General features: G+C 62.0%; 51 protein-coding genes, 1 tRNA gene and 2 pseudogenes (1 of these 54 only partly in view). 33 read left to right on the plus strand and 21 right to left on the minus strand.

The features are described from left to right. Positions 1–757 carry the 5' end (the start) of a GspE/PulE family protein gene (locus tag ACFOW7_RS10870; protein ID WP_378164043.1) on the minus strand. Its footprint begins 1,043 nt before the window's first position, so the window shows 757 of its 1,800 coding nt (coding positions 1–757); it begins with the start codon at positions 755–757; the stop codon falls past the left edge of the window. Between the two features lie 84 nt (positions 758–841). Here ACFOW7_RS10870 and ACFOW7_RS10875 point away from each other — a divergent pair, with 84 nt between their 5' ends. Both ACFOW7_RS10875 and ACFOW7_RS10880 read left to right on the plus strand, forming a co-directional pair. After that, positions 842–1,621, plus strand: a complete 780-nt coding sequence (locus ACFOW7_RS10875; protein ID WP_378164045.1) for a TlyA family RNA methyltransferase — start codon at positions 842–844, stop codon at positions 1,619–1,621. A gap of 346 nt (positions 1,622–1,967) precedes the next feature. Beyond that, complete coding sequence (locus tag ACFOW7_RS10880) at positions 1,968–2,723, plus strand: hypothetical protein (RefSeq protein WP_378164047.1); 756 nt, start codon at positions 1,968–1,970, stop codon at positions 2,721–2,723. Positions 2,724–2,881: 158 nt separating this feature from the next. Here ACFOW7_RS10880 and ACFOW7_RS10885 read toward each other — a convergent pair whose 3' ends face one another. From ACFOW7_RS10885 to ACFOW7_RS10895, 3 genes and pseudogenes are all read right to left on the minus strand, one after another. After that, positions 2,882–3,799: an isoaspartyl peptidase/L-asparaginase gene (locus ACFOW7_RS10885; RefSeq protein WP_378164050.1), complete on the minus strand. Its 918-nt coding sequence runs from the start codon at positions 3,797–3,799 to the stop codon at positions 2,882–2,884. 414 nt (positions 3,800–4,213) lie between these two features. Then, a complete protein-coding gene (locus ACFOW7_RS10890) occupies positions 4,214–6,859 on the minus strand; it encodes a TonB-dependent receptor (protein ID WP_378164052.1) in 2,646 nt (881 codons plus the stop codon). 440 nt (positions 6,860–7,299) lie between these two features. After that, positions 7,300–7,779 (minus strand): annotated as a pseudogene (locus ACFOW7_RS10895) (VOC family protein). Between the two features lie 494 nt (positions 7,780–8,273). Here ACFOW7_RS10895 and ACFOW7_RS10900 point away from each other — a divergent pair. Both ACFOW7_RS10900 and ACFOW7_RS10905 read left to right on the plus strand, forming a co-directional pair. Next, entirely contained in the window at positions 8,274–9,866 is a 1,593-nt protein-coding gene (locus ACFOW7_RS10900; protein ID WP_378164054.1) for a M64 family metallopeptidase, read from the plus strand. A 576-nt stretch (positions 9,867–10,442) separates the two neighbouring features. Further along, entirely contained in the window at positions 10,443–12,008 is a 1,566-nt protein-coding gene (locus ACFOW7_RS10905; RefSeq protein ID WP_378164056.1) for a M64 family metallopeptidase, read from the plus strand. A 373-nt stretch (positions 12,009–12,381) separates the two neighbouring features. On the opposite strand, the gene ACFOW7_RS10910 is transcribed toward ACFOW7_RS10905, so the two are convergent. Continuing rightward, positions 12,382–13,815 carry an NADP-dependent isocitrate dehydrogenase gene (locus ACFOW7_RS10910; protein ID WP_378164058.1) on the minus strand — a complete coding sequence of 478 codons (1,434 nt, stop codon included), beginning with the start codon at positions 13,813–13,815 and terminating at the stop codon, positions 12,382–12,384. A gap of 106 nt (positions 13,816–13,921) precedes the next feature. Between ACFOW7_RS10910 and ACFOW7_RS10915 the strand changes: the two genes are divergently transcribed. Then, on the plus strand, positions 13,922–14,833 hold the full coding sequence (locus ACFOW7_RS10915; RefSeq protein ID WP_378164060.1) for a LysR family transcriptional regulator: 912 nt from the start codon (positions 13,922–13,924) through the stop codon (positions 14,831–14,833). Positions 14,834–15,025: 192 nt separating this feature from the next. On the opposite strand, the pseudogene ACFOW7_RS10920 reads toward ACFOW7_RS10915, so the two are convergent. From ACFOW7_RS10920 to ACFOW7_RS10935, 4 genes and pseudogenes are all read right to left on the minus strand, one after another. Continuing rightward, positions 15,026–15,412, minus strand: a pseudogene (locus ACFOW7_RS10920) (transposase); the annotation flags it as partial. Between the two features lie 42 nt (positions 15,413–15,454). Beyond that, entirely contained in the window at positions 15,455–15,616 is a 162-nt protein-coding gene (locus ACFOW7_RS10925; protein ID WP_378164063.1) for a hypothetical protein, read from the minus strand. Positions 15,617–15,627: 11 nt separating this feature from the next. Further along, on the minus strand, positions 15,628–16,665 hold the full coding sequence (locus ACFOW7_RS10930) for a S66 family peptidase (protein WP_378164065.1): 1,038 nt from the start codon (positions 16,663–16,665) through the stop codon (positions 15,628–15,630). 345 nt (positions 16,666–17,010) lie between these two features. Continuing rightward, positions 17,011–17,083 (minus strand) — tRNA-Ala (locus tag ACFOW7_RS10935). Positions 17,084–17,191: 108 nt separating this feature from the next. On the opposite strand from ACFOW7_RS10935, the gene ACFOW7_RS10940 reads away from it, so the two are divergent. The 6 genes from ACFOW7_RS10940 (at position 17,192) to rlmH (ending at position 22,443) form a co-directional block, all read left to right on the plus strand. Continuing rightward, a complete protein-coding gene (locus ACFOW7_RS10940; protein ID WP_378164067.1) occupies positions 17,192–18,454 on the plus strand; it encodes a glutamate-5-semialdehyde dehydrogenase in 1,263 nt (420 codons plus the stop codon). Beyond that, complete coding sequence (locus tag ACFOW7_RS10945) at positions 18,441–19,445, plus strand: DUF2804 domain-containing protein (protein ID WP_378164069.1); 1,005 nt, start codon at positions 18,441–18,443, stop codon at positions 19,443–19,445. The genes ACFOW7_RS10940 and ACFOW7_RS10945 overlap by 14 nt, the downstream gene beginning before the upstream one ends. 300 nt (positions 19,446–19,745) lie before the next feature. After that, the gene (locus ACFOW7_RS10950) at positions 19,746–20,912 is read left to right on the plus strand and encodes a methyl-accepting chemotaxis protein (RefSeq protein ID WP_378164071.1); all 1,167 of its coding nucleotides are present in this window, start codon (positions 19,746–19,748) and stop codon (positions 20,910–20,912) included. After that, positions 20,912–21,571, plus strand: a complete 660-nt coding sequence (nadD, locus tag ACFOW7_RS10955; RefSeq protein ID WP_378164073.1) for a nicotinate-nucleotide adenylyltransferase — start codon at positions 20,912–20,914, stop codon at positions 21,569–21,571. Before ACFOW7_RS10950 ends, nadD begins: the two co-directional genes overlap by 1 nt. After that, positions 21,568–21,969, plus strand: a complete 402-nt coding sequence (gene rsfS, locus ACFOW7_RS10960) for a ribosome silencing factor (RefSeq protein WP_378164075.1) — start codon at positions 21,568–21,570, stop codon at positions 21,967–21,969. Before nadD ends, rsfS begins: the two co-directional genes overlap by 4 nt. Positions 21,970–21,972: 3 nt before the next feature. Next, positions 21,973–22,443: a 23S rRNA (pseudouridine(1915)-N(3))-methyltransferase RlmH gene (rlmH, locus tag ACFOW7_RS10965; protein ID WP_378164077.1), complete on the plus strand. Its 471-nt coding sequence runs from the start codon at positions 21,973–21,975 to the stop codon at positions 22,441–22,443. A gap of 448 nt (positions 22,444–22,891) precedes the next feature. Here rlmH and ACFOW7_RS10970 read toward each other — a convergent pair whose 3' ends face one another. Then, positions 22,892–23,797, minus strand: a complete 906-nt coding sequence (locus tag ACFOW7_RS10970; RefSeq protein WP_378164079.1) for a hypothetical protein — start codon at positions 23,795–23,797, stop codon at positions 22,892–22,894. Positions 23,798–23,854: 57 nt separating this feature from the next. Here ACFOW7_RS10970 and ACFOW7_RS10975 point away from each other — a divergent pair, with 57 nt between their 5' ends. After that, positions 23,855–24,457 carry a Maf family protein gene (locus tag ACFOW7_RS10975; protein WP_378164081.1) on the plus strand — a complete coding sequence of 201 codons (603 nt, stop codon included), beginning with the start codon at positions 23,855–23,857 and terminating at the stop codon, positions 24,455–24,457. Positions 24,458–24,594: 137 nt separating this feature from the next. Here the strand turns inward: ACFOW7_RS10975 and ACFOW7_RS10980 are convergent, their stop codons facing one another. Next, positions 24,595–25,221 carry a DUF4124 domain-containing protein gene (locus ACFOW7_RS10980; protein WP_378164083.1) on the minus strand — a complete coding sequence of 209 codons (627 nt, stop codon included), beginning with the start codon at positions 25,219–25,221 and terminating at the stop codon, positions 24,595–24,597. Between the two features lie 21 nt (positions 25,222–25,242). Then, complete coding sequence (gene pyrE, locus ACFOW7_RS10985) at positions 25,243–25,884, minus strand: orotate phosphoribosyltransferase (protein ID WP_378164086.1); 642 nt, start codon at positions 25,882–25,884, stop codon at positions 25,243–25,245. 72 nt (positions 25,885–25,956) lie between these two features. Between pyrE and ACFOW7_RS10990 the strand changes: the two genes are divergently transcribed. Genes ACFOW7_RS10990 through ACFOW7_RS11000 form a run of 3 tightly spaced genes read left to right on the plus strand, consistent with a single transcriptional unit; the run spans position 25,957 to position 28,509 of the window. Then, positions 25,957–26,730 carry an exodeoxyribonuclease III gene (locus tag ACFOW7_RS10990; protein ID WP_378164089.1) on the plus strand — a complete coding sequence of 258 codons (774 nt, stop codon included), beginning with the start codon at positions 25,957–25,959 and terminating at the stop codon, positions 26,728–26,730. Positions 26,731–26,732: 2 nt separating this feature from the next. Next, positions 26,733–28,172, plus strand: a complete 1,440-nt coding sequence (locus ACFOW7_RS10995) for an AmpG family muropeptide MFS transporter (protein WP_378164091.1) — start codon at positions 26,733–26,735, stop codon at positions 28,170–28,172. Positions 28,173–28,209: 37 nt separating this feature from the next. Beyond that, positions 28,210–28,509 (plus strand): STAS domain-containing protein, encoded by a 300-nt coding sequence (locus ACFOW7_RS11000; RefSeq protein ID WP_378164093.1) that lies wholly within the window; start codon positions 28,210–28,212, stop codon positions 28,507–28,509. Positions 28,510–28,609: 100 nt separating this feature from the next. Here ACFOW7_RS11000 and ntrC read toward each other — a convergent pair whose 3' ends face one another. The 5 genes from ntrC to glnA all read right to left on the minus strand — a co-directional run bounded on the left by ntrC (position 28,610) and on the right by glnA (position 33,558). Next, a complete protein-coding gene (gene ntrC, locus ACFOW7_RS11005; RefSeq protein ID WP_449252223.1) occupies positions 28,610–30,016 on the minus strand; it encodes a nitrogen regulation protein NR(I) in 1,407 nt (468 codons plus the stop codon). A 19-nt stretch (positions 30,017–30,035) separates the two neighbouring features. Then, the gene (glnL, locus tag ACFOW7_RS11010; protein ID WP_378164096.1) at positions 30,036–31,088 is read right to left on the minus strand and encodes a nitrogen regulation protein NR(II); all 1,053 of its coding nucleotides are present in this window, start codon (positions 31,086–31,088) and stop codon (positions 30,036–30,038) included. A 148-nt stretch (positions 31,089–31,236) separates the two neighbouring features. Continuing rightward, complete coding sequence (locus ACFOW7_RS11015) at positions 31,237–31,671, minus strand: DUF4124 domain-containing protein (protein WP_378164098.1); 435 nt, start codon at positions 31,669–31,671, stop codon at positions 31,237–31,239. Further along, positions 31,668–31,988, minus strand: coding sequence for a YciI family protein (locus tag ACFOW7_RS11020; protein ID WP_378164100.1), 321 nt, complete (start codon positions 31,986–31,988; stop codon positions 31,668–31,670). Before ACFOW7_RS11020 ends, ACFOW7_RS11015 begins: the two co-directional genes overlap by 4 nt. A 160-nt stretch (positions 31,989–32,148) precedes the next feature. Beyond that, positions 32,149–33,558: a glutamate--ammonia ligase gene (glnA, locus tag ACFOW7_RS11025; RefSeq protein ID WP_378164102.1), complete on the minus strand. Its 1,410-nt coding sequence runs from the start codon at positions 33,556–33,558 to the stop codon at positions 32,149–32,151. Between the two features lie 304 nt (positions 33,559–33,862). On the opposite strand from glnA, the gene ACFOW7_RS11030 reads away from it, so the two are divergent. The 4 genes from ACFOW7_RS11030 to ACFOW7_RS11045 all read left to right on the plus strand — a co-directional run bounded on the left by ACFOW7_RS11030 (position 33,863) and on the right by ACFOW7_RS11045 (position 36,735). Continuing rightward, on the plus strand, positions 33,863–34,315 hold the full coding sequence (locus ACFOW7_RS11030; RefSeq protein ID WP_378164104.1) for a rhodanese-like domain-containing protein: 453 nt from the start codon (positions 33,863–33,865) through the stop codon (positions 34,313–34,315). An 84-nt stretch (positions 34,316–34,399) separates the two neighbouring features. Continuing rightward, positions 34,400–35,212, plus strand: coding sequence for a shikimate dehydrogenase (gene aroE / locus ACFOW7_RS11035; protein ID WP_378164106.1), 813 nt, complete (start codon positions 34,400–34,402; stop codon positions 35,210–35,212). Between the two features lie 72 nt (positions 35,213–35,284). Then, a complete protein-coding gene (mtgA, locus tag ACFOW7_RS11040) occupies positions 35,285–35,971 on the plus strand; it encodes a monofunctional biosynthetic peptidoglycan transglycosylase (RefSeq protein WP_378168014.1) in 687 nt (228 codons plus the stop codon). Then, a complete protein-coding gene (locus ACFOW7_RS11045; RefSeq protein WP_378164108.1) occupies positions 35,971–36,735 on the plus strand; it encodes a lysophospholipid acyltransferase family protein in 765 nt (254 codons plus the stop codon). Before mtgA ends, ACFOW7_RS11045 begins: the two co-directional genes overlap by 1 nt. Positions 36,736–37,334: 599 nt before the next feature. Here the strand turns inward: ACFOW7_RS11045 and phnD are convergent. Together phnD and ACFOW7_RS11055 are read right to left on the minus strand one after the other, a co-directional pair. Next, positions 37,335–38,315: a phosphate/phosphite/phosphonate ABC transporter substrate-binding protein gene (phnD, locus tag ACFOW7_RS11050; RefSeq protein ID WP_378164110.1), complete on the minus strand. Its 981-nt coding sequence runs from the start codon at positions 38,313–38,315 to the stop codon at positions 37,335–37,337. Between the two features lie 306 nt (positions 38,316–38,621). Then, complete coding sequence (locus ACFOW7_RS11055) at positions 38,622–40,646, minus strand: site-specific recombinase (RefSeq protein ID WP_378164112.1); 2,025 nt, start codon at positions 40,644–40,646, stop codon at positions 38,622–38,624. A gap of 148 nt (positions 40,647–40,794) precedes the next feature. On the opposite strand from ACFOW7_RS11055, the gene ACFOW7_RS11060 reads away from it, so the two are divergent. Continuing rightward, positions 40,795–41,094, plus strand: coding sequence for a SelT/SelW/SelH family protein (locus ACFOW7_RS11060; RefSeq protein ID WP_378164115.1), 300 nt, complete (start codon positions 40,795–40,797; stop codon positions 41,092–41,094). Positions 41,095–41,097: 3 nt separating this feature from the next. Here the strand turns inward: ACFOW7_RS11060 and ACFOW7_RS11065 are convergent, their stop codons facing one another. Continuing rightward, positions 41,098–41,223, minus strand: a complete 126-nt coding sequence (locus ACFOW7_RS11065; RefSeq protein WP_378164117.1) for a hypothetical protein — start codon at positions 41,221–41,223, stop codon at positions 41,098–41,100. Positions 41,224–41,336: 113 nt separating this feature from the next. Beyond that, on the minus strand, positions 41,337–41,855 hold the full coding sequence (locus ACFOW7_RS11070; RefSeq protein WP_378164119.1) for a MarR family winged helix-turn-helix transcriptional regulator: 519 nt from the start codon (positions 41,853–41,855) through the stop codon (positions 41,337–41,339). A 75-nt stretch (positions 41,856–41,930) separates the two neighbouring features. Here ACFOW7_RS11070 and ACFOW7_RS11075 point away from each other — a divergent pair, with 75 nt between their 5' ends. From ACFOW7_RS11075 to speD, 13 genes are all read left to right on the plus strand, one after another. Next, complete coding sequence (locus ACFOW7_RS11075; RefSeq protein WP_378164121.1) at positions 41,931–42,806, plus strand: EamA family transporter; 876 nt, start codon at positions 41,931–41,933, stop codon at positions 42,804–42,806. 33 nt (positions 42,807–42,839) lie between these two features. After that, on the plus strand, positions 42,840–43,454 hold the full coding sequence (locus ACFOW7_RS11080; protein WP_378164123.1) for a nitroreductase family protein: 615 nt from the start codon (positions 42,840–42,842) through the stop codon (positions 43,452–43,454). 91 nt (positions 43,455–43,545) lie between these two features. Beyond that, positions 43,546–44,028, plus strand: a complete 483-nt coding sequence (locus ACFOW7_RS11085; protein WP_378164126.1) for a CesT family type III secretion system chaperone — start codon at positions 43,546–43,548, stop codon at positions 44,026–44,028. 11 nt (positions 44,029–44,039) lie between these two features. Further along, on the plus strand, positions 44,040–46,364 hold the full coding sequence (locus ACFOW7_RS11090; RefSeq protein WP_378164128.1) for a hypothetical protein: 2,325 nt from the start codon (positions 44,040–44,042) through the stop codon (positions 46,362–46,364). Positions 46,365–47,126: 762 nt separating this feature from the next. After that, a complete protein-coding gene (locus ACFOW7_RS11095) occupies positions 47,127–47,582 on the plus strand; it encodes a hypothetical protein (RefSeq protein WP_378164130.1) in 456 nt (151 codons plus the stop codon). Positions 47,583–47,675: 93 nt separating this feature from the next. Beyond that, positions 47,676–49,541, plus strand: a complete 1,866-nt coding sequence (locus tag ACFOW7_RS11100; RefSeq protein WP_378164132.1) for a DUF4178 domain-containing protein — start codon at positions 47,676–47,678, stop codon at positions 49,539–49,541. Positions 49,542–49,550: 9 nt separating this feature from the next. Continuing rightward, positions 49,551–49,700, plus strand: a complete 150-nt coding sequence (locus tag ACFOW7_RS11105) for a hypothetical protein (RefSeq protein WP_378164134.1) — start codon at positions 49,551–49,553, stop codon at positions 49,698–49,700. A gap of 24 nt (positions 49,701–49,724) precedes the next feature. After that, positions 49,725–49,940: a DUF350 domain-containing protein gene (locus ACFOW7_RS11110; RefSeq protein ID WP_378164136.1), complete on the plus strand. Its 216-nt coding sequence runs from the start codon at positions 49,725–49,727 to the stop codon at positions 49,938–49,940. 225 nt (positions 49,941–50,165) lie between these two features. Further along, positions 50,166–52,067: a DUF4178 domain-containing protein gene (locus tag ACFOW7_RS11115; protein WP_378164138.1), complete on the plus strand. Its 1,902-nt coding sequence runs from the start codon at positions 50,166–50,168 to the stop codon at positions 52,065–52,067. Continuing rightward, positions 52,067–52,204 carry a hypothetical protein gene (locus tag ACFOW7_RS11120; protein WP_378164140.1) on the plus strand — a complete coding sequence of 46 codons (138 nt, stop codon included), beginning with the start codon at positions 52,067–52,069 and terminating at the stop codon, positions 52,202–52,204. The genes ACFOW7_RS11115 and ACFOW7_RS11120 overlap by 1 nt, the downstream gene beginning before the upstream one ends. Positions 52,205–52,423: 219 nt before the next feature. Then, positions 52,424–53,923 (plus strand): polyamine aminopropyltransferase, encoded by a 1,500-nt coding sequence (locus tag ACFOW7_RS11125; RefSeq protein WP_378168016.1) that lies wholly within the window; start codon positions 52,424–52,426, stop codon positions 53,921–53,923. Then, the gene (locus ACFOW7_RS11130; RefSeq protein ID WP_378164142.1) at positions 53,923–55,536 is read left to right on the plus strand and encodes an FAD-dependent oxidoreductase; all 1,614 of its coding nucleotides are present in this window, start codon (positions 53,923–53,925) and stop codon (positions 55,534–55,536) included. The genes ACFOW7_RS11125 and ACFOW7_RS11130 overlap by 1 nt, the downstream gene beginning before the upstream one ends. A gap of 38 nt (positions 55,537–55,574) precedes the next feature. Continuing rightward, on the plus strand, positions 55,575–55,952 hold the full coding sequence (speD, locus tag ACFOW7_RS11135) for an adenosylmethionine decarboxylase (RefSeq protein ID WP_378164144.1): 378 nt from the start codon (positions 55,575–55,577) through the stop codon (positions 55,950–55,952). Positions 55,953–55,998: the final 46 nt, after the last annotated feature.

Genomic DNA, 55,998 nt, shown 5'->3' on the forward strand with positions numbered 1-55,998 from the left:
GAAGCACCCCGTCGATGCGAAAGCGCACATGGCCGGCTTCGCGGCGCGGTTCGAGATGGATGTCGGAAGCCCGCTGCTCGAAGGCATATTGGAACAGCCAATCGACCAGCGAGACGATATGGTGGTCGTTGGCGTCGAGATTGCCGGTGCGCCCGAGCTGGACCAACTGCTCGAAGTTGGCGAACTGATTCTGCGGCCCGGTCTGCGCCACCGCCTTCTTGACGAAGCGCGACAGGTTGTAGAACTCGGGCAGATAGCGGGCAATATCGCGCGGGTCGGCCACCACCCGGCGAATCTCGCGCTTGAGCACCCGGGCCAGTTCGTCTTCCCATTCACGGACAAACGGCTCGGCGGTGGCCAGCGTCACCGAGTGGGCATCGACCGCCACCGGCAAGATCGCATAACGGGTGGCATAACCATGCGAGACCACGCCCGATACGGCAGCCACATCGATCTTGAGCGGGTCGATATGCAGATAATCGAGTTTGACCTTGTCGGCCAGCCAGCGGCCAAGCCAGTCGATATCGAGCAGCACGCCGGGGTCGCGCGCGCTCTGCCAGCCTTGCTGGGCAATCGCCACCAGCGGATGGCCCTTGCCATGAACCGAGGTTCGCGCAGGGATCAAGAACGCTTCGGCCACGCTGGCCGGGATATGGCCTTCCTCGACCAGGGCATCGACCAGTCCTTTGACCGACATACGCAGGTCGCCATGGCCGCGCACAGGGAAGAACTTCTTGGCTTTGACAGAGCTGGGCACGGGTGCAGTCTCACGGTAGCGAGCGAAAGCCGACATTAAAGCGCGTTTGCCGGGGCTTGTCCTGACGGCTGTTAAGATGCGTGGATGGATACCTATACCTTAGTACGCCTTGATCTGCTGCTGGTCGAACAGGGCCATGCCGCCTCACGCACCGCCGCCCAGGCCCTGATCGACGCCGGCCGGGTCCGCCTGCTGCGGGCCGAGGGCGCGCAACCGCTTAGCAAAGCCAGCCAGAAGCTGCCGCGCGACAGCCGCTTCGAGATCGAAGCCGACCCCGCCGACCGATTTGTCTCGCGCGGCGGCCTCAAGCTCGCCGGCGCGCTCGACCAGACCCGACTCGATGTCACCGGCCTGCGCTGCCTCGACGTCGGCATCTCCACCGGTGGTTTCACCGACTGCCTGCTGCAAGCGGGTGCCCATCGGGTGGTCGGCGTCGATGTGGGCCATGGCCAGCTTCATCCACGACTGGCGGACGAGCCACGGCTCCATGCCCTCGAAGGCATCAACGCCCGCGAGTTGCCGGCCGATCTGCTGCTCGCCGCCAACGACGGCCAACCGTTCGATCTGGCCGTGGCCGATGTGTCCTTTATCTCGCTGACCCTGGTGCTGCCAGCGATGGCACCGCTGCTGCGCCCGGGCGGCCGCTTGCTCTGTCTGGTCAAACCACAGTTCGAAGTCGGCCGTGACGGCATCGGCCGGGGTGGCATCGTGCGCGATCCGGCGCGCTATCCGCCGGTACGGCAAAAGCTCGAAACCACCGCAAGCGAACTGGGCTTGATTGTTGAAGATTGGCTTGATAGCCCGATATGCGGTGGCGATGGGAATAGAGAATTTTTTATTTTGTTGCGTCAACCCGAATCCTGACATCCAGCCGTTCCCAGCATGACGGTTCGCGCCAAGCGACGCCGTGGCGCCGAACCGGCAGTGGACGCGCTGAAACGCCCTGCTGTTCGGCGCGTCCCAAGTCTTAAGTGAATTTCCCTGCAAAGTTGGTACCCGCGGACTCCTTGGGAAAACCGGCAGGTCCTTTGTGTTTCCCGCCCAGCGACCGCGCTGCCTCTTGCCTGCCTCGTTTCATCAGCCTTTTTCAAGCAGATGACATTTTCAAAACCGGTGGTACAATCGCCGCTCGCATAAAAATGCCGCTGACCGTCAGTCCGAAATGCTGATGACAGTCCTCTCTCACGCATCCGTCATAGGCCATTGATCCATGTCTCGTGCAAGTACCCCGCTTTCCCATCGCCTGCTCGCCCTTGCCGCCGCCGTCGTGGTCAGCTCGCCGGTTCTGGCGCTCAATTGCCCGGTGCCGACGCTGGAGCAAGACGGTGTCCTGTGCATCGGCAGCCTCGACGCCTCGCTGGGTGGCCAGTATCCGCAATTCGAAGTCCAGCTGCGCCGCGTACCCGACAGCAATCCGGCCCGTTTCCGTCTCGAAACCCTCAATCCGCTCGCTTCGCTGCAATCTGGCGAAGGGCTGTTCACCTCGACCGACGGCCAACTGCGCCTGCCGCGCGTGCTGACCTACGACAAGTCCGGTCAACAAATCCTGACCGGCCTGGTGCTGGCGCTTGACCCGAGCAAGAACCCGCTCGAATTCGAACAGATCGAAGCCAACCCCGGCCCGCTCGACCAGACGCCCAAGCTGGCCGACAACGTGCTGACCCTGCCCAATGTGTCGCTCCAGATGCCCGGTAGCGAAGGAACCCAGCATTTCCGGGTCGAATTCGACTACACCCCCAACCGCCTGCAAATGCGCAATCTCGAAGCCGGCATCGTCACCACCTGGCCCTCGTATTTCTCGCTGGGCACGGGCGAACTGCTGATCCCCAGCGTCAAGATCGGTGACCAGCAAGTGCGTCTGCGCTACCGCATGGCCGCCGACGGCCGCAGCTTCGATCTGCTGTCCAAGGAAACCGTGACCAGCCCGGCCCCGACCCCGAGCCTGATCACCACCCCGCGCCGCTGATCCTCAGCCAGCGCCCACCAAGGCCCAGCCTGATTGGCTGGGCTTTTGTTTTGCCACTGAGAAGTTGGATCGGAAAACGCAACGAATAAGCGGAGAGCCACAAACGAACAGATCGACCAGCACTGCGCAGTCCAGCGCAAAGCCATCGTCTGTCCGGATCAAAGCGCCAGGATCGCGCTGGCCATCGGTTTTCTGGCCGCCACATGGGCTTCGGTGGCGGTAACGCCGATCAGCCCGATATCGATGCCCTGGGGCAGCAAGGCGATGGCGCGCTCCAGCGCCGCCTGAAGTGGCGTGCCGCTGATGATCCATTCGTAGACCGTGCGGGCCAGCATATTGCGGACGATATGTTCGCCGATGCCAGTACAGGCAATCGCGCCATGCTGACCGGCGTAGAAGCCACAGCCGATCAGCGGGGTATCGGCGACCCGGCCGTATAGCGCCGGTGGCGAACCACCGGTCGAGACCGCCACCGCAAAATGGCCCGCCTCATCACGGGCGACCGCTCCGACCGTACCGTGTCCGGCGCGATCGACAGCGGCCTGCCAGGAAGTGGGGAAATTCCAGAACTTTCTGACCAGGGTCTTGCCGTCGTCTTCTTCGGTATCTTCAGCCCCCTCGTCGTCATCGTGAGCCTTCTTCATCTCAGCGATATATTCGCGAAACTTGCGCTGTGCCTTGACACTGGGTTCAAACGGCGAGTGAAGACCAATGCGTCGGGCGAATTCCTCGGCTCCCTGGCCGACCAGCAGCACATGCGGCGTATCGGTGATGCGCTGGGCGACCTTTACCGGATGACGGACATTTTGCAGCGCCGCCACCGCCCCCAACCTGCCCCGGGAATCCATCACCGCCGCATCGAGTTCGAGTGTCTTGCCGTCCATGCCCATTAGCGAGCCCACCCCGGCATCGTAACGACCATCGGCTTCCAGCGAGGCCACGGCGGTGACCACCGCTTCGAGCGCATCCTGGCGGTCGCCCAGCTTCTGCAAGCCCAGGCGGGCAGCCGTTTCACAACCGTCTTTTTCTTCAGGCGGCATATCGGTGCCACCGTGGGTAACAATCGTTGCAGCCATAGTGTTTCGCCTTTTCTAAAGAAACCGGGCGCAATGCGCCTAAGCCTTCTTTCCGGCAAAACCTGTTCCTGCTTGAGTCCCATGGCTGAGCACCAGACCTGAAGCAGACCCAGCGGGAGGAAATTGGCGCAGCCGACCAGTGAGCGTCGGCAGCGGAGGTAGAAAAGACGCGGCTGATAGCCAAGCGTCCATGCTCCCTCAGGCAAAGACGCCTTTCCATTCTTCCCTGGTGCTGTTCGGCACAGAGGGAAGCTGCCAATCCCCCGAGGAGAATTGGACTTATTTTATTTATATATTTATATAAATGTTCCTCTATTTAGCACATAGTTTGCATGAATCTTTAATAAGATCATTGCAGATAAAAAACGCCATCCCGACAATGGGATGGCGTCTCTGCTTCAGATCAGACAACGATCAATAGAAGGTATAGCTGCCGGTCAGATACAGCATACGGCCGCGACCATCGATCAGATTGCCGTTGAAGCCACCCGAAGCGGTCGAACCGGTGACGATCGACGGCGGTTCCCGATCGAACAGGTTCTTCGCACCGAGCGCGATACGGGTGTTCTTGATGCCCTTGAACACCAGTTGCATATCGACCGTGGTGAACGAGGAAACGCGACGGTTATCGTCACTCACATCGGCCGGGGTGTCGTTGTCCTCGTAGCTGTCCATATAGTTGACCACGAGGTTGCTCTCCCAGCGTCCACTGTCGAGACCGAACGACATATTGCTGCGGATGCGCGGGTAGTCGATCAGATCCACATATTCTTCGAGCGGATAGGCTTCTTTGGTCAGCGGATTCATCAGCGCCTTCTTGAAGCTGCGCACATAGGTGGTGGAGCTGCCGAAGGTGAACTTGCCGGCCGAGCCCAGCGCGGTGCTGAGCTTCAGATCGAAGTCAAAGCCATCGGTCTTGATCATGCCGAGGTTGGAATAGCGGTCGTAGACCTCGGTGACGGCACCCGGAATCCGCATGCCGTTGGCCAGTACTTCATCGGGCAGACGGCGCACGAACTCGGTATTGCTGGGGAACTTGGCGACGATATTGCGCCCGTCGAGGCGCTCGATCGCGTTCTTCTTCTCGATGCGGAAGTAGTCGATACCAACCGAGAAGTTGCGCACCGGCTCGAACACCAGGCCCAGGTTGTAGCTCTTGGCGGTTTCGGGCTCGAGTTCGGGGTTGCCGCGCACCTGGGTCTTGAACTGCGCACCGCCACAATCCTGCGGCGAGTCGGTGAACGGGCAGCGCAGCGGGTCTTCGATAAAGTCGAACGATTCCGATTGCTTGTAGAGCTGGAACAGCGACGGAGCGTGGAACGCCTCGTTATAGGAAGCACGCAGCAACAGATTGCTGCTGGGCTGATAGCGCAGCGCAATCTTCGGGCTGGCCTTGCTGACCGAACGACCGCCATATCTATAGCGGTCGCCCCGCACCGCCAACTGCATTTCCACCTGCTTGAGCAGCGGCACATTGAGTTCGGCAAACAGCGAATCGACGTTCTGCCGACCATTGGCCCCGCTGTCCTTGGCCACTGCGAACACATTGCCGGCCCGCAGATTGGCGTCGGGCGTGTTTTCGATTTCGTCGCGCCGCACTTCAAAGCCGACCGCCATACCGAGCGGCCCGGCCGGCAGCTCGGCGATTTCGCCCGAGACCTTGCCGTTGAGGTATTTCGAGGTCGATTTGCCCTGGTTGAGCATCGGGCCGACCAATATCGAATTGACCACCTCGGCACTATTGGTCTTGAACGGATCGAGTCGCCCGGTCGCCAGCGCTTCGCGGAACTTGGCCGCGTCGTAGTAGCCGTTCTGGCGCTGGTCGGTTTCGCTGCCCGAGTAACCGGCGACCAGCTCGTAGTCCCAATCGCTGACCGTCCCCTTGACACCGCCGAGCAGGCGGTAGGTATTGGTATCGAAATCGGCAATCCGGCCACCGGCTTCGAGCGGGCGGTAGCGGACCAGCGCATAGGCGCCACTGCCACGGAACGGATTGGTCGCCGCATCGGGGTTGATCAGGTAACGGAAAGTCCCATCGGGCGACAGTTCCTGATCGGCCGTCAGCGGACTCGGCGCCAGCCGGCTCTTGGTCTTGGCATTGCTGAACGAGCCTTCGACAAACAGATTGGCGTTGGCGGTCAGGGTCTTGGTAAACGCCGCAAAAGCGCTGTAGCGCTCGCTTTCGGGCTGGAGATCCTGATAGGAGTTGAAGTCGAAGCGACAGAACACATTGCTGCCGCTGGCGACCTGGCGGTCGGCCGGGCAGTCGGCAGCCGGCTGGAACACGATCGGCGCATTGGGATGGCGCGGATCGTACTTGGCGTAGGAAACCGGGAAACCCGTCGAGCTGCGGCGGTCGGCGCCATTGCGCGAGCGCTGGTCGGCGGAACGGCTCCACGACCGGTCGGACTGGCGGATCGCTTCGCGGTTCAGGTAATCGAACGACACCAGCAGGTTGTAGCCGTCGTTGGCCAGGTCGCCGAGGCCGCCGGCCAGCGTCGCGCTGTATTCTTTGCCGTCGCCGCGGTCGGACTGACGGTAGCCGCCCTTGGCTTCGAGACCCTTGTAGTTGCGCTTGGTCACGACATTGATCACGCCCGCGATCGCGTCGGAACCGTAGATGGCCGAAGCCCCGTCCTTCAGCACTTCGATCCGCTCGATGGCCCCGAGCGGCAGGGTGTTCAGATCGACAAAGTTACCGCCGCTGGAATCGAAGCTCGCCACCGCGATACGGCGGCCATTGAGCAGAACCAGGGTGCTGCTGGCACCCAGCCCCCGCATCGATACCGAGGAAAAACTGGCGGAATCAGAAATCGCCGCAGTCTGGTCGCCAAAGCTGCCGGCGTTGGCAGTCAGTGCCTGTAGCACATCGGCTACCGTCTGCGCGCCCGAACGTTCGATTTCCTCGCGCTTGACGGTGATAACCGGTACTGCCCCTTCCTTTGCGACACGCTTGATGCTGGTGCCAACAACCTCGACCCGCTCTCCTTGAGCCGGCTCGGCGGCACAAACGTTGAACCCTACCCCTATTGCAGCGACAGCGAGCGCTGTCTTTGTCATTTTTAACATTGTTAGTTTTTCCGTATTTACTGAATAAATCGCCCGCTAAGACCCGTCCACGCTGGTTCAGCCAGCATCAATCGGGCAGGTCTTGCAGGCTGCGTGACCGTGTCGACCAGCACACGGCCGGGCGTCTACCGCAAGGCAAACGCCCATCGCCGTCGATCATAGGGGGAGACTTTGAAAGTGATCAATTGAATAAAAACTCTTAATGGGAACTGTCAGCTTATTGTCAACAAAGTGCAACAGTTCAGCTTGCCGAAGACCTCAGAACCAGGCTCGGACAGATAAATATTTTTTAAAAACAAATGCTTTTGTGCGTTGCACCAAGAAGAGGCATGGCGGCATAGCCTGCCGTGCTCACGACGGCCCAATGCATCGAACAGCTACGGACGATCCAATGCAGCCTTCCCCAACCAGCCCCTAAGCCGCCCTCGACCTCACCCGCGCCGGGCCGCTTCGATCGCGGCAATATCGATCTTCCCCATCCCCATCATCGCCTCGAACACACGCTTGGCCGCGGCGCGATCGGGATCGGCAAACGCTTCAGTGAGCACCCGTGGCGTGATCTGCCACGACACGCCCCACTTGTCCTTGCACCAGCCACAAGCACTTCCCTACCCGCCGTTTTCCACGATCGCCTGCCACAGGCGGTCGGTTTCTTCCTGATCGTCGGTCGCGACCTGAAAGGAGAAAGCCTCGTTGTGCTTGAAGACCGGACCACCATTGAGGCCGACACAGGGAATGCCCATCACACTGAATTCGACCAGCAGGACATCGCCTTCCTGGCCATCGGGGTAAGCGCCTGGGGCGTGATGGATGGCTCCCACTACCGTGTCAGGAAATGTCTGTGCGTAGAACTGCGCAGCTTCTACGGCGGTGCCATCGAACCACAGACAGATCGTGTTCTTGCTGGCCATATTCGTTCCCCTGAAAATGACAATTGGATTACACGCGATCGAAAAATCGTCTGTTTTTCTAGGCAATTAACATTCCCAAAGAATCGCATGCATGGCCATATAGCACGCCAACAGTCTGAATCTCCAGTTATTGCTGAGCTTAGCTTGGTAAGAACTGACTCGACATGATGTCCGATGAGTCCGAGCCAGAAGCAATGCTATAGGCATCAAACTATGGAACAACTCTGAAAAAAACTATGCGAAGGCCAGCAGCGTTGCCAAAGCCATGCGACGGTGCCGTCGGTCTTGCTGGACAGCCAAATAGCTGTGCGACTCGCTTAAAGCCAGTCTCTGCCTGGCTTTCATCTTTTTCCCTGCTCCGGATTTCCGAGCTGGCGAGGCCTCTGCTTTTATGGGATCGTGTTGCATTACTGATCGATTGTGCAATTTTCACTATACGATCGTCATAATCTATGCCAATCTCATATCACCATTTGAGTGCGGAGAGCATGGCGATGAACGGAAAGATGTGGACGATGGCGCTGCTGGCCGGGGCCGTAGTGACGCAGGCACAGGCGCAATCGACATGGGCGCTGCGGTTTGACGCCCAAGGAACCTGGAGCGGACAGAAGCTGGAGCTGGTCGCAGCCGAGCGCGGCGACTATGCGGTGTCACCTGAACTCATCGATCAAGACGGCGACTTCAAGATCGTCGCTCGCGACGCAGCCGGACGTGTGCTCTATATGCAGTCGGTCGCCGACCCGCGCCGCCTACAGGCCGAGTCGTTCGACCCCGTCACCGGCCGGATCGTGGAAGCCCGCGAGATTCAACTGTCGAGCGGCCAGTTCGAACTGCGCATCCCGGCCCGCGACGACGTTGCCTCGATTGCCATCGAGATCCATGAGCCAGGCATGCGTGCCGCCGGCGCAACCACGCCGACGACCGCCGCAGTGTTCCGGCGCGAGGACATCGAAGGCCGTATCGCCGATACCGGCATGCGGATGCGGACCGCCAAGGCGGCATCGAGTACCGCGATGCTGTATCAGAGCGGCCCGTCGTCGCAGCGCTTCGATATCGTGTTGATCGGCGATGGCTATACCGCCGCCGAACAGGCCAAATGGCAGGCCGACGCCAAGCGCGTCGCCGACGGCCTGCTCGCCGACCCGCTGTTCAATGCGCACCGTGGTGCCCTGAACATTCGGCGCGTCGACGTCATCAGCGCACAGTCGGGCATCGACGACCTGACTTACCGCACTTATCGCGACACCGCGCTTGGCATGAACATCGGCTGCTACGGCCTCGACCGGCTGGTCTGCGCCGATGACAACCTCGTCTACAGCGCAGTCGGCTCGGTAACCCCGGCCGACGGCCGTGATGTGATCATCGCCGTCGGCAATACCACCCGCTACGGCGGCGCCGGCGGCCGGATCGCCACGATGACCATGCATGCCAGCGCCATCGAACTCGCGCTGCACGAGATCGGCCACACCGCCTTCGGACTGGCCGATGAATATGACTACGGCACCTGCTCGGCAGGTGAGCCGTCCGAAAAGAACGCGACCCGACAGACTGCGCGCAACTACATCAAATGGGGCGACCTGATCCAGTCGACGACCCCGGTGCCGACGCCGGTGGGCCGCTACTCCAACGGTACGATCGGCCTGTTCTCCGGTTCGCGTTATTGCAAGACCGGCGTCTACCGCCCGACCGAAGACTCGCGGATGCGCACACTCGGCCGGCCGTGGCATGCCGTCAACGAGCGCATCGCCAGCGCCGTGATCGCCAGCCACTACAAGCCGGACGAAGCCGGTACGACCACGCGCGGCACCCTGTCGGGCACGGGCGCGACCGCGACCCATCCGTCGCCGTACCACTACACGGCCAATGGCGGCGAGATCAGCGCTTCGCTGACCGGTCCTGCCAACGCCGACTTCGAGCTGATCCTGCTGCGCTGGAACGGCAGCGCCTGGGTCTCGGTCGCCAGCAGCACCTCGCCGACCTCGACCGAGCTGATCCGCTACACGGCCAACGCGGGCTACTACTCGCTGCAAGTGAAGTCCTACAGCGGCAGCGGCGCCTACGAGCTGAAGTACGAGCTGCCGCGTTAAGGCAAGACGTGACGGCAGGCTGCGGTGTCCTTGCTCAGACGCCGCAGCATGGACGGCACGCCATGTCCGGCCTCAGGTGCAGGATTCGCGTGATTCGAAACGCAGGGCTGAGGTTGCCGTCATGAAAAAACCCGACAGGTTTCCTGTCGGGTTTTGTTCATATAAATGATGTGATGGGATTGTGGCCTAGGCTAGGCCGATTCTTTCTACTTCGCTCAATATTAAATATTTGTGAAATATATATGCTATATCTATAGCCATTTTTATACAAAAACAAATAAAACAAGTCTCCAGGAAAAATTCTTGGGAAGAACAGAAAATCCAGGCTGTACGCAGTTTCCGACCCGATTGCTCAACCCGCGCCCCGCACTTCAGAGCCATCCACACAGGCTGAAGCGAACACATTCGCTGTAGTCAGGAACGATTGGCTCAGGCTGCTCGGCGCTTTCTGCCTCCCTGGCCTGGCAAGCCTGCGGTTTTTGTCGCATTCCTTCGTCGCTGCACTGGATTCCGCCAATACAAAAGCGCGCTTCCGCTGCCACGCTCGAATCTCCTTGTCAACCGGGAGGGCATGTGATGAATGCAACGATGTGGACAATGGCGCTGCTGGTGGGAGCCGCAGCGATACAGGTACAGGCGCAATCGACATGGGCGCTTCAATTCGATATCCAAGGGACCCAGGGCGGACAGAAGCTGGAGCTGGTCGCGGCCGAGCACGGCGACTATGCCGTATCGCCGACCCGCGTCGACGGCGACTTCACCATCGTCGCGCGCGACGCCGCCGGACGCATGGTCTATGCGCGCTCGGTCGCCGACCCGCGCCGGTTGCAGGCCGAGGCATTCGACCCGCTTACCGGCCGGATCGTGCAGTCGCGTGCAGTGCTGCGCCCGCAGGGACAGTTCGAGCTACGCGTGCCAGCCCACGAGGACGTCGCCTCGATTGCCATCGAGATGCGCCAGCCCGGCTTACAGACGACCACGCTGCGCCAGTATCGGCGCGAGGAGATCGAGCGCAGCATCGTCCATACCTTGCAGCGGCCGCAGTCGAACCGGAATGTGTCGGGCACAGCGATGCTGCACCAGAGCGGGCCGCCGTCGCGGCGCTTTGACATCATCCTGATCGGTGACGGCTATACCGCCGCCGAGCAGGCCAAATGGCAAGCCGATGCCCAGCGGGTCGCCGACGGCGTGCTTGCCGATTCGCTGTTTGATGCCACGCGCAGTGCAGTCAATATCCGCCGTGTCGATGTCGTCAGCGCGGAATCCGGCATCGACGACCTGGTGGAGGGCACCTATCGCGACACCGCACTGGGCATGAATATGGGCTGCTACAACATCGACCGGCTCGTCTGCGCCGACGACGAGTTGGTCTTCAAGGCAGTCGGGGCAGTGACCCCGGCCGACGGCCGCGACCTGATCGTCGCGATTGCCAATACGACACGCTACGGCGGCGCCGGCGGAGCGATCGCGACGATGACGATGCACACCAGCGCAATCGAGCTGGCGCTGCACGAGATCGGCCACACCTCGTTTGGCCTCGCTGACGAATACGACTACGGCACCTGCGAGCCCGGCGAGCCTGCCGAACCGAACACGACCCGCCAGACCGCCCTCGACACCATCAAGTGGGGCGACCTGATCCAGTCGTCGATGCCGATGCCGACCCCGACGGGCGCTTACGCCAACGGCACGATCGGCCTGTTCACCGGAGCACGCTATTGCAAGAGCGACGTCTACCGACCGACGGAGGACTCGCGCATGCGCACACTCGGCCGGCCATGGCATCTCGTCAACGAGCGCCACGCCAATGCGGTGATCGCCAGCTATTACCAGCCCGGCGACAGCACGACCGTGCGTAGTACGCTGGCAGGCCCAGGTGCGATTGCCTACCATCCGGCGCGCTATCACTACAGCACAGCCGGCGGCGTAGCCAGCGCTTACCTATCGGGTCCCTCGAACGCCAACTTCGAACTGGCACTGCTGCGCTGGAACGGCAGAGCATGGATCACTGTCGCCAGCAGCACGTCACCGACTTCAACCGAGTCGATCCATCACACGGCAAGTCGTGGCTACTATGTGCTACAGGTGAAATCCCTCAGCGGCAGCGGCCCCTACGAACTGAATTACGAGCTGCCGCGCTGAGACAGTGCAGCACAGGATGCTGCGGCTTCTGTTGCCGGGAGCCGCGGCAGCGGGGGCGGTATTGTCACACTGATCTGTAATGGGTTTGATCTCGTGGGAAGAGGGACTGAGGGAAGAACAAGAGCCGTCGCATTGAGCTGGCAATGCAGATCTACGTGGGCGAAATAGCGCCAGGGGTGACTTTGCGAGCATGAAAAAACCGACAGGAAACCTGTCGGTTTTTTGTATTCGGTGCTGGAGTCGCTATCCGAACACCACCTGATCTCTGCCCCGATGTCCCTGGATCCCGCGGGCTGTCCATGTGCTAGCCAAACTGAGCTTCTCCATGAGCAAGGTCGCCGCGTTCAGGGAGATACGAGAGAGGAGCGCGCGGTTATCCGTGCACTGCTGCGTAACCAGGTTCGCCGTCGAAGGTGTAGAGGTTTTCCGTCTTCACCACGTCAAATCCGGCGTGATGCAGTCGTTCCTGCAGCGCGAGCACATCGCTGAACTCCACAGCTTGTTCAGACTTAAAACGACAGCGCCAGTGATCTACACAGAAGGTTTCGGGAAAACCGTTTGGCCAGACCTTGACACCACGGTTGGTGATGACCTGTAGCGGTAGCTGCGCAGAGCCGTATTCCCGTAATCGCGCTCCCAGCATGTCCGGTCCGTTCTCACGTGATTGCAGAAAGATGTCCACCCCAACCAGCACCTTCACAGCCGGGTCGGCCCGCTTGGGTTGCCAAGGCTTGATCGTGTTGCTGCTGGCATAGCGGACTGGCTCCAGCATTTCTGGCCGCTTTCCCAATCTGGCGATCACGGCCTTGGCGAAGGCTTGTGTGCCTACCTTTTCCCGGCTGTGGGCAGCAGAGTAGATGTCGTAGGTGTGAATGCCTTCTTCCAGCGTCCGCAGCCAAGCATTGTGAATGCGCTCAGCAACCTCGTGCTGACCGATATGCGTCAGCATCTGAATGGCTCCGTGCAGCAAGCCGGAAGGGTTGGCGATGTCCTGTCCGGCGCGACGCGGTGCAGAACCATGAATCGCTTCAAACATAGCGCACTGATCACCGATGTTGGCCGAGCCCGCCATCCCCACCGATCCTGCGATCTGTGCTGCGACATCCGAAAGAATGTCACCGTACAGATTGGGCAGAACAATCACATCAAACGCCTCAGGCGTGTCGGCCAGCTTGGCCGCGCCGATATCGACGATCCAAGTTTCCTGTTCGATATCCGGATAGTCGACGCCGACTTCGTTGAAGACCTTGTGAAACAGCCCGTCCGTGAATTTCATAATGTTGTCCTTCACGAAGCAACTGACCTTCTTGCGGCTGTGCTGACGGGCGAAATCGAAGGCATATCGGATGATCTTTTCGCAGCCAGGACGCGTGATCAGCTTCAGGCACTGGTAAACCTCATCGGTCTGGCGGTGCTCGATGCCGGCGTAAAGATCCTCTTCGTTCTCACGGATGATGACCACGTCCATATTCGGATGGCGGGTCTCGACAAAGGGTGCGTAAGCCACACACGGCCGAATATTGGCAAAGAGACCTAAAGCCTTGCGGGTGGTGACGTTGAGGCTTTTGTAGCCACCGCCCTGCGGTGTGGTGATCGGCGCCTTGAGAAACACCCGGGTGCGACGCAGCGATTCCCAAGCCGCAGGCTCAATGCCTGCACTATTGCCGCGCAAGTACACCTGTTCCCCGATCTCGATCACTTCTGGCGCAAGCTGCGCCCCTGCCGCCTGCAGGATATGAAGGGTGGCCGTCATGATTTCCGGGCCAATGCCGTCGCCGTAGGCAACTGTGATAGGTGTAGGTGACATGCCGAGATCCTTAAGAGTCGCCCGTAGGCGTGACGGTTGACATTGTGGATCAGCGGAAGAATTGCCAATAATAGATTAACTGTCTCCAAAGCATCTATTACCGTAAATGAACAAAACACGTTTTCACACACGGCAAACCACTTTTCGCCAACTGGAGGTCTTTCGCGAGGTCGCGGTGCAACTCAGCGTCACCCAGGCCGCGCAGGCGCTGCACCTTGCGCAGCCGACGGTCTCCACCCAGTTGGCGAAGCTGACCGAATCGATTGGCCTGCCACTGTTTGAACAGGTTGGAAAGCAGCTTTACTTGACCCAGGCCGGGCAAATACTCCAGGAAGAAACCCGGGCGCTGTTTGAAGTGCTGGACCGCGTGGAGATGCGGCTGGCCCAATTGACCGGCCTGACTGCCGGGGTGCTGCGCTTGGGCGTGGTGACGACCTCTAAATACATCGTCCCCGGCATGCTCGGTCCGTTTTGTCGGCAACATCCCCAGGTCGAAGTCGAGCTTCGAATCGCCAACCGCAATGAGGTCATCACTCGCCTGATGGCAAATACCGATGATCTGTATGTTTTCAGTGAGCCACCAGAAGGACTGGATATCGTTACCCGTCCCCTTGTCGAAAATGCTTTGGTAGTGATTGCACCGTCCGATCACCCTCTCGCCGGCAGAGCGAACGTCCAGTGGAGTGATCTGGCAGGGGATCGGCTGATACTGCGTGAACCAGGATCAGGTACACGGCGGGCAATTGAGCGCCATTTCGCAGCTCGAAGCGAAGTGATCAAGCCCCAGATGATTATCGAGAGCAACGAGGCGATCCGTGCTTCCGTATCAGCTGGGCTCGGCATTGCCATCTTGTCCAGGCACACCTTGGCTCATGCCGCGCCCAATGAATTCGTTGAACTGGACGTCGTAGGGTTCCCGATCTGGAATCACTGGTCGCTGGTCTACTGGCGAGGCAAGGCGCTTTCTCCAGTCGCAGAAGCTTTTATTGAGGCAGTCTTACCTGTGGTGAATCTTTAATCTCTAGATTTGAAGACAAATAATTTGCCACCAGCCTTCAGGTAGTTGCCCGATAGCTTGTGCTCTGGCGCGACCGGTCGAATCGTCCGCTCTTGTTTCTTAAACGATTTACCCTCTTGCACCTCAAGAGGCAGGGTCGCGAAATAGCGCCAGGGCTGACGTTGGGGGGCATGAAAAAACCCGACAGAGAACCTGGGTCTCGCGAACCGTCATGCTGCGGGCGTAGAGCGAGATGACCTTGTCGTCAAAGCCACTCCAGCGGGTCTGGTGTTTGGAGATCAGCTTGGGTTCAAAGGTGCCGTGGCGGTCGCGCGGCACATCGATGGGCAGCTCGCCGAACTCACCCTTGAGCGTCTTGCGACTCTTACCGTTGCGGGGGGCGCCAGTGGTATTAACGACTGGCTCATGCTTGGAGTGGCCTAGATGTTCGGCGAGTTCGGCATCCAGCGCCTTCTCTACCAGCAACTTGGTCAGCTGTTTGAGCAGGCCGTTCTCGCCTATCAGGTCTTCGGGCTTCTGGTAGTTGGCCAGCCGGCTGGTCAGAAGGGCTTCAGGGACGTCGTGTTTCTTCGGGCTCATTGTGTCTCCAGACTCGGCGGCAGTTTCCTGCCAAAAGTCCGTTTACACAAAATTCAGTACACGCCCACAGTACGCCGTTACCCGCAGCCAATTGCCATCCCAGTAGTCGACTGCATTGGGAAATTGACTGCCATGAATCCAGACGCGCAACCCAGCGATGAGAAGATCTGGTTCCCCAAGCGCTTCCAGTTCGCGAAGGTTCATGCTTACGACGCCTAACTCAAAGTCATGGTCAAGGTTGCCTGCTCGCCATCGAATACTACCTGCGCCAGCGCGCCCTGAACCAGCGACCATTGCGGCGGTATATGGCCGATATCGAGGCCGCACAATACTGGACAAGGTAGCTCATTCAAAATAGCCCGCAACGCATCGATATAACCCAGCCCCTCGCCGCTGACTACATCTGGGGCGGCGCTGCGGCCGATCAGTACGCCCGCCAGGCCGTCGAACCAGCCGTGCAGCCGAAGGCTGGAGAGCGTGCGCAACAACTCGCAGGGTGCCATCTCGCAGTTTTCCAAGAACAGCAGGGTTCCGTCGACTGAGCTGGCAACGAAAGCTGGCACGTCGCCATAACGCGTGCCAGCGAGGCGGGCTATGGTGTCTAGGCAGCCGCCGATCAGCCGCCCGTGCAGTTCTAGCGGAGACGAATTGCCATCAAGCCGCCATGTACGCGTCGGCTCGGTCAGTAGTAAATTGGCTGCTGGCTCGGACGCCCAGTCTGCCCGTTGTTTGCGGTGTAGGCGGGCCGGCGACTGCACCACTGTGTTGACTGGTGGGGTTTCCAGCACCTGCCATAGGGCCGCAGTGGTTTGGTCCAGCGTGGTGGCCCCCAGCTCCATCAGATTGGGTCCATGCAGCGATGCCCAGCCGGACAGGCAGGCGAGCGGCAGCTGCAAGGTGCTGAGATCCGAAAAGCCTACGAACCATTTGGGCTCGATTGCCGCGAGGGCCGAGAAATCCAGCAAGGGCAGCAGTTCGATGGCCCGTTCTCCACCCCAGGGCGGCATGACCGCGGCTACCGAAGGGTCTTGTAGAAAGGACATCAGCTCAGCAGCCTGCGCGGCTTTACCGCTGCTGGCATGCTGATGAGAAGCGCGCAGGCAATTGCCCTCTACCACCCGATAGCCTCGTCCTTGCAGGGCTGCAATAGCCAAATCAAGCCGGGGATGTAAAGCCGGTGCAACGCCAGCCGACGGGGCGGTGATTGCGATCAAATCGCCGACGACGAGAGGTCGGGGGAAGCGGAGCGGCATGGGGATACCTGAAAGAGTAATGATCTATTGGTAATTGCATAGCCAGGTACCGCCCTGGCAGCGACAAGAGTTCAGACTGGACCAGGAGAAGGCGCATGACGATTGCAAAATCAGACTGGAGTTGCAGCCGCGCAATTGCTGTTTGCCGAGGGCCTTGGCTCGCGCGTGTTGCTCGGGTCGCCACCCGACAGGCATTTTTTGATTCAAACGACCGTCCGTAACCCCTTGAAAAATCGAGAGCAGGTGCGAAGGTCGCCCTCCGCACAAATCCTGAAACCCCCGCCATACCTAGCCCGCACAGGCCACAAGCAAAAGGCCAGAGCAAACTCTGGCCTTGTAAAAGTGTGGACCGGAGGAGGATCGAACTCCCGACCTTCGCATTGCGAACGCGACGCTCTCCCAACTGAGCTACCGGCCCTGAGATACAGCGCGCGATACTAACCCAGTGATTACCTTGTCGCAAGATGCGCCACGGCTGCTGCTGCGGTTAGAATCGACGACGACCGATAGCCCGAGGAACGCACCGATGACCGCCGATCTGAACAACTATATGGACAAGCTGGGACGCGCCGCGCGTGCTGCCTCGCGTGCCATGGCCCGGGCCGAGACCCAGGCCAAGAATGTCGCACTGGCGGCCATCGCCGCCGCCATCGAGCGCGATGCCGAGAAGCTGCTGGCCGCCAACGCCGCTGATCTCGACGCCGCCCGTGCCGCCGGGCTTGATGCCGCCCTGCTCGACCGGCTGGCCCTTACCGTCCCCGGTGTCGTCGCCATGGCCGATGGCCTGCGCCAGATCGCCGCCCTGCCCGATCCGGTCGGGGAAATGGACGATATCAACTACCGCCCCTCCGGCATCCAGGTCGGCAAGATGCGTGTCCCGCTCGGGGTCATCGGCATCATTTACGAAGCCCGTCCCAATGTCACCGCCGACGCAGCGGGCCTGTGCATCAAGTCGGGCAATGCCGCCATCCTGCGCGGCGGCTCCGAAGCCAGCCGCTCCAACCAGGCCATCGCGGCCTGTGTCCAGGAAGGACTACGGGCAGCAGGCCTGCCCGACAGTGCCGTCCAGGTCATCGAAACCACCGATCGCGCCGCCGTCGGCCGTCTGATCGCCATGCCCGAGTATGTCGATGTGATCGTCCCGCGCGGCGGCAAAGGGCTGATCGCCCGGATCAGCGCCGAAGCACGGGTCCCGGTGATCAAACATCTGGACGGTATCTGCCACGTCTATATCGATGATCTGGCCGACCCCGAACAGGCCGTGCGCATCGCCGACAACGCCAAGACCCAGCGCTATGGCACCTGCAATACCATGGAAACGCTGCTGGTCCATATCGATATCGCGGCCACGCTGCTGCCGCGTCTGGCCGAGCTGTACCACAGCAAAGGCGTCGAACTGCGCGGCTGTGAACGTAGCCGTGCCCTCCTGCCCGATATCAAAGCCGCGACCGAGGAAGACTGGCGTACCGAATATCTGGCGCCGATCCTGGCACTGCGGCTGGTGGACGATCTCGACGCCGCCATCGACCATATCAATACCTACGGTTCCCACCATACCGACGCCATCGTCACGCGCGACTACAGCCGCTCGCGCCGCTTTCTGCGCGAAGTCGATTCTGCCAGCGTGATGGTGAACGCCTCGACCCGCTTTGCCGATGGCTTTGAATATGGCCTGGGCGCCGAAATCGGTATCTCGACCGACAAGATCCACGCCCGTGGCCCGGTCGGGCTCGCCGGCCTGACCAGCCAGAAATGGGTGGTACTGGGCGATGGTCATGTCCGTGCTTGAGGCCGCGCCCAGCGCAGTCGTCGATACCGATGGCCGGCCATTTGCCGGCCGCTTCGCCGGCCGTTGCAGCCTGATCGACTGGAGCCGGCTGGCGCCGCCGTTGGCGCGCAGCGCCTGGTGGCGGCGCTTCCATCACAAGCGCTGGCACTACGTCGGCATTGCCGCAGCGGATTGCTATCTCGGCATCGCCGTGGTCGATGTCGGCTGGACCAATACCTGTTTCGCCTATCTATTCGACCGCCGCCAGGGCAGCGTGATAGGAGGCGTGTCGCGCGACGGGCTGCCCGGCCTCAGCGCCCGGGTCGACCCGGAACCGCGTCTTGGCGCGATGGCCGACTTCTCCTGGCTGGGCGCCCGGATCCGTCTCGAAGAATTCGCCGCCGAACGCTATCGGGTACGGGTCGAAGCGCCGCGCGGCTTTCAGGTCGAGGCCGAATTGGACGGCCGGACCGCTGCACCCTGGCTGTTCGCAGCCGGTCCGGTTGCCGGTGGCGTCTGGCACAGCACCCATAAATCGCCCGCCCTGGCCGTCAGTGGCGAAGCCCGCGCCGGTGGCCAGCATTACCGGCTCGACGGGGCCCATGCCAGCATCGACCACTCCAACGGCCTGCTGCCCCGTCTGACCACCTGGAAATGGGCCTCGGCCCATACCGCCGAGCTCGGTTTCAATCTCCAGTCGGGCTATTTCGGCGACCATGAGAATGTGCTGTGGCTGGACGGCCAGCCTATCGCGCTTGGCCGTGCCCGGTTCGAATTCGACCCGCAGCAGCCGCTGGCGCCCTGGCATATCCATACCGAGGATGGTCTGCTCGACCTGCGTTTTACTCCGGAAGGCGCACGGCGGGAAAATCGCAATCTGCTGGTGGCAGCCAGCCGTTATATCCAGCCGGTCGGGACTTTCGAAGGCACGGTACGCGCCGCGCCCGATGCGCCGCCGCGCCAGGTATCACGCTTGCTGGGCGTCACCGAGGATCATTTGTCACGCTGGTAGGTTTGCTCGCTCGACCACGATGGGCTAGCTTGGTAACGAAGACGCGGGCACCGCGCGACCGGAGCGATGCCGCAATACCAGGGTGGGAGGAAGTATCGGACGCCGTCCGATCGATCGTATGGCGGTATGCCCGACCGGTCTTTTCCCGTCCTTTGCGCCTACAATAGGTAGGTCGGACCGAGACTCCAGATCAACGGTTCGCCAGCCCATCCGGGCGCCCTTCGTAGCGCGTACAGCATCATCCATTGTTTATCGGGCCGCCTTGCCGGACCCTTACCGCCCACTCGGAGTGGCACGCTTATGCAGAACCTATCCTTCGCCCAACGCGCCTGGTTCGCTTTCATCGTTCTGGCGTTGCTCAACCTAGCGACAGCTGCTGCCGCCAGCAGCGGTGCCAGCAACGCAGTGGTATGGGGCCTGGCAGTCATGGGCGCGTTGGCAGCGCTGATCGGCGGCGGCTGGTGGGTCAGCCGGGCACTGACCGGGATCAGCAAGGTCGAGCACGGTCTGCGTCAGATTCAGGACGGCAATTTCAAACTCGATCTGCACCTCGACAGCAACGACGAATTCGCCGAACTGATCCGCTCGACGCTGTCGCTGAGCGAATCGCTGCGGAGCGTGATCAGCGATGTGACCCGCTCGGCCCGCCAGATCGCCGAGCAGTCGCTCCAACTCGACCGGGCAGCCGAGCATCTGTCCGATCAGACCAATAAACAAACCGAACAAGCCATGCAGGTCAGCGCCTCGACCGAGGAAATGAGCGTCTCGGTAACCGAAATCAGTCGCGCAACAGAAGAAACCGCCAATAGTGCCAACAGTACTCGCGCCATTGTGCAGGAAAACGAAAAAAACATGGCAGAAAGCCTGGCTTCGACCCGGCGTATTGTCGAAGTGGTGGGGGAGGCACGCGCCACCCTCAATGACCTCAATACGGCCGTCGAGCGGATCGGCAGCATCACCACGGTGATCAAGGAAATCGCCGATCAGACCAACCTGCTGGCGCTGAACGCCGCGATCGAAGCGGCACGGGCCGGTGAATCGGGCCGGGGCTTTGCCGTGGTGGCCGATGAAGTGCGCAAGCTCGCTGAGCGCACCGCCACATCGACCCAGGACATCACCAACAACGTCACCAATATCCGGCTGGTCACGCAAGCCACCCTGATGACCATGGACAGCGCCGCCGAAGAGGTCGAGCGCGGCACGGCATCGATCGAAGCCAGCAACAAGAGTCTGCAACAGGTGATGGAAGCGGCTGCAAGCACCGTCGAGATGACCCACCAGATCGCCGACACCCTGCGCCAGCAGACCTCGACTGCCGAGGATGTGGCCCGCACCATCGAGCAGATGGCGTCGCTGATCGACGGCAACAGCCAGAACGCTCGCGAAGTCGCCGGCTCGGCCGACAAGCTGGCGCAGACCGCCAAAGGACTGCATGAACTGATGCGGCGTTTCGAGCGTTCGATCTGATGGTGGCACGGCAAGCCGGCATCGGCATTTTCGGCGGGACCTTCGACCCCATCCATTACGGCCATCTGCGCGCCGCCGAGGAATTCGGCGAAACGCTGGGACTGAGCGAAGTCCGCCTGATCCCCACCGGCGCCCCGCCCCATCGCGGCGGGCCGGTCGCGAGCCCAGCACACCGGCTGGCCATGGCGCAATTGGCGGTAGAAGGCAATCCACGTCTCAAGGTCGATGACCGGGAAATCCGGCGCGACACCCTCTGCTACACCATCGATACCCTGCATGAATTGCGTGCCGAGTTGGGCGAGACGCCGCTTGCCTGGCTGATCGGCGCCGATTCGTTTTACCGGCTGTCGAGCTGGCGGCGTTGGCGTGAGCTGTTCGATCTGGCCATGTTGGCGGTGGCCTGTCGGCCGGGTTTCGATCTCGATGCCTGGCGCGATCATGCCGATCCCGAGCTGCTTGCCGAAGTCCTGCCGAGAATTCAACCACTTACTATACCGGCCACCGTCGAGCGCGGTACAATCGCGCTTTTGCCAACCACGCCGCTCGCCCTGTCGGCCACCGCCATCCGCCAACGCCTTGCCGATCACCGATCGGCCCGCTATCTGGCTCCGGCGGCAGTGCTCGATTATGCCGAGCGGCATTTGCTTTATCGACCATGACCCAAACCAATCTCAGCATCCAACAGATGCGCGACATCGCCGTGGCCGCCCTCGAAGACATCAAGGGTAAGGACATCCTGGCGCTCGATACCACCAAACTGACTTCGCTGTTCGAATGCATGATCGTCGCAACCGGTGATTCCAACCGCCAGGTCAAGGCACTTGCCAATAACGTGCGCGAAAAGCTCAAGGAAGCCGGTGCCGAGATTCTCGGCATGGAAGGCGAACAGACCGGCGAATGGGTGCTGGTCGATGCCGGTGAGCTGATCGTCCATATCATGCTGCCGGCCGTGCGTGACTACTACAATCTGGAACAGCTCTGGGGCGGTCAGAAGCCGGTGTTCAATCCGCTGGGCAAAGCCTGGCAGAGCGCCATCCAGGCCGATCTCGACGACTAAGCCGTGAAGCTGTGGATCATCGCGGTCGGCCACAAGATGCCGGCCTGGGTGGAAAGCGGTTACATGGAATACGCCCGCCGTATGCCGCGTGAAGCGGAAATCAAGCTGGTCGAACTCAAGCCGGAAAAGCGGGCAGCCAATACTTCGGTCGAGCGCATCATGGAAGTCGAGCGCGACCGTATCCTGACGGCACTGCCCGCCAATGCCCGCCGCATTATGCTCGATGAACGCGGTGCCAACTGGACCACGGTCCGGCTGGCCCAGGAACTCAAGACCTGGCAGCACGACGGCCGCGACGTGGCTTTCGTGATCGGCGGTGCCGACGGCCTCCACCCCGATGTCAAGCGCGAGGCCGACCAACTCCTACAGCTCTCGGCGCTTACCCTGCCCCATGGCATGGTCCGCGTCCTGCTCGCCGAGCAGCTCTACCGCGCTGTCACCATCAACCAGGGTCATCCCTACCATCGCGAGTAAACGGCCGGGCCGCTGGCCCGTCCGAATGCTCGATATAAAAAATCCTGCACAAGCATTGCAAGACGGAGTGGACGATATTTAAGAAAATTAAATATTTCAGCCTAAATCCTCTTCTCACCACTATCCCTCCGCTCCAACTCCGGGGCACAAAACCGTCTTCCAGCGAACCTCGCGTCCAGACCCACAACCCCTAGCGCGCATCATCCACCAAGCAAGGTCATGCACCGTTGCCGCTTTTCTCACTCCAGATCGGAATGAAGGCGGTAGTGGCTGAGGGCTTTAGGTCAGATCCACTTTAGCTGGTCGGAGCATTCCGGACGCCGGGTTGAAGGCGGGTCTGAATCAGAGCATTTCCATTTAAATCGGCGTCGCCGCCAAGCCTGGTAGAGCGCTGCACGCCTGCGCTTTGAGGTCCGGACATGCTGACGCCGAATTGGCTGGAAGTGCGCTAGCGCGGCAGACGGAGGCGGCGGGCCAGCTGGCGCAGTGCGGTGATGGTCGCGGCATCGGGTTTGCTGACGTTGCTGGTAAAGCTCAGTTCGATCTGGCGGTCGCCGCGGATAAAGTGGACGCTGGCCCGCTCGCCTTCCGGCGCCTGACAGCGGTAGACGCCATGGGCTTGCAGGCCCAGCTCCTGCAATGCCACCAGATGGCAGCCCCGAGTGGCCGACTGGCGGTGCAAGGTACGCAGCACGGCAGCCGGGTTAGCCGGGGCGTTGCTCAGCTGGAGCGACAGCACGGCGGTGGTTTGCGTGTCATAGATATCGCAGCGTTCTGCCGCCGCGCGCTCGACGATCAAGGTGGCATCGCGCGGAAACAGCCGACGTGCATCGGCAGTCTTGAGCCATTCACACTCGGCTACGGTTTCGGTGGGCGGGGCCGGAGTGAAGAGCCGCCCGGTGAGACCCTGGATGCCGGCCTGGAGCGAGCTGTCCAGTCCGCCCTCGCCCCGATAGTCGATGGCGACCAGTTGCCGGCCCTGCCGCGCCAGCGACAGCGCTTCGAAACGCAGCGCACCTTCCTGGCGATAGGCGAAATGGGCCGCTTCAGCCAGATTGGGCACCGGCCCGCCACTGGGCAGCTGCTGTGCCTGGCGCTCGCTGCGCAGATAGGCCAGCGTGGCGAGGCTGGCGGACGGGTAGTGCTGCCGGCCCAGTGTCAGCCGCTGTGAGCGCAGCGGATTGTCGAAACGACAGGCGGTCGCATCCGCCTCGACCAATCGCCATTCGCCACCAGGCAGCGATTCGGCCAGGATAGCGGGTTCGAGCAGGGTGCAGTCGACAGCCTGGGCCGCGGCGGCGCCCAGGGGCGCCAACAGCAGCGCGAGTTTAAGCAGTGTGTTTTGACGTTCCAAGCGCTATCCTTCCCGACCCGGCGGCCGCCGACTGGCCGCGTTTTCGAGCCGATTTCCATGACTCACAGCAACAAACCCACCATCTACCTTGCTTCGGCCAGTCCCCGCCGCGGCCAATTGCTGACCCAGGTCGGCATTCCGTTCGAGCGGCTGGCCTGCGATATCGATGAAACCCCGCATGAAGGCGAAGCACCGGCGCACTATGTGGTCCGACTGGCCCGCGAGAAAGCTGCCGCAGCGCTGGCCCGGCTGGCGCAAAGCGGCGCCGAGACAAGACTGGTCCTGGCTGCCGACACCACCGTCACGCTCGATGGCGAGATTCTCGGCAAGCCGGCCGACGCTGCGGAAGCCCGGGCGATGCTGAGCCGGCTGTCCGGCAAGCGCCATCAGGCAATGACCGGGGTCGCGGTCGCCGGCCAGGGCCGGATCGAAACCGCGCTGTCGATCAGCGATGTGACCTTTCGTCCGCTTGAACCGGCCGAGATCGACGCCTATGTCGCCAGCGGCGAACCGATGGACAAGGCTGGCGCCTACGGCCTGCAAGGACTCGGTTCGGTACTGGTAGCCGAAATGCGCGGCAGCTTCAGCGGTGTGATCGGTCTACCGCTGAGTGAAACGGTGGAACTGCTGCGCCGGATGGGCTACCCGTTTTGGGGCTGAGGCGACCACCATCGCATGACCCAAGAAAAAACCCGACGAGCATTTTCGTCGGGTTTTTTTGTAATCTATTTATAGCCCGTTGAGGGTATGGCACGGCTTTGGCCATTTTTTATATTTCAGGCAGTGGCGCCTGTTTTTTATTTCTTCTTCAATACCGTATCGCCCTTGAGTTCGACCAGTCGCTTCTTGTCAGCCTCGGCACGTTCGCGGATTTGCCCGATTTCGGTTTCGCGCCGCTTGAGGTTGTCGTTGAGCTTGACCAGCTCCTGCTCGGTTTCGGCGATATTGGCCTGGATATCTTCGGGGATCGGCCGGTTGCGCTTGGTAAAGCGCTCGGTCTGCTTATGCAGCCCTTCGAGCCGCTTGGTGGCCGTTTCGATACGCTGCTTGTCGGCCTGGATCAAGGCTTCGACCTGTTCGATATTGCGATCGCGGATCGCATCGATTTCGGCTGTCGAGGTAAAGCTCTGGGTCAGGGCCTTGTCGCGGCGCTTGGCTTCGGTACGTTTTTGTTCTTCGACCCGCTTCTGCGCTTCTTCGGCTTCGCGGGCGGCGCGCTGCTCAGGGGTCAGATAGCCTTCGACCTGCTTGAGCGGCATGGCGCGCCGGTTCATTTCGGTATGGCCCTTCTGGGTCTGCTGGGCCGGCGGCTTATCGCTGTACTGGACCTTGCCGTTCTCATCCACCCACTTGTAGAGGCGATCACCCGCCTGCGCCGACAGGGCTAGCGCGAAAAACAGGGGGAGGACGAGACGCAGCGACATGATAAGAATTCTCCGTGAGGGTCAGACGACCCCATAGCGTGACCGATAAGCCTCGACCAATTGCAAATTCTGTTCCAGCTCGGGGCGGCCACGCAGAAAATCGATCAGATCGATCAGTTTGGCAATCGCGATCACCGGAATACCGTAGTCAGATTCGACCTCCTGGACCGCCGAGCGTTCGCCCTTGCCACGCTCCTGCCGATCAAGGGCGATCAATACGCCGGCGGGCATGGCGCCCTGGGCGCGGATCAGCTCGACCGACTCGCGCACCGAAGTGCCGGCCGAGATCACGTCATCGATGATCAGTACCCGGCCGCGCAGCGGGGCGCCGACCAGATTGCCACCTTCGCCATGGTCCTTGGCTTCCTTGCGATTGAAGCAGAACGGCACATTGTGACCTTTTTCGGCCAGTGCCACGGCGGTGGTGGTAGCCAGCGGAATGCCCTTGTAGGCCGGGCCGAACAACATATCAAAACTGATCCCGGCTGCCTGAGCGGCTTCCGCATAGAAGCGGCCGAGCTGGCCCACGCTGGCGCCGTCGTTGAACAGACCGGCGTTGAAGAAATAAGGCGACAGTCTGCCGGCCTTGGTCTGGAACTCGCCAAAACGCAGGACGTCGTGTTCCACAGCAAAGGCGATGAAATCGGTACTGGAATAGGACATGGGAATGCAACAGGGACTGGCCGATAAGATTTAATAGCATATCATTCGCGCTTTCAGTCCAGGAAATCGCCGATGCGCATCGTCTCCGCCAACCTCAATGGCATCCGCTCCGCCCATCAGAAAGGTTTTTTCGACTGGCTCGATAGCCATCAGGCCGATCTGGTCTGCGTTCAGGAACTCAAGGCACACGCCGACGACCTGACCGAACGGATGCGCAGCTCAGGCGGGCTGACCGGCTATTTCCACCATGCCGAGAAAAAGGGCTATAGCGGCGTCGGCCTCTACTGCCGCCGTCAACCCGACCGGGTGGTGGAAGGACTGGGCATCGCCGAGATCGATTGCGAAGGCCGCTATTTGCAGCTCGACTTCGGCAATCTAAGCGTGGTGTCGCTCTACCTGCCGTCGGGTTCGAGTTCCGAGGAGCGGCAACAGGTCAAATTCGCCTTTCTCGCCCATTTCCTGCCGCATCTGGAGCAGTTGATCGCCAGCGGCCGCGATGTGGTGCTGTGCGGCGACTGGAATATCGCCCATCGCGAGATCGACCTGAAAAACTGGAAAGGCAATCTGAAGAATTCCGGCTTTCTGCCGGAAGAACGGGCCTGGATTGGCCATCTGTTCGACCGGCTGGGCTGGGTCGATATCTGGCGCCGGCTCTACCCCGAGACGCCCGGCTATACCTGGTGGTCGAACCGCGGCCAGGCTTATGCCAAGGATGTGGGCTGGCGCATCGATTACCAGATCGCCACGCCGGCGCTTGCCGCCCGCGCCCACCGCGCCAGTATCTTCAAGGACAGCAAATTCTCCGACCACGCGCCGCTGACGGTCGATTACCACGGCGACTTCTGATCATGAATGCCTCGCTCTATCTGTCGGTCTTCGGCAATCGGCGCATTGCGGCCGTGATGCTGCTGGGCTTTGCCTCGGGCCTGCCGCTGGCCCTGACCGCCGGCAGCCTGCAAGCCTGGCTGACGGTAAGCGGGCTTGATCTGGTCACGATTGGTTATTTCACGCTGATCGGTCAGCCCTATACCTACAAATTCCTGTGGGCGCCCTTGATGGACCGGTTCGAGCTGCCCTGGCTCGGCCGGCGCCGGGGTTGGATGCTGCTGACCCAGTTGGGCCTCGCTGCCACCGTCTTTGCCATGTCCCTGGTATCACCGCAGCAGTCACCGGGGCTGTTAGCGATGCTCGGTCTGGTGGTGGCCTTTCTCTCGGCCTCGCAGGATGTGGTGTATGACGCCTATCGGGTCGAACTGCTTGAAGAAGCCGAACGCGGCCCCGGGGCGGCGGTCGGGGTGCTGGGCTACCGGCTGGCAATGCTGACTTCGGGCGCACTGGCACTGATCATGGCCGAGCGCTGGCTCGGCTGGCCGGCCACTTACCGGCTGATGGCCGGTTTATTGGCCCTGATGGCGCTGGTGACGCTATGGGCACCGCGCCTGCCCAAGTTCGAGCGGCCACAGACGCCCGCGCGGCATGAGCTGCGCGGCTTTCTGATTCTGCTGGTCGGCGCCGCCGCCGGCTTCTGGCTCGCCCGTGAAGCGCTGACACTACTTGGCGTTCCGCAGCAGGGCAAGGGCTGGGGGCTGGTCTATCTGGTGGGCGAAGTGGTGCTGGCCGCCACGCTGGGACTGTGGGCGGCGCGGCGGGCCGGCTTCCCGGCGCTCAACGCCCCGCTCAACGAATTCTTCAGCCGCCAACACGCATTGGCCTTTCTGGCGCTGATCGTCCTGTATAAGCTCGGCGACGCGTTTGCCTCCAGCCTCAGCACCAGCTTCCTGATCCGCGGCGTGGGCTTCAGCCAGACCGAAGTGGGCGAGGTCAACAAGCTGTTCGGCATGCTGGCCACCGTCACCGGGGCGCTGCTGGGCGGTGCCTGGCTGATCAAACTCGGGCTGTACCGTTCGCTGCTGCTGTTTGGTCTGCTCCAGGCGGTATCGAATCTGATGTACTGGTGGCTTGCCGAGGCCGGTCATGTCTTCGGGCTGATGGTGCTGGCGGTCGGGGTGGAGAATCTCTGCGGTGGCATGGGCAGCACGGCCTTTGTGGTGCTGTTGATGGCGCTGTGCGACAAGCGGTTTACCGCGACCCAGTTTGCGCTGTTGTCGGCTTTTTCGGCTTTTGGCCGGGTCTATGTCGGACCGGCTGCCGGGGTGGCGGTGGAGCAGTTCGGCTGGGCGCCGTTTTTCCTCGGCACGGTGTTGACCGCCGTGCCGGGTCTCGTGTTACTGTGGATGCTCCGGTCCGCGGTCCGGGAACTCGATCAGCCGACCGACCGACCGTCCTAATTGCTTCCCTCTCACCCTAGTCAGCGCGGAACCCGGCATGGAAGCCGTTACCACGATTGCCCGTAATGTCGCCCGCATCGAACTGCGCGGCGAATTCACCTTCGAAGGCCACCGCGCCTTCAAGCTGGCCTGTCAGCAGGTGCTCGATACCGAAGGTGTCGATCATCTCGAGATCGACCTGAGCGGGGTCGATTACCTCGATAGCGCCGCACTGGGCATGTTGCTGCTGCTCAATGAGCGCTTCGGCCATCGCACCATCCGGCTGCTGCGTGCCAAGGGCTCGGTACGCGCCGTGCTCGATATGGCCAACTTCAGCCGGGTGTTCGTGCTCGAATAACGCTAAGAAAATAATCTGCAAAAGCAGTGCAAGGCAAAGAGTCCTATATATTCGTTTTGCACTGTTTCCTGCCTCAGCAACTCCGCTCAGCCCCTCTGCTTCACTCTTCCTGCCACTGTCGCTCCAGGGCCAGTTCCTGGATTTTGCGCGTCAGGGTATTACGCCCCAGCCCCAGCCTCTCCGCCGCCTCGATCCGTTTACCGCCGGTGGCCGCCAGCGCATGGAGGATCAAGGTCTTCTCGAACTGCCGGGTCAGCTCGTCGATAAAACCGCGCTCCCCCTGACGCAGCCGCCGATCGGCCTCGGCCCCCAGCAGCGCCAGCCAGTCGCCGCCTTCACGCAGCGGCAAGGCGGTGTCGCCCCGTAGTTCGGGCGGCAGGTCGGAAGGGCCGACGGTCTGGCCCGGGGCCATCACGGTGATCCAGTGGCACAGGTTTTCCAGTTGGCGCACATTGCCCGGAAAGTCGAAGGCAGCGAGCCGCTTCATCGCGTCCTCGCCCAGGCGCTTGGCCTCGACGCCGAGTTCACGGGCCGAGCGGGCCAGGAAGTGGCGGGCCAGCAGCGGAATATCCTCGTGCCGCTCACGCAATGGCGGCAGACGCAGCCGGATCACATTGAGCCGGTGGAACAGATCCTCGCGGAACAGGCCCTGGCGTACCCGTTCTTCGAGTGCCTGATGGGTGGCGGCAATCACCCGCACATTGGCCTTGATCGGGGCATGGCCGCCGACGCGGTAGAAATAGCCGTCGGACAGCACGCGCAGCAGCCGGGTCTGCAACTCGGGCGGCATATCGCCGATCTCGTCGAGAAACAGCGTGCCGCCTTCTGCCTGCTCGAAGCGGCCGGCACGCTGGGCCTGGGCGCCCGTGAAGGCGCCGCGTTCGTGGCCGAACAGTTCGGATTCAAGCAGATCGCGCGGAATCGCTGCCGTATTGATGGCCACAAAGGCGCGACCGGCACGTGGACTGTGCCGGTGCAGGGCACGCGCGACCAGTTCCTTGCCCGACCCCGATTCGCCGGTGATCAGCACTGTCGCCGACGATTGACTGAGCCGGCCGATGGCGCGGAAAACCTCCTGCATGGCGGCAGCCTGGCCGAGAATCTCGGGCGACTCGTCCGGCACCGACTCGACGCCTTCATGGCGCGAACTTTCATCCATGGCCCGCCGCACCAGCGCCGTGGCATGGTCGATATCGAAGGGCTTGGGCAGGTAGTCGAACGCCCCGCCCTGGAAAGCCGCCACGGCGCTTTCCAGGTCGGAATGGGCAGTCATGATGATCACCGGCAGTTCAGGCAGCCGGCTCTTGAGCCGGGCCAGCAGTTCGAGCCCCGATTCGCCGGGCATGCGGATATCGCTGACCACCACCGAGGGCCGGTCGCTATCGAGCGCTGCCAGCACCTCGGCGGCCGAGGCGAAACTGCGGAACTCGATATGTTCGCGGGTCAGCGCTTTTTCCAGCACCCAGCGTATCGAACGGTCATCGTCGATGATCCAGACGGGTTTCATGGCAGGCAGTCGTCCAGGGTTAGGTTTCATCGCGCCAGCCGTTGAGCGGCAGCGTCAGGATAAAGGTGGTGCGGCCCGGTTCCGATTCGAACTCGATGGCGCCGTTGTGCTGTAGCACGAAGGTATGGGCCAGATGCAGGCCGATGCCGGTGCCGCCCGGACGGGCCGACACCAGGGGATAGAACAAGGTATCGCGGATCTGCTCAGGGACACCGGGGCCGTTGTCGGCAATCTCGACCCGCAAGGCCAGCGGATAACGGCGCCGGTTCAGCGTGACCTGACGGGCGATCCGGGTACGCAGCACGATTTCACCGGCACCCTGCATGGCCTGCACCGCATTGCGCACGATATTGAGCACGGCCTGGATCAATTGCTCCTTGTCGCCATAAAGCGGCGGCAGGCTGGTGTCGTAGTCGCGCCGGACCGCAAGGCCGTTGGGCACTTCGGCCAGCACCACGCTGCGTACCCGCTCGAGCACTTCATGGATATTGAGTTCGGCCACCTGCGGCAGCCGGTGCGGCGTCAACAGCCGGTCGAGCAGGCTCTGCAAGCGGTCGGCCTCGTCGGTGATGACCTGGGTGTATTCGCGCAAAGCCGGGGTGGACAGCTCGTGACGCAGCAACTGCGCCGCCCCCCGGATACCGCCCAGCGGATTCTTGATCTCGTGGGCCAGATTGCGGATCAGTTGCCGATTGGCCTGCTGCTGTGCCGCCAGCCGTTCTTCGTTGGCGATCTTGCGCTGCTGGTCGGTCTGACGGAATTCGAGCACCACCAAGGGCGGCGGCGTATCGATATGTTTGACGGTGAAGCTGACGTGGATGGTATTGCCCAGCCGCAGCGCCAGGGCCACATCGTGTTCGGTCACGCTGGCGTTCTGTTTCTCGGCCGCATCGAGCGCGGCGAGGATTTCCTGCGGCTCGGAGAAACAGGCCGATAGCGGCCGGCCCAGGGTTTCACGCGCGTTCAGTTCGAACAGCGTCTCCGCAGCCGGGTTGAGATAGCGCATGGTGCTGGCTTGATCGAGCACCAACACGGCGGTTTCCAGCAGTTCGAGTCCGGAAAAGTTGAGCATGATCGGGCCGGGGAAGAGGTCGAACCAAGCCTAGCAATTCATGGACCAATTCGCGAGCAATAAAAAACCGCCTGACAAATCAGGCGGTTGCGTTTGGTTTGCTGCACACGGCGCAGTGAACAAGTCATTACCGCACCGTTTTGGTGCACTACTTGATGCGGTTGATTTCCTTTTGCAGCATCTCGATATTCTTTTCGCTGTGCATCATGTCGTCGCGCAGCTTGGCCGCCCGCTCGGGCGTGGCCTTGCTCAGTTCGGTACGGGCCTGTTCGAGCAGACGCTGTTCGCTGGCCATTTCATCCTGTAGCAGTTGGCGCCGGTTGAGATCACGGCTGCGCTGGGTGGCACTATCGACCTTGGGGAAATCGGCCGGCGAGGGATTGGCGCTGGCACGGCTGCCACCACTGCTGCTGCCACCGCTGCGCGGGGCCGGGATGCTGCCCGGCAGACCGCTCATATCGATGCGCTTGGCGCCTTTCATCGGCACATTGGAATAGGTGACACGGCCTTCGGCATCGACATGCTTGTAGATGTCGGCCATGGCGACGCAACTCAGCAATAAGGCTAGCAGGGCGCGTTTCATGTGCGGACCTCCGGGAGCGCCGGCGCCAACAGCGCGACGCGATAAGGGTAGACCTCGACCGAGACCACGCCGGCCGCGACCGCGGGATCGGCCGCGGCAAATGCCTGGGCGGCGGCCTGATCATCGGCGCGGAACACGGCGATGCCAAAACCGCGCTCATCGACTTCCAGGGTACGGCCCGCCAGGATCAGACGGCCGTCCTGTAGCGCTTGCGACAGATAGTCAAAATGGGCCGCCATCACCGCTTCCTCTGCGGCGGTCAGGCCGTTGCGCAGCATATCGGGACGGACGGGGCGGATCAGGTAGAGATACTCCATGACATTGGCTTAATAAGAATTGCTCGGCATCTTACCATGGTAGGCCGCTAAGTGACTGGCCGCGCTGGTGATTCGGACAGACCGGCGCCCGCCCACTTGGTTCGCTGCCATAAAAAAACGGACGGCGCCAAGCCGTCCGTTTTTGCCTGAATGCCGAGACTTACAGGCTGTAATACATCGCGAACTCCACCGGATGGGTGGTCATGCGGAAGCGGTTGACCTCTTCCATCTTGAGTTCGATATAGGAATCGATCCAGTCGTTGGAGAACACGCCGCCACGGGTCAGGAACTCGCGGTCCTTGTCGAGGTGCTCCAGCGCCATTTCGAGGCTGTGGCAGACCTTCGGGATCTGCTTGTCCTCTTCGGGCGGCAGGTCGTACAGGTTCTTGTCGGCCGGGTCGCCCGGGTGGATCTTGTTCTGCACGCCATCGAGACCGGCCATCATCAGCGCGGTAAAGGCCAGATAGGGGTTGGCCAGCGGATCGGGGAAGCGGGCTTCGATACGGCGGGCCTTGTCGCTGGCGACATAGGGAATGCGGATCGAGGCCGAACGGTTCTTGGCCGAGTAGGCCAGCATCACCGGGGCTTCGAAGCCCGGCACCAGACGCTTGTAGGAGTTGGTGCCCGGGTTGGTGATGGCGTTGAGCGCCTTGGCGTGCTTGATGATGCCGCCGATGTAGTAGAGGGCGAATTCCGACAGACCGGCGTAGCCATTGCCGGCGAACAGGTTCTTGCCATCCTTCCAGATCGACTGGTGCACATGCATGCCCGAACCGTTGTCGCCGACGATGGGCTTGGGCATGAAGGTGGCGGTCTTGCCGTATTGGTGGGCCACGTTATGGACCACGTACTTGAGGCGCTGGGTCCAGTCGGCGCGCGTGACCAGGGTCGAGAACTTGGTGCCGATCTCGCACTGGCCGGCGGTGGCCACTTCGTGGTGGTGAACTTCGACCGGGATGCCCAGTTCTTCGAGCGCCAGGCACATGGCGGCGCGGATGTCCTGGTAGCTGTCGACCGGCGGGACCGGGAAGTAGCCGCCCTTGACCGAAGGACGGTGGCCGGTGTTGCCGGCTTCGAAGCTCTCGCCCGACGACCATTCGGCTTCTTCGGACTTGATCTTCACATGGCAGCCCGACATATCGGCGCCCCAGGTGATCGAGTCGAAGATAAAGAATTCGGGTTCGGGACCAAAGAAGGCGGTATCGCCCAGACCCGAGGCCTTCAGATAGGCTTCGCCACGCTTGGCGATCGAACGCGGGTCGCGGTCGTAGCCCTTGCCATCGGTCGGGTCGATCACGTCGCAGGTCAGCATCAGTGTCGGCTCGTCGAAGAACGGGTCGAGCACGGCAGTGGCGGGGTCAGGCAGCAGCAGCATATCGGACGCCTGAATGCCCTTCCAGCCGGCAATCGACGAACCGTCAAAAGCATGGCCGCGTTCGAACCATTCTTCATCGACCACATGAGCCGGCACCGAAACGTGCTGTTCCTTGCCCTTGGTGTCGGTAAAGCGCAGGTCGACGAACCGGATATCGTTTTCTTCAATCTGCTTCAGTACATTGGCGACCGCCATTGCTTATCTCCTAAGCGTAACTGGGGATGTCGGGGGCTACCCGAGGGATTCCGATTGTAGAGGCATCCTGCCGGCTTTGCTGGCTAGGGGGGTTGGGACGGCTTATAGCAGTAAGCGTGCCATAGCAAAAGTGCTATTTAGCTGGGCTGGATGCCCTGCCCCAGCGCACAGATGCCTCGTTTCGGTGCAAACCAACTCGATTTGGCACCATTTTGGTGCGTTTTGGCGCCACGGGCGAACTTTGCCATAATTCCGTAGCGGTCACTGGTCCGTGTCCGCCTTACCCACCCGGAGCCTGTCGCTTATGAGCCAAGTCAATGAAATCCTGCAACGGGCCAGAAGCCGCGCCGAGCAACTGGGCCTGTCCTATTCGGGCGCGCTGACCCCGGACGAGGCCCAGACGCTGCGCGAAGCGCTGCCCGCCGCCAAGCTGGTCGATGTCCGCAGCCATGCCGAATGGCAGTTCGTCGGCCACCCGACCGATGCGGTCAAGGTCGAATGGAAGACCTGGCCCGGCATGGCCAGCAATCCACATTTCCTCGAACAGCTGCGCCATCAGGTAGACCCCGAAGATATCCTGATGTTCATGTGCCGCAGCGGCGCTCGTTCGCATGAGGCGGCAGTGCTGGCAGCGGCCCATGGCTTTGCCGAGTGCTACAACGTGCTCGAAGGCTTTGAAGGCGACCGCGACGAGGCGGGCCAGCGCGGCCGCCGTAATGGCTGGAAGGCCCGCGGTCTGCCCTGGTCGCAGAGCTGATCCCCCGGCCCCGTCCACCGACGGGGCCGTTTCTCGTCGGCGTTGTCGCTGCGCCTCGCTCAACCGTCTCCGTGTTCCTCATTCATGCCCGACCGTTACCTCGTCGTCGGCCACCCGGTGGCCCACAGCAAGTCCCCGTTTATCCACGCCGCCTTTGCCCGTCAGACCGGCCAGTCTCTCAGTTATGACCGGCTCGACCTCGCGCCCGACGATTTCGAATCGGGGCTGGCCGACTTCTTCGCCCTGGGCGGTGCGGGCTGCAATATCACCGTGCCCTACAAGGAGCGGGCCGCCGGCTTCGCCAACCGTCTGACCGAACGCGCCGCCTTCGCCGGTGCGGTCAATACGCTGTGGCTCGGCGATGAGGGGCTGGTCGGGGACAATACCGACGGCGTCGGTCTGGTACGCGACCTCAAGCGCCATCTGGCATTGCGCGACCGGCGCGTCCTGCTGCTGGGCGCCGGCGGCGCGGCGCGCGGCGTACTGGCGCCGCTGCTGGCCGAGCAGCCGGCGCAACTGGTGATCGCCAACCGCTCGGCCGACAAGGCCGCCGCCCTGGCAGAGCTGGCTGCGGGCCTCGGTCGGGTCGAAAGCTGTGCTTATGAGGCACTCGATGGTGATTTCGATCTGGTGATCAACGCGACCTCGGCCAGCCTCGCCGGCGAGACGCTGCCGCTGCCCGAGGCCCTGTTCAGCCAAGGCGGCCTTGCCTACGACATGATGTACGGCCAGGCGCCGACGGCCTTTCTGCGCCAGGCCGAGCAGTTGGGCGCCGCCGTGCGGCTCGATGGACTGGGCATGCTGGTGGAGCAGGCCGCCGAAGCGTTCCGGCTCTGGCGCGGGGTGCAGCCCGACACGGCGCCGGTGCTGCTGGCGCTGCGCGACAGCCTGGGCTAGGACCGGGCGGGCCGCCGGAGCGTCTGCGGATTTGTTATCATGGCGGCCTTTTTTTCCCGTGCCAAAACAATGCTGTGGAAGTGGACCAAGCGGGTCGTACTGACCCTGGCCGGCCTGTTCGTCGCCTACCAGCTATGGATCTTTGGCCATGTGCTGTGGTGGCGCGACCATAATCCGTCCGAGACCTCGTTCATGGACGAGCAGCTCGACCGTCTCCAGGAAAAAAACCCCGAGGCCGCGCTGAAGCACCGCTGGGTCACCTACGACAAGATTTCCCCGCATCTGAAACGGGCGCTGGTGGCGGGCGAGGATGCCCGCTTTCTCGATCACGACGGTTTCGATTGGGAAGGTATCCAGGCCGCCTGGGAGAAGAACGCCAAAAAAGGCCATATCGTCGCTGGCGGCTCGACCATCAGCCAGCAGTTGGCCAAGAACCTGTTTCTGACGTCCAAGCGCAGCTATCTGCGCAAGGTCGAAGAAGCCGCCATTACCCTGATGCTCGAAGCGGTGCTCGACAAGCGGCGCATCTTCGAGATCTATCTCAATGTGATCGAATGGGGCGACGGCGTATTCGGCGCCGAAGCGGCCGCCCGTCACTATTTCAAGACCAGCGCGGCCGGGCTTGGCCCGTCGCAGGCGGCCAAGCTCGCCGCCATGGTGCCCAACCCCCGCTACTACGATAAACACCGCAACGACCGCCGTCTGTTGCGCAAGGCGGCCATCTTGCAGCGCCGCCTCGATTACGCCGAGATTCCCTGATGCCCAAGCCGTTGCTCCGCTTTTTCCAAACGTTCTACGGCATCTATCTGGGCCTGCTGTTCATGCTGGCCGTGCTCAGTGTGGTGCCGCCCTATCTGTTGGCAGGCCTGTTGGCCGAATCGCGCCGCCAGCGCTGGTATATGTCGGCCAACCGCTATGCCATGCTGGCCTGGAGCCTGCTGAGCGGCATCCGCTTTCGCTATGAGCACCGCGAGCGGCTGCGGCCCGACCGCGCCTATGTCTGCGTGACCAACCATTGCAATCTGCTCGATATGCCAAGCTGCGCCATCGGTTTCATCCATCCGGTGCGGCCGCTGGCCAAGGTCGAATTTGCCCGGATTCCGGTGCTCGGCTTTATTTTCAAACGTTTCTGCGTGCTGGTCGAACGCGGTTCGAGCGAATCGCGCCGCCGCAGCGCCATGGCACTGGTGCGCACGCTCGGGCAGGGCGACTCGATCCTGCTGTTTCCCGAAGGCACCCGTAACCGTACCCCCGAGCCCTTGCAGCCATTCCGCGATGGCGCCTTTCGCGCCGCCATCGATGCCCAGGTGCCGATCCTGCCGTTTGTGCAGATCGGCATGCGCGAGCTGCAGGAACTCAACACCCTGTGGTTCCGCCCGGGCTGGGCCTTGGTGCGCTATCTCGAACCGATCGAGACCACGGGCATGACCGAAGCCGATGTGCCGCTGCTGCGCGAACGGGTGCGCAGCCTGATCGAGGCCGAGCTGCTGCGGGAAGACCCGACGTTTCGCAATAAGAGGTAGGGAAGGAAATTTTTCTTTTTCTGACATTTTCCTCTCTAGATCTTGCAAAGGTTTTGCAGAAAACATTCCATTTCCTATCGGGGCCTTCCCTTTCCCATTGGAGCCAGCGTTGCCGGCACGGTGTGTTGATGGGCTTGTCCCCGACGCTTCGTGTCCGGACGACCCGGCTCCGAATTTCTTGGAAATGCGCTGACGCCGCGCTTTCTCCGAGTCCGACCCAGCCGAGCCCTCATAGCGGCCGGTCTCTATCAAACTGCCAGTCCTGCCTGGCCCCTGATCACCTACTGACGCTTATTCAAAACGGCCCCAAGGCCACCGCAGCAGCAATGGCGTCCTCACCGATCTATCCGGCGACACAGCACACACTCGACGCGACAGTGGAACTGACACTGGCGCCTTGCTTTCCCAGGAAGAGTTGGGATCAGGCATCCTGCTTGGGGAAAGATAGGACGTTCTGTTCAAGACAGAGTGCTAGACAGGACTGCACTGAATTGCCATAAAAAATGCCGTCCACGCGCTAACGTGGACGGCATTTTTAATATTTCCTTCAAAGCCGCTATATATCTTGCACAGGCTTTGCAGAAAGATTGATTTTTAACTTAACCCCCACCCAGCAGGCGGTTGGTTTCATTGGCCTTGCGGAACAGTTCCTTGAAGCGGGCATCCTTTTGATCGGACGGGATCTTATCGTCGATCATCAGGGCGTACTGTTCGGAGAACGACTCAAGCTCGGCGATCCGGCGCAGCAGGCGGTTATCGGCCTTGGCGAAACCGGCCAGATCGTAGGCGGTGATCAGCTTCTTGCGTTGGTCGCGGTTCGAGGCTTCCTTGCCGTAGCTCAGGAAGAACTGCTGGATACGCTGCTTGAGGCCGCTCGACAGGCGCTTGTCGTACAGCATCGGATCGAGGCCGATCGGGTCGGATTGCCAGATCACCTTGACACGGCTGTACTCGGCCGGGAACTTGCCTTTGAAGTCTTCCATATCGTCGCTGTTATTGGTGGCGACGTCGACCTTGCCGTTGGCCACGGCGAGGAAGTTATCCTGGTGGCTGCCGGTATCGAGCCGCTTGAAGTGCTTGCGCGGATCGATCTCGTTCTTGGTGAAGATATAGTAGTTGGGCATCAGAAAGCCCGAGGTCGAGGACGATTTGCCCGAAGCGTAGCTGTATTTGCCGGGTGACTTGAGCAGATGGTCCAGGTCCTTGATATCGCCGACCTTGTTGACCAGCAGCATCGCGGTATAGCCACGCGTGCCGTCGGCCTTGAGATGGTGCACGAATACTTCGGCGTTGGCTTCGACCACGGCTTGCAGTGCCGATTTCTGACCGAGCCAGGCGATCTGCACCTTGCCGTTCTTCATCGCGTTGACGATCTGGCCATAGTCCTTGGCGGCAATGACCTTGACCGGCATTTTCAGCGCAGCCGACATATCGTCGAAGATCGGCTGCCAATTCTTGACCGTCTCGGCTTCATTGGTAGTGGTGATCAGACCAACGGTCAGTTCTGCGGGATCGTCCGCCAGAGCGTTACCGGCAATCCAGGTCGCGGCAATCAGGCCGAGCCATTTACTGTGTTTCATAGGGGTCTCCTTTGAGTCCAGCCACCCAGGTTATCTACACAACTTTAGGTCGCGGTAGTATGCGAGTGACCTCGATGGGATGCAAGTTCAAACATTAGAATTCCATTATTTTTTCTTTATCCCCTGGCAGGCAAGGGGTGGGTGGTGCCTATGAGGCATAGCTGAAAACCGCCGTATTTGTCTGAAACTAAGAAGAAACCTGCCCTGCCATGGCGTCGTTGAGACAGTAAAAAGGCCGTCCTGACAAGGACGGCCTCGCTATATATCAAGAAGTTTCCGATCTATGCCATTCGCGGCAGGGACACACTACAAGGTTGGTGGCTGTGGCGGCAGCGTGGCCGACTCGCTGCGCGGCGGAATAAAGAAACGCTGCGGCGAACGCAGCAAGCGACGGCTCAGCAGCCCCAGCAGCGGGCGGGTCAGACCAAAGCGGATACGGCGCGAACGCAGCGCCACCACCAGCGCCAGCATGAAACTGACCCCCAGATTGGTCAGCCCGATCAGCATGATCCCAAGCAGAGAGACCGCAATCGTGCGCCAGTCGAGCATGAAATCGAGCGCCACCAGGGCATAGGCGAAGTTGGCCGAAGAAAAGGTGATATGGCGGATATCGAGCGGCAAGCCGAGCAGAAAGCCCACGGTCCCCATCGAGCCCAGCATGATGCCGAAGAAGAAGTTACCCGCCAGCGCCCCCAGATTATTCTCGATATAGGTGCAGACCCGCTCCCAGCGTGCCTCACCGAACAGCCGACGCGGCCAGCGCAGCTGCCGCAGCCGCGCCGGGATGCGGTTATACACCGCCTTATTGTCGTAATAACCCGAGATCAGCCCAGCAAGGAACAGACAGACCCCGGCAATCGCCGCATGGGGCAAGGCAAGGCTGCTGAAGGGGTCGATATCGTGCAGCAGGGCACGCGCCTTTTCCGGACTCAACCAGCTTTCGCCGCTCAATTGACGCATCGCCAGCGCGATCATCAACGCCGTCGGCATCGCCAGCAGCACATTGCCAAGGATGGCGATGAACTGGGTACGACAGACCTTCTCCACCAGCTCGGCCAGCCGCTCGACCGTATCCTGCCCGCGGATCGCTCCGGCCCCATCGACGGTGGCGGCGATCTTGGCTGCCGTCATCGCCGGTTGCTTGGTGGCGATGGTGAAATGCAGCGTATGGATCAACATAAAACCGAACGAGTAATTCATGCTGAACGCCAACGCCTCGGCCAGCGGCGGCAGCTTCAATTTACTGGTCAACAGCTTGATCAGCGCCATGAAGCCGACGATAAACCCGGCCCCCATGGCCGACTTGGCCATCTGCGACCATTCGCGCCGATCGGCGGCGATATAGTGCTCGCCGGTGCGGCCGGCATGTTCGGTGATTTGCAGCGCAATCAGGTCGGAATTGGTAATGAACAGATCCTTGATGCTGGTCTTGCGGTTGTCGGCTTCGACCAGTTGGCAGATAAATTCAATGCTGCGCTCGGGCCGCTGCTCGCGCTGGGCCGGGTCGAGCAGATCGAGCAGCAGACGCAGCCGGTCCAGATGCTGTCTGAGCCGCACCATCAGATAGGTCAGGCTGACACTGACCCCTTCGCGGGCGGCGGTCTTGCGTATCCGTGCCACGATTTCGTCGCATTGCCCCAGCAGCACCCGTACCGCCCGGTCATCGAGTGCCGGCTCACTGCGCTCGATCAGAGCGGTTTTATAGGCTTCAAGATAGTCGCGCAGCTCGACGTTCTGGGTCAGAAACGGCGACTCGAACCGCTCGATCGCCGGGTAGTTGCGCACCAGCTCGGGCTCCAGTCCGATGGCCGAGATGCGATAGGACAGCACCTGCACCGATTCGAGCAGCTCCAGCTCGATACGGCGCCGGTCGGGGCCCGGCGTACTTTCCTCGAAATGCAGTGCCTGCCACAGCTCGAGCCAGATCTGACGTGGCACGGCGCTGACCCACAGATAGTCGTCGCTGCGATGGAATACCCGGCCAAGCACATCCTGCAGGCGCTCGTCGCAGTATTCCTCAGGCAGCAGCTTGGCCCCGAGACGGTGCCAGAAGGCGCTCCACACGCCTTCGTTGGACAGGATGCCGGTATCGGCATAGAGCTGGACCTGACGGCGGGCGCCGACCAGGCAGGTCAGATAGTCGCGCAGTCCCTGACGGTAGCGCGGTTCACGTTCAAGTAGATAGGCGAGCGAGCGCACGGCATTGATGCTGTGCTCGATATCGGCCGGATGGCGTGGATTGCGCGGACGCAGTTGCTCGATCAGGCGGTCGAGATAGCTGACGTCACTGCGCACCGAATCGGCGGCAATGGCTTGCAGCAGGTTTTCCATGTCGGCGGGGCCTTTTGTTATAGTCGAAAGCGGTCAGTGCAGGGCAAGCGGTATGCCTGCTCCCCCCAGTCAAAGGCAGAGCCGGCCAATACGCAAAAGTTCGCCCGGCTCAGGTAGGCTTGGCTTTTTCCCAGCCAGACTCTCCACCATGCACCATGTCGAAATCCGTTACTGCCGCCAGTGCCGCTGGCTGCTGCGCGCCGCCTGGCTTGCCCAGGAGCTGCTGTCCAGCCTAGAAGAAGAATTGAGCGAAGTCGCCCTGCAACCGGGCAGCGGCGGGATATTTGAAGTAGTGGCCGACGGGGTGACGGTCTGGGAGCGACGCCGCGATGGCGGCTTTCCCGATGCGGCTGAACTCAAGCGGCGGGTACGTGATGTGGTGGCGCCCGAGCGTGACCTGGGGCATACCGACCGGCCGCGGACAGACGATCGGGAAGCGCAGGATTGAGGATCAATAAAAGAACAGGCCATTGCCAGGGTACGGCTGTTCGGTCGGCGACTGCCCATAGCGCAGCATGCCCACTCCGACGGTCAATCCCAACAGCGCACAGGCGATAAGAGCGGTTCTAGGTTTCATAAACGTATATCCCAAAATCTCTACGCCAAAAAACAGAAAAGCCCAGCGAACACTGAGCTTCCGGCTGAAATCAAGGGGCCCTCGAACCGGTCCCTTTCTACCGTTCCCACCGCTTAACCGGCTTTTTCCGCCTCTTCAAGCGCCACCAACCATATCGAGAGCTGCTCATTGAGCGTTGCCACGATGTCGGGCGACAGCGCCGCCAGAATCCGTCGCTCGTTTTCAAGATGCGCTTCGACCGCCCGATCGATCAGTTCCAGTCCGGCCGGGGTCAGTTGCACCAGCATGCTGCGGGCGTCCTTGCTGTTCTGGACCCGCTCGACCAGGCCAGTGGCCTCCAGCCGTTGCAAGCGGTGGGTCATGGTGCCCGATGTGACCATCAAGGCCGAAAACAGTGCCGTCGGGGCCAGACAATACGGTTCGCCCGAACGGCGCAGGGTGGCCAGGACATCGAATTCCCAGCCGGTCATGCCAAACGCGGCAAACGCCTGGTCGAGCCGGCGTTGCAGCAGGGCCGAACAGCGCTTGAGGCGGCCGATCGGCCCCATGGGGCTGGCATCGAGATCAGGTCGCACCTGGCGCCATTGTTCCAGGATGTGGTCTACCGCATCGGGCTGGCGTGGTTCCGTCATGGCAAGCTCACTTATCTTGACTTCGAGACAATTCGTTTTCTAGAATCGATTATATCTTGAGTTAAAGATATCTCCATGACTACCCCACGTCCGGCTCTGACTGACATTCTGTTGACCTCGCTGGCTCCGATGATCTGGGGCTCGACCTATATCGTCACCACCGAACTGCTGCCGCCTGATCGACCGTTCTCGGCCGCCGCCATCCGCGCGCTGCCGGCGGGAATACTGCTGGTGCTGCTGGCCAGACGGCTGCCGGCCAAACGGGACTGGGGACGGATGCTGCTATTGTCGGCCTTGAATATCGGGGTGTTCCAGGCGCTGCTGTTTATCGCCGCCTACCGTTTGCCAGGCGGCCTTGCCGCCGTGGTCGGGGCCACCCAGCCGCTGATGGTGATGACGCTGGCCTGGATCATGGCGCAGCAGGTCCCGCCCAGAATGGCGCTGCTGGCCGGTCTGCTTGGCGTGGCCGGCATGGCCGCCTTGCTGCTGTCGCCGGCGACCCACTGGGATAGCCTGGGCCTTCTTGCCGCTGCCGTCGGCGCTGGCTGCATGGCCACCGGCACCTATCTGACCCGACGCTGGCAGCCCGATCTGCCGCTGTTGGCACTGACCGGCTGGCAACTGCTGCTGGGCGGTCTGATGCTGGCGCCCGTGGCCATATTGGCCGACCCGCCATTGCCGTCGCTGCAACTGAGCCAGGTGCTCGCCTACAGCTATCTGAGCCTCGCAGGCGCCCTGCTCGCCTATACGCTGTGGTTCCATGGCCTGACGCAGATCTCGCCCGTTGCCGTGTCCTCGCTCAATCTGCTGAGCCCAATCACCGCCGTGATCCTGGGCTGGCTGCTGCTGGGGCAGACAATCACCGGCATCGCCTTGCTCGGCCTGCTGCTGGTGCTTGCCAGCGTCTCCGCCGTGCAATGGGCCATGGCCCCAGCCAAGGCAGCGCAGTAACCCTTTCCTTCCCTGATGAACAGAGCCGCCTTGATGAATCCGATCCAACACGCCATCGAATCGCGCGTTTCCACCAACGACTACGACGCCGAGCGTGCGCTCAGCGATGACACCATCGCCAACCTGATCTCGCTGGCGACCCGGGCGCCATCGGCCTACAACCTGCAAAACTGGTGCTTTATCGCGGTGCGCTCAGCAGAAGCCAAGGCGCGTCTGAAGGAAGTGGCCTATGGCCAGCAGAAGGTGATGGATGCAGCAGTGAGCGTGATCGTTTGCGGCACGCTCGATGGGCATCGGCAGCTCGCCAGAATGCTTCAGCCTGCGGTCGCGGCCGACATCCTGAGCCAGCGCACTGCCGATAGCTGGGTCGCGCAGGCCGGCCGCAGCTATGCCGACCAGCCGGTGCTGCAACGCGACGAGGCCATCCGCTCGGCCTCGCTGGCGGCCATGACGCTGATGCTGGCCGCCGAAGGCATGGGCTTGTCTTCCTGCCCGATGACCGGCTTCGACAGCGCGGCCTTGTCGCGGGAATTTGGTCTGACGGCACAGCAGATTCCGGCTTTGATCGTCACGATTGGCTATCGGGCAAACGACGAGGCCAGACAGAAACCGCGCAAGCCGCTTTCTGAGGTGCTGCAACTCGTCTGAGCGAGCAAAACAGAAGGAACCGGCTGTTGACCGGCGTTACAGATGGACCGTCCCGCCTACTGATGGGCGGGTCTACCCCAGGAGTGATGCCGTGTCTGATCTCGCTACACCCGTTCCTGCTTCCCACCTGTCGCAATGGCTCGATGACTTTCTGCCTGGACTCTGCTTGAACGCCTACGGCGTGGCCGAGTTCAGTGACCGCAACGGGCTGCATTGCCTGCTGTGTCATGATCCAGCGCTGGATCGTCTGTATTTCTCAGCCACCCTGCTCTACTGCGATCCCACTTATTTTCCGCTTCTTTCCCGCACGGCACTACAGATCAACTGGCTGCAACATGCCAGTGATGGCGGTGCGGTGGCGCTCGATGAAGAAGGGGCTGCGCTGCACTACTGCCTGCTGATCGAGCTGGCCGGACTCGATGCCGCCCGGCTCGGCAGCCGGCTCGACCGGGCCGTCAGCACGGCACGGCAGTTGGCGGCAAGGCTCCAGGCCGACCATGCCGAAGCGCTGCTGCCGCCTCTGCCGCTCGAACCGGCCGCAGCGTCGCAGCCGGCACTGCTGATGCGTGTCTGAGGGAGGCTGCCATGACCACCTCCTTGCAAGTCAACGACGTCGCCGTGTCGCAACACCTCGGTCTGGCCGAAGCGAGCCGGCAGCTCAGCCAGCATGATCTTCAGGTCCAGCCGAGCCAGCGTGTCCAGCCAAGTCAGCTTGCCCAGCCCCTGGCCAACCAGCCGCTGGCGCCAGTGCCACAGGAGCCGGTGATCAATGCCGAGCGGCTGCGTGCGCTGTCCGACAGCCACGACTACTACGCCACCGTGGCGCAGCAGCTCAAGGCGCTTGAAGCGGAGGGCGTGACGCTGAGCCCCAACTATCCGCAGCAGATGGCCAAGCTCGAACAAGGGCTGGCCACGCTCCAGGCGGCACTCGATCTGCACCGGAATGGCGACGTCGGCGAAGGCATGACGGCCCTGCGCAACGCTTCCAAACTGGCGATCGGGGCCGAGCAGGCGCGTCAGGCCGTCAATATGCTGGTGCGCAGCAATGCGACGGTGCTGCTGCCGCGTATCGAGGATTTCCGTTATCAGAAGCAGATCGCCAAACAGTCGCTGGACTATTTCAACCTGACCCTTCAGCAGTTGGGCAATCGACTCGACCCGGCCATCGCCAATCGTCTGCGCACGCTGGCGGCCGACTGTCAGCGCGAAGTCGACCGGGCCGTCGCGGAGGCGCAACTCAGCCATGAAGTATTGAAATTGCTCGGAGAAGCCAATAGCGAGTTCGGCAAAGCCTGGGCCGAAGGCTTGAGCAGTTCGCCGCAGCAGTTGGTGGGCCATGTGCTGGGCCAACGCGCGGCAGGCTGGCTCGGCCTCACCATTACCGACCCGCAGCAGCAGGTGCGCGACGAGTTGCAGCAGCAGCTGGGCGAGCTATTCGATATTTCGCCCAACGGCCAGGACTTGCAGTTGCGATTCAAGCCCGAGCTTTACGGCAAATGGTCGGTGGCCGAGACCGTGGACCGGCTCAATACGCTGCGCCAGCACTTGCAACAGGCCGGCAATCAGTACGCGCTGCCGGCACTCGACGAGGCGATCAAGGCCCATCCCTCGTTCCGGCTCACCGGCAGCGGCGACGCCTGCCGGATCAGTCTGACGCCCCAGGCGCTGCAACAGCTCGAACAGCAGCGCGAGGTCGAGCCCAGCCAGCGCGACAAGCTGGAAACCCGACTGATCCTGGCGCAACTGCGGCCGGCGCTCAAAGCCCATCTGGCCTACAACCGCTGGGATCAGGTCGCCAATACCGCCCAGCAGGTCGATAACACCCTGAGCAGCGCTGCCTCGCAGTTGCACAGTCTGGCCCAGCAGACCGGCAGCGGCCTCTACCACGCGCTGCCCGATGGTGCACAGCAGGTGGTCGATGGCCTGGGCCAGGTGCCTGCCCAGTTGCTGACCCAGGGCTCGGCGCTGATCGGCCAGGGCCTCGGTACAGTCGGCGGCTGGATCGTGGGTGGCCCGCTCGGCAATACCGTGCAAGGCTGGACCGGCCAGGCCGGCGGGGCAATCGGCGGCGCCACCGGCCATCTGGTCGGCCAATGGCTGGCCGACAAAGGCAGCGAAGGTCTGCATTGGCTCAGCGAAGCCCCGTCGGTGCTGCACGATCTGAGCGTCGATGTGACGGCCTCGCTCTACCGTGGCCTACAGAACTACTACCAAGGCCCCGACCATTTCGAGGAGACCCTGCAACAGCATCAGGCCACCTTTGGCACGCTGTTCCAGATCGAGGGCGATCCGGACAGCGGGCGAATAACGGTCAGAAACGATCCGGCCTGGAACAACCGCCATCCCGATGCCCTGGTGACCGAACTGAACAAGCTATTGAGCCAAAGCCACGCGCAGGGCGATCAGGCCACCATCGAGGCGATCCGCCAGGGCGTGGCCAACAGCACCAAGGTCGATTTCATCACCGCCGAGGATGGCACGCCCAGCCTGCGCCGTCGCAACGCCGAAGCCGAACAGGTCAGCGACCCGAGCCACCAGATCAGCCCGCAGCAACGGCTGACCCAGGCAGTACAGACGGCCGATGCGGCACGGCGGCTGTGTTTTCTGAAAATGACGGTCTGCAAGCATCTGAACGACCTGATCGAGGTGGAAAGCCAATCGGCCAGCTCGCTGTTCAACTTCCACTCGAAACTGACCCAGGCCAAGGTCGAACTGCTCAAACACACCATGGAGGCCCTGGTCGACTGCCCCGATCAGGAAAGCATGGCAGCCCGGCTTGATGAGGCAATCCAGGGCAATCTGCATCTGTCGAAACAAGTATGGCAACGGCCCGATGGCGGCAAGACCGATACGGTGCTCACCAGCTTGCACAAGCAGGTGGGACAGTACGATCTGGCAGCCGTGTATTGAGGGCTGGAGCGGTTTCCAGCCAAATAGAAAATATCCTGCAAATCATTTGCAATATCTGTTGCCAGATAAAGGAAAAAATAAACAAAATGAGGAGCATGACTTTTACATTGATGTGTCTACGCGGCGTCCGGACCGCTCCACGCTGCCAGACCACCAATCCCCCGCACGCAGTTCCCTTCTGAGTCCAGGAGCGTTAGCCACTTCGGTGGCTGACGCCCTCCACGATCTTTGTAGGCATGAATACCGCCACAGTGCGTCCGCTGCCCAATCTGCCAGTTCCCACCTGAGCCTTGGCTACAGCATTTGCCCTGAAATCGGCGTCGCAGCAAGTCTGGTTGAGCGCTAGGAGCCGGCGCTTTGAGGGCCGCACACACTGACGCCGAATTGACTGGAAATGCGCTAAGGGAAGAACCGCTCAGCAGCACATTGAAGAGAAGCCCAGCGATGCACCATTTCGCCGCCCGAGGTACACGCCTTGCTGCGCGATGGGGTGGTCGGTCCGACCATCGAAGGGGCGGATATGGCTGACTTGGCGACGGGTCAGCGCCGCAACGGCCCATCGCCATCCGCACCAAGCCATCGGTCTTGGCTTGCTGACCCACTGCCAAGGCGGGTCGATCCAAGCCACAGTGACACGACGACATCGTGTCCTTCCCCTGGCTGGCGGTGCGCCCTAGGGGTGTCCGGACCGACCGTCACGTCACGTAGTCCCGGCCTCAGGCGAGATGGCTGTGCTGGCCGGAGCGACCAGGAGAAAACACGATGAACCGCCATTTTCCAGTACGTCTCAGTGCCAGCTTGTTCGGTGCCCTGCTGTCAGTTGCCGGTGTGACGGCCAGCAGTGCCGAGCGCACGGTTGCCTATGCCGAACTGCCAGTCCGGCTCTGTCTCGACCAGAGCCTGGAGCAGGTGCAGGCGCTGACCGAGGGCCGGCTGCGGGCCAGTCTGACCCTGCGCCACAATTCCCCCTCCCCGATCTTCAGCCCGGTGTTCAGCTTGTCGCTGATGGAAGGCGAGGAGCGCCGCACCCTGGAGCGCTTCTCCATGCGTGCCGATCCGCCCGAGGCCGCCCAGCCGCAGCAGTTTCTGATCCGTCTGCCGGCGCTGGCGCCACCGACCAATACGGCGCTGTGCTTTGAACTCGATAGCGATGCGGGGTCCGATTGGGGCAGCAGGACACTGAATATCAACCTGGTCTGGACCGCCGCCAGCAGCTAGGTGCCCACTGCGGGCGCATAGGGTGGTTTTCCACCAACGGGTCGCGGTAGGGCTGTGCTATTCTGCCAGGCGCCTTCCACTTCCTTTGCGACCATGTATAGCGCTCCCTGTCCTTCGTGCGGTGCCGAAGTCGGGTTCCATACCGCCCAGTCGGTGGTCGCCGTCTGTCGCCATTGCCGGGCCACCCTGGTGCGACACGACGTCGACCTTGAGCAGATCGGTCGCATGGCCGTGCTGGCCGAAGACCGCAGTCCGTTTTCGCTCGGGCTGGTCGGTCGCTACCGGGGCGTGGCCTTTACCATCGTCGGCCGTATCCAGCTGCATTACGAGGACGGCTACTGGAATGAGTGGTACTGCCACTTCCACGACGGCCGCACCGGCTGGGTCTCGGAAGGCTCGGGACTGGCCTACGTCACCTTCGAAGTCCCACTCGATATCACCCCACCACCATTCGACCATATCGTCCCGGGCCAGGCGCTCAAGCTGGCCGGTCGGCTTTATCGGGTCAGCAATCTGGAGCGCGCCACCTGTGTAGGCGGCGCCGGCGAATTGCCGTTTGCGGTCGGACCGGGCTTTCCGGCGCCGGCCGTCGATCTGCGTGAAGGCCAGCAATTCGCCAGCCTCGACTACAGCAGCGACCCGCCCCGGCTCTATGTCGGCGAATCGGTGCCGCCGGCTGATCTGATCGCCGGCATGCCGGTGGGTCCGGCCCCGACCAAGCAGGTCAAGACCCGTCAGTTCAAATGCACCGGCTGCGGCGCGCCGATCCAGCCCGTGACCGACGAAGCCAAGGTCTACGGCTGCGACCATTGCGGCGCCGTGGTCGATCTGGCCGATGCCCAGCTCAAGGTCATCAGCACTGCGCGCAAAAAAGGCGAAGCCTCATTGCCGCGCAGTCTCGACCTTGGCATGCAGGGCCGGCTGCGCGGCACCCAGTACACCATCATCGGCTGCCTGGGCCGGCGCAGCCGCAGCGATGGCGAGACCTTTCACTGGAATGAATACCTGCTGTGGAACGAGAAGTCGGGCTATTCCTGGCTGACCGAAACCGATGGCCACTGGAGCCTTGGCCATGCCACGGCCGCCCAGCCCAGCGAAGAGAAGGGCATCCATGCCTATGCCCGCTATCTCAAGCATCGCTTCCGCCATTTCCAGGGCTATCAGGCCGAAGTGGTCCATGTGGTGGGCGAGTTCAACTGGCGGGTCAAGCGCGGCGACAAGATTCGGGTGGACGACTTTATCGACCCGCCCTTATTGCTGTCCAAGGAAAGCAGCGAACGCGAAATCACCTGGACCCTGCTCGAATATCTGCCGGTCGATGCCGTGGCCAAGGCGTTCCGGCCCAAGCGACCGCTGCCCGAACCGCGCGGCATTGCCCCGAACCAGCCGGCGCCGCCCGGCTCCTCGGGCAGTTTCTGGTTTACCTATATGGTGGTCGGCATCACGCTGCTGGTGCTCCAGACCATCTTTGTGATCGCCGCCCCCAACCGTATCGTCTGGAGTCAGGCGCTGACGCTCGACGCCAACGAGACGCGCCGCAGCTGGACCAGCCAGCCGTTCGATATTCCCGGCAGCGGCAATCTGGCCGTGCTGCAACGCAGCAATCTGAGCAATAACTGGCTCGCCACCGATATCGATCTGATCAATGTGGCCACCAGCCAGCGCTACCAGCTAGGGCGCGAGATCAGCTATTACTCGGGCAGCGACTGGAGCGAGGGCAGTCCCGATGATACGGCGCTGCTGCACGATATTCCGGCTGGCCGCTATCTGTTGGAAATCGAGGCGGAAGCGCCGCCCAGCCATCCGCCCTATCTGAACCAGGTCGAAGTCCGGCGCGGCGTGCCAATCTGGAGCAATTTCTGGCTGACCCTGATATTGCTGCTGCTGCCGCCGCTGTTTGCCAGCATGCGCAATAACTTCGAACGGCAACGCTGGGCCGAGAGCGACCATAAGCCCTAGCAAAGGAAAATGATGTACCGACTCTATCTCGTGCTGGCGGTGGCAATGACCGGGTTCTATAGCTGGGGCCAGTACAAAGGCTACTCGGTGTTCGGTTCGGACGAACGGGTCCAGGAACGCAGCGCCGTCCACGGCGGCGGCCGTGCTTACCATAAATAACCCCTGCTCTACGGAGGCATCCTTATGTTGGAATTGCTCAAGCCCGGCCAGCTGGTCGGCTCGCTGGTCTACTCGCTGCTGGGCGTGGTGGTGTTCTGGGTCGCCTTTATCATCATCGACAAGCTCACCCCTTACGATCTGTGGAAAGGCATCGTCGAGGACAAGAACCAGGCACTCGCCACCGTGGTCGCCGCCATGTGCCTAGGCATCGCCATCATCATCGCCTCGGCCATCCACTAGCCGGCGCTGGCGCCGAGCGGTAATTCTTGAAGATATTTTTAATATCTGCAAATACCTCGCTTCTTATCTAGCGATTAATTTGCAGATAAATTTATTCTTTGATCGGCAATGCCGTCCATCCCTTGAACGGGTGTCCGAGACGGCCAACAGCCTTTTATCAGCGTTCTATAAAGCTAGGGAAACCCACGGCAGCCGTCGTGGCGCTTTTCTTTTGCGGAATCCTTTATGCAGATTGCCAAGTGCCCCGCTTGTGGCGCCCAGGTAGAGTTCCGTTCCAAAGGGTCGGTGATGGCAGTCTGCGGCTTTTGTCGCAGCACCCTGGTTCGTCACGATCTGGACCTGGAAAACCTGGGCAAGATGGCCGAGCTGGCCGAGGACCATAGCCCGCTGCGCCTGGGCCTGATGGGACGCTTTCGCAGCGTCGGCTTCCGGGTCATCGGCCGTCTGCAACTGCAATACGCCGACGGTTACTGGAACGAATGGCACTGCCTGTTCGATGATGGCCGCACCGGCTGGGTATCGGAAGGCTCGGGGCTCGCGTATGTCACCTTCGAGCAGAGCCTGAAAGTCACGCTGCCGTCGATCGACCATTTCCGAGTCGGCCAGCAGGCCCGGCTCGGCAACGATACCTTTACCGTCACCAATATCGAACATGCCCGCTGCGTCGCCGGCGAAGGCGAACTGCCGTTCAAGGTCGGCGCCGGCTGGGATGCACCGGCCGTCGATCTGCGCTCGGAAACCCGCTTTGCCAGCATCGACTACAGCGACAGTCCGCCCAAGCTCTATCTGGGCGTGGCAGTCGAGCCGGCAGAACTGTTCAAAGGCGTGGTCCAGACCGGACCGGCCCCGACCAAGAAGGCCCAGGCGCGTCAGTTCAAATGCCAGGGCTGCGGCGGGCCGCTCCAGGTCAGTCTCGACAGCATCCGTGCCGTGGCCTGTCGCGGCTGCGGCACCATCGTCGACCCGCAGGACCCCAATATGGCCGTGCTGGGGCAGGCCAATGCCCGGCTCGGCATCCGTCCGCTGCTGGAGATCGGCAGCCAGGGCAAGTTTCGCGGCGCCCAGTACACCATCCTCGGCTTTATGCGCCGCCGCAGCCTCGACAGTCAGGGCAGCGAGACGGGCACCTGGGACGAATACCTGCTCCATGCCGAAAAGGAAGGCTTCCGCTGGCTGACCGACTACCACGGCCACTGGAATTTCGCCAAGGCGCCACCACGGCTGCCGACCGAACAGGACAACGGCGACAAGCCCCCCAAGGTCAGCTATCACCAACAGCGGTTTCGTTATCTGCACAGTTATCTGGGGCAGGTGATCTATGTGGTGGGCGAGTTCAACTGGCGGGTCAAGCTCGACGATGTGGTCGGGATCGATGACTACATCGCCCCGCCCTTGATGTTGTCGCGCGAGCAGAGCCAGACCGAACTCAACTGGACGCTGGCCGAATACGTCAATCCGACCGAGATCAGCGAGGCCTTCAAGCTGGCCAATCCGCTGCCCGAACCACGGGGAGTCGGCCCCAACCAGCCCTCCCCCCATCAGATCCTGCCGTTCTGGCTGGCCTGGGCCGGCTTCAGCTTTGCAGCGCTGATCGTGATGATGGTCTTCACCCTGTTCTCGGCCAATCGCACGCTGCTGACCCAGCGCATCGAGATCGAGCCGAAGCAGAGCCACAAGAGCTTTACCAGCCAGCCGTTCCATTTCGACGGCGGCAATATCCTGGCCCAGCATGAGGCGGTGATCGACAACAGTTGGCTGGCAGTCGATCTGACCCTGATCGACAACCAGAACGGCCGCCATTACCAGCTCAGCCGCGAGCTGTCCTATTTCCATGGTGTCGATGAGTACGACGGCAGCTCATGGAGCGAGGGCCAGCCGCGCGATCAGGCCATGTTCGGCGCCGTGCCCGAAGGCGACTATGTGCTCGAGATCGAGGCCGAGACCGAACAGGACAGCTATCGACTCAATCCGATCAGCGACCAGATCAAGCTGGTCAGCAATATCCCCCTGTGGGGCAATTTCTGGCTGCTGCTGATCGTGTTGAGCATCGTGCCGCTGATCGCCTGGTGGCGCGCCCATCGTTTCGAGCGGCGCCGGCTCGATGACCATGACGAGGATGACGACTGATGATGCGCGTCTATATGGTGCTCGCCAGCCTGCTGCTGATGGTCTTTGCCTATGCCCAGTACAAGGGCTACTCGGCATTTGGCGACGAAGGCAAGCGCGGTCACGGCGCGCGTACCGTGCTGATCCATCATAAATAGCGGACGCAGTGTGTCGGGCCAGTCTCAGCATCCGGATATCGCACGGACTCCGGCCACCTGCCCCGGCCCCAGCGGACGGGACTCCCGCGCCATCACCTGCCGCTCGCTTCCACCCAGAACGCCCAGTCCGACCCGCAGCCACCCTGCCAGCCACGGCAGGTGACGCCGTCGGCCTGCCCCGCTACACTGCCCCGGCCCTTTATCGACCGTCTGCCCACGATGCGTTATGCCCTGCTCTTCTCGGTTTTCGTGGTTGCCTCGTGCGGCCTTGCCTACGAACTGGTGGCGGCTGCGCTATCGAGCTATCTGGTCGGTGACTCGGTCACCCAGTTCTCCACGGTGATCGGGGTCTATCTGTTTGCCATGGGGGTGGGCTCGTGGCTGTCGCGCCATATCGAAGACCAGATCGCCGCCCGCTTTATCCGGATCGAACTGCTGGTCGGCCTGATCGGCGGCTTCTCGGCGCTGCTGCTGTTCTGGATGTACACCTGGATGGCCGGCAGCTTTCTGCCCTTGCTCTATGGCCTGGTGTTTCTGATCGGCACGCTGGTCGGCCTCGAAATCCCGCTGGTGATGCGATTGCTGGAAAAGCAGGTCAGCTTTCGCGATCTGGTGTCGGAAGTGCTCAGTTTCGACTATCTCGGCGCGCTGGCCGTCTCGATCCTGTTTCCGCTATGGCTGGCCCCGCAGCTTGGCATGGTGCGCACGGCGATTCTGTTTGGCCTGTTCAATACCGCTGTGGCCCTGTGGAGCGTCCACCTGTTTCGCGATCAGCTCGCCCAGCGCTGGGTATTGCAGACCCAGGCGATTGCCGTGTTGCTGGCGCTGTGCACCGGCTTTGTCACTGCCGACCAATTGGGCAGTCTGGCCGAAAGTACGCTGTATCAGGACCGCATCGTCTTTACCAAGAGCACGCCTTACCAGCGCATGGTGCTGACGCGCTGGAAGGACGACTACCGGCTGTTTCTCAACAGCAATCTGCAATTCTCTTCGCACGACGAATACCGCTATCACGAAGCGCTGGTCCATCCGGGTCTGGCCGCCACGCCCTGGGCGCGCCGGGTATTGGTGCTCGGGGGCGGCGATGGTCTGGCGGTGCGTGAAATCCTGAAATATCCGCAGGTCGAATCGGTCACGCTGGTCGAACTCGACCCGGCGATGCCGCAGCTATTTCGCGAACACCCGGCGCTGCGCCGCCTCAATGGCGATGCCTTTCATTCGCCCCGGGTCAAGGTGATCGAGGCCGATGCCTTCCGCTGGCTGGAAAACCAGCGCGATGCCTTCGACTTTATCGTGGTCGACTTCCCCGATCCGACCAATTACGCCGTCGGCAAGCTCTACACCAATACCTTCTATCGCCTGCTCGAACATACGCTGAGCGCACGCGGCCGCGCCGTGGTGCAGTCGACTTCGCCCCTGTATGCGCGCCGGGCTTACTGGACCGTGGTGAATACAATCGAAAGCGTTGGCCTCAAGGCCACGCCCTATCACGCCATGGTGCCGTCGTTCGGCGAATGGGGCTATATCCTGGTCAGCCGCGACGACTATCAGCCGCCGCCCCGGGTGCCGGTACCGACCCGTTTTCTGACGCCGGCAGTGCTGCCCACGCTATTCCACTTCCCGGCCGATATGAGCCGGGTGCCGGGCGAGGTCAACCGGCTCAATAACCAGATACTGGTGCGTATCTTCGAACAGGAGTGGCGCGGAGTGATCCGCTGATGCCCACCGACCGCCGCCGCTTTCTGGCCGGCAGTGCGGCCGGGGCGCTGCTGGGTTGTGTGCCGCGCCCCAGACCCTTGCCGCCCGGTGAGTTGCTCGGCCCCTCGCATGCACTGGGCCATCTGCTACGCGACGGCCACCGCTTCCCGCCTCCCACCCGCACCATCGACGTGCCGGTGCTGATCGCCGGCGCCGGCATCGGCGGGCTCAGTTGCGCCTGGTGGCTGCAACGCTCGGGCCATCAGGATTTCCTGCTGCTCGATCTGGAAGGGCAGCCCGGCGGCAATGCCCGCTGGGGCAGCAATGCCGTGACGTCTTATCCGTGGGGTGCCCACTATCTGCCGCTGCCGGGCCCGCAGGCACGCTATGTCCGCCTGCTGCTGAGCGATCTGGGCATACTGCGCGGCGACCCCGAGACGCTGCGGCCCGAATACGACGAACGCCATCTGTGCCACAGCCCGCAGGAGCGTCTGTATATCCATGGCAACTGGCAGGAAGGCGTGGTGCCGACCTTCGGCCTGCCGCCCGGTGCGCTCGAACAGTACCGGCGCTTCGATGCCGAGATGCACCGTTTCGCCAGCTTGCACGGCGCCGACGGCCGGCCGGCCTTTGCGCTGCCCTTGGCCTTGAGTTCGGACGATCCCAGTCTGTTGGCACTTGACCGCATCAGCATGCGCGACTGGCTCCAGCGCAACGGCTACGACGCCCCCAGCCTGCATTGGTACATCGACTACGGTTGCCGCGACGACTACGGCACCAGTTATGCCGAGACCTCGGCCTGGGCCGGTATCCACTATTTCGCCAGCCGCGACGGCGAGGCCGCCAATGCCTCGCATGACACGGTGCTGACCTGGCCCGAGGGCAATGGCTGGCTGGTGCAGCGGCTGGTCGAGCGCTTTGCAGCGCGTCTGCGGCTTGGCCAGATGGTGTACCGGATCGGCGCCGACGGCCGGGAAGTCGATGTCTACGATGCCGAGCGGCGCGAGACGCTGCGTTATCGGATCGACCGGCTGGTCTGGGCCGGCCCGGTCGGGCTGCTGCCCCGGCTCTGGCCGCAACTGCCCGCCGTCTGGGCCGCGGCCGCACGGCGGATCGACTATGCGCCCTGGCTGGTGGCCAATCTGACGCTGAGCCAATTGCCGCAGGATCTCGGCCACGCGCCGCTCAGTTGGGACAATGTGCTCTATCAGGGACAGGGACTGGGCTATGTGGTGGCGACCCATCAGTCGCTCCAGATGCGGCCGATGGCGACGGTGCTGACCTATTACCGCGCCTTGACCGAAGTGAGCCCTGCCGCCGGCCGCCAGTGGCTGTGGCAGCGCAGTCAGCCCGAGTGGGCACAGGCGATTCTGGCCGATCTGGCCCGGGCGCATCCCGAGATCGGCGAGATCTGCACCCGACTCGATGTCTGGCGCTGGGGCCATGCGATGGCCCGGCCGACCCCCGGTTTTCTGGCGCCCGAGCGGCGGGCCTTGCGCCAGCCGACTTCCCATGTCGCGCTGGCCCATGCCGATGTCGGCGGGATCAGCCTGTTCGAGGAAGCCCAGTATTGGGGCGTCGAGGCGGCCCGCTGGATATTGGATGGCGGACGCCCACGCAATGGGCCAAACTGAATGCGCCGCGCCGGCCATTTTTTGCCACTGGATTGACCATGCACGGGCTGCATCTGACTGCCGATTTATACCGTTGCCGCTGCGACACAGCCCTGCTGACCGATGCCGGGCAACTGGCCAGACTGTGCCGCCGTCATGTCGAGGATTGCCAGCTGACCATCGTGGGCGAGCGCTGGCACACCTTCCCCGGACTCGACGGCCAGCCCGGCGGCGTCACCGGGGCGCTCCTGCTGGCCGAGTCGCATCTGGCCGTCCATACCTGGCCCGAACGCGGTGGCGTCACCCTCGATATCTATGTCTGCAATGTCAGCGCCGACAACAGCCAGCATGCCGAACGGCTGCACGGCTTGTTGCTGGCCGCCTTCCAGGCCGAGACAATGCAAGCGCACCGCTTACAACGCGGTGGCATGGAATGAACTTTTTCGATCAATACCCGTACCACCTCTAGCAGTCGTTTTTCCT

The sequence above is a fragment of the Chitinimonas lacunae genome, assembly GCF_042650885.1.
Classification (GTDB): domain Bacteria; phylum Pseudomonadota; class Gammaproteobacteria; order Burkholderiales; family Chitinimonadaceae; genus Chitinimonas_A; species Chitinimonas_A lacunae.

What these genes read in the sequence shown, in the direction of transcription:
- ACFOW7_RS10875 (WP_378164045.1), top strand. Translation starts at nt 842, where the DNA reads ATGGATACCTATACCTTAGTACGCCTTGATCTGCTGCTGGTCGAACAG.
- ACFOW7_RS10880 (WP_378164047.1), top strand. Translation starts at nt 1,968, where the DNA reads ATGTCTCGTGCAAGTACCCCGCTTTCCCATCGCCTGCTCGCCCTTGCC.
- ACFOW7_RS10885 (WP_378164050.1), bottom strand. Translation starts at nt 3,799, where the DNA reads ATGGCTGCAACGATTGTTACCCACGGTGGCACCGATATGCCGCCTGAA.
- ACFOW7_RS10890 (WP_378164052.1), bottom strand. Translation starts at nt 6,859, where the DNA reads ATGACAAAGACAGCGCTCGCTGTCGCTGCAATAGGGGTAGGGTTCAAC.
- ACFOW7_RS10900 (WP_378164054.1), top strand. Translation starts at nt 8,274, where the DNA reads ATGAACGGAAAGATGTGGACGATGGCGCTGCTGGCCGGGGCCGTAGTG.
- ACFOW7_RS10905 (WP_378164056.1), top strand. Translation starts at nt 10,443, where the DNA reads ATGAATGCAACGATGTGGACAATGGCGCTGCTGGTGGGAGCCGCAGCG.
- ACFOW7_RS10910 (WP_378164058.1), bottom strand. Translation starts at nt 13,815, where the DNA reads ATGTCACCTACACCTATCACAGTTGCCTACGGCGACGGCATTGGCCCG.
- ACFOW7_RS10915 (WP_378164060.1), top strand. Translation starts at nt 13,922, where the DNA reads ATGAACAAAACACGTTTTCACACACGGCAAACCACTTTTCGCCAACTG.
- ACFOW7_RS10925 (WP_378164063.1), bottom strand. Translation starts at nt 15,616, where the DNA reads ATGAACCTTCGCGAACTGGAAGCGCTTGGGGAACCAGATCTTCTCATC.
- ACFOW7_RS10930 (WP_378164065.1), bottom strand. Translation starts at nt 16,665, where the DNA reads ATGCCGCTCCGCTTCCCCCGACCTCTCGTCGTCGGCGATTTGATCGCA.
- ACFOW7_RS10940 (WP_378164067.1), top strand. Translation starts at nt 17,192, where the DNA reads ATGACCGCCGATCTGAACAACTATATGGACAAGCTGGGACGCGCCGCG.
- ACFOW7_RS10945 (WP_378164069.1), top strand. Translation starts at nt 18,441, where the DNA reads ATGTCCGTGCTTGAGGCCGCGCCCAGCGCAGTCGTCGATACCGATGGC.
- ACFOW7_RS10950 (WP_378164071.1), top strand. Translation starts at nt 19,746, where the DNA reads ATGCAGAACCTATCCTTCGCCCAACGCGCCTGGTTCGCTTTCATCGTT.
- nadD (WP_378164073.1), top strand. Translation starts at nt 20,912, where the DNA reads ATGGTGGCACGGCAAGCCGGCATCGGCATTTTCGGCGGGACCTTCGAC.
- rsfS (WP_378164075.1), top strand. Translation starts at nt 21,568, where the DNA reads ATGACCCAAACCAATCTCAGCATCCAACAGATGCGCGACATCGCCGTG.
- ACFOW7_RS10975 (WP_378164081.1), top strand. Translation starts at nt 23,855, where the DNA reads ATGACTCACAGCAACAAACCCACCATCTACCTTGCTTCGGCCAGTCCC.
- ACFOW7_RS10980 (WP_378164083.1), bottom strand. Translation starts at nt 25,221, where the DNA reads ATGTCGCTGCGTCTCGTCCTCCCCCTGTTTTTCGCGCTAGCCCTGTCG.
- pyrE (WP_378164086.1), bottom strand. Translation starts at nt 25,884, where the DNA reads ATGTCCTATTCCAGTACCGATTTCATCGCCTTTGCTGTGGAACACGAC.
- ACFOW7_RS10990 (WP_378164089.1), top strand. Translation starts at nt 25,957, where the DNA reads ATGCGCATCGTCTCCGCCAACCTCAATGGCATCCGCTCCGCCCATCAG.
- ACFOW7_RS10995 (WP_378164091.1), top strand. Translation starts at nt 26,733, where the DNA reads ATGAATGCCTCGCTCTATCTGTCGGTCTTCGGCAATCGGCGCATTGCG.
- ACFOW7_RS11000 (WP_378164093.1), top strand. Translation starts at nt 28,210, where the DNA reads ATGGAAGCCGTTACCACGATTGCCCGTAATGTCGCCCGCATCGAACTG.
- ntrC (WP_449252223.1), bottom strand. Translation starts at nt 30,016, where the DNA reads ATGAAACCCGTCTGGATCATCGACGATGACCGTTCGATACGCTGGGTG.
- glnL (WP_378164096.1), bottom strand. Translation starts at nt 31,088, where the DNA reads ATGCTCAACTTTTCCGGACTCGAACTGCTGGAAACCGCCGTGTTGGTG.
- ACFOW7_RS11015 (WP_378164098.1), bottom strand. Translation starts at nt 31,671, where the DNA reads ATGAAACGCGCCCTGCTAGCCTTATTGCTGAGTTGCGTCGCCATGGCC.
- ACFOW7_RS11020 (WP_378164100.1), bottom strand. Translation starts at nt 31,988, where the DNA reads ATGGAGTATCTCTACCTGATCCGCCCCGTCCGTCCCGATATGCTGCGC.
- glnA (WP_378164102.1), bottom strand. Translation starts at nt 33,558, where the DNA reads ATGGCGGTCGCCAATGTACTGAAGCAGATTGAAGAAAACGATATCCGG.
- ACFOW7_RS11030 (WP_378164104.1), top strand. Translation starts at nt 33,863, where the DNA reads ATGAGCCAAGTCAATGAAATCCTGCAACGGGCCAGAAGCCGCGCCGAG.
- aroE (WP_378164106.1), top strand. Translation starts at nt 34,400, where the DNA reads ATGCCCGACCGTTACCTCGTCGTCGGCCACCCGGTGGCCCACAGCAAG.
- ACFOW7_RS11045 (WP_378164108.1), top strand. Translation starts at nt 35,971, where the DNA reads ATGCCCAAGCCGTTGCTCCGCTTTTTCCAAACGTTCTACGGCATCTAT.
- phnD (WP_378164110.1), bottom strand. Translation starts at nt 38,315, where the DNA reads ATGAAACACAGTAAATGGCTCGGCCTGATTGCCGCGACCTGGATTGCC.
- ACFOW7_RS11055 (WP_378164112.1), bottom strand. Translation starts at nt 40,646, where the DNA reads ATGGAAAACCTGCTGCAAGCCATTGCCGCCGATTCGGTGCGCAGTGAC.
- ACFOW7_RS11060 (WP_378164115.1), top strand. Translation starts at nt 40,795, where the DNA reads ATGCACCATGTCGAAATCCGTTACTGCCGCCAGTGCCGCTGGCTGCTG.
- ACFOW7_RS11065 (WP_378164117.1), bottom strand. Translation starts at nt 41,223, where the DNA reads ATGAAACCTAGAACCGCTCTTATCGCCTGTGCGCTGTTGGGATTGACC.
- ACFOW7_RS11070 (WP_378164119.1), bottom strand. Translation starts at nt 41,855, where the DNA reads ATGACGGAACCACGCCAGCCCGATGCGGTAGACCACATCCTGGAACAA.
- ACFOW7_RS11075 (WP_378164121.1), top strand. Translation starts at nt 41,931, where the DNA reads ATGACTACCCCACGTCCGGCTCTGACTGACATTCTGTTGACCTCGCTG.
- ACFOW7_RS11080 (WP_378164123.1), top strand. Translation starts at nt 42,840, where the DNA reads ATGAATCCGATCCAACACGCCATCGAATCGCGCGTTTCCACCAACGAC.
- ACFOW7_RS11090 (WP_378164128.1), top strand. Translation starts at nt 44,040, where the DNA reads ATGACCACCTCCTTGCAAGTCAACGACGTCGCCGTGTCGCAACACCTC.
- ACFOW7_RS11095 (WP_378164130.1), top strand. Translation starts at nt 47,127, where the DNA reads ATGAACCGCCATTTTCCAGTACGTCTCAGTGCCAGCTTGTTCGGTGCC.
- ACFOW7_RS11100 (WP_378164132.1), top strand. Translation starts at nt 47,676, where the DNA reads ATGTATAGCGCTCCCTGTCCTTCGTGCGGTGCCGAAGTCGGGTTCCAT.
- ACFOW7_RS11105 (WP_378164134.1), top strand. Translation starts at nt 49,551, where the DNA reads ATGATGTACCGACTCTATCTCGTGCTGGCGGTGGCAATGACCGGGTTC.
- ACFOW7_RS11110 (WP_378164136.1), top strand. Translation starts at nt 49,725, where the DNA reads ATGTTGGAATTGCTCAAGCCCGGCCAGCTGGTCGGCTCGCTGGTCTAC.
- ACFOW7_RS11115 (WP_378164138.1), top strand. Translation starts at nt 50,166, where the DNA reads ATGCAGATTGCCAAGTGCCCCGCTTGTGGCGCCCAGGTAGAGTTCCGT.
- ACFOW7_RS11120 (WP_378164140.1), top strand. Translation starts at nt 52,067, where the DNA reads ATGATGCGCGTCTATATGGTGCTCGCCAGCCTGCTGCTGATGGTCTTT.
- ACFOW7_RS11125 (WP_378168016.1), top strand. Translation starts at nt 52,424, where the DNA reads ATGCGTTATGCCCTGCTCTTCTCGGTTTTCGTGGTTGCCTCGTGCGGC.
- ACFOW7_RS11130 (WP_378164142.1), top strand. Translation starts at nt 53,923, where the DNA reads ATGCCCACCGACCGCCGCCGCTTTCTGGCCGGCAGTGCGGCCGGGGCG.
- speD (WP_378164144.1), top strand. Translation starts at nt 55,575, where the DNA reads ATGCACGGGCTGCATCTGACTGCCGATTTATACCGTTGCCGCTGCGAC.